Annotated in this window: 38 protein-coding genes and 2 pseudogenes (1 of these 40 running past the window's edge); 19 read left to right on the forward strand and 21 right to left on the reverse strand. The window is 42.7% G+C overall.

The window, feature by feature from the left end:
• The 9 genes and pseudogenes from L0657_RS26860 to L0657_RS26900 all read left to right on the forward strand — a co-directional run.
• Nucleotides 1-110 (forward strand): annotated as a pseudogene (locus L0657_RS26860) (IS982 family transposase); the annotation flags it as partial.
• 623 nt (nucleotides 111-733) lie between these two features.
• Nucleotides 734-934: a hypothetical protein gene (locus L0657_RS26865; protein WP_235153954.1), complete on the forward strand. Its 201-nt coding sequence runs from the start codon at nucleotides 734-736 to the stop codon at nucleotides 932-934.
• Nucleotides 935-1,310: 376 nt separating this feature from the next.
• Nucleotides 1,311-2,174, forward strand: a complete 864-nt coding sequence (locus tag L0657_RS26870) for an AraC family transcriptional regulator (protein ID WP_235153955.1) — start codon at nucleotides 1,311-1,313, stop codon at nucleotides 2,172-2,174.
• Nucleotides 2,175-2,192: 18 nt separating this feature from the next.
• The gene (locus tag L0657_RS26875; protein ID WP_235153956.1) at nucleotides 2,193-2,837 is read left to right on the forward strand and encodes an NAD(P)H-binding protein; all 645 of its coding nucleotides are present in this window, start codon (nucleotides 2,193-2,195) and stop codon (nucleotides 2,835-2,837) included.
• A 95-nt stretch (nucleotides 2,838-2,932) separates the two neighbouring features.
• Nucleotides 2,933-3,976 carry an NAD(P)-dependent alcohol dehydrogenase gene (locus L0657_RS26880; RefSeq protein ID WP_235153957.1) on the forward strand — a complete coding sequence of 348 codons (1,044 nt, stop codon included), beginning with the start codon at nucleotides 2,933-2,935 and terminating at the stop codon, nucleotides 3,974-3,976.
• Between the two features lie 372 nt (nucleotides 3,977-4,348).
• On the forward strand, nucleotides 4,349-4,708 hold the full coding sequence (locus L0657_RS26885) for a nuclear transport factor 2 family protein (RefSeq protein ID WP_235153958.1): 360 nt from the start codon (nucleotides 4,349-4,351) through the stop codon (nucleotides 4,706-4,708).
• Between the two features lie 5 nt (nucleotides 4,709-4,713).
• Complete coding sequence (locus tag L0657_RS26890) at nucleotides 4,714-5,100, forward strand: nuclear transport factor 2 family protein (protein ID WP_235153959.1); 387 nt, start codon at nucleotides 4,714-4,716, stop codon at nucleotides 5,098-5,100.
• Nucleotides 5,101-5,173: 73 nt separating this feature from the next.
• Complete coding sequence (locus L0657_RS26895; protein ID WP_235153960.1) at nucleotides 5,174-6,244, forward strand: NADH:flavin oxidoreductase/NADH oxidase; 1,071 nt, start codon at nucleotides 5,174-5,176, stop codon at nucleotides 6,242-6,244.
• Between the two features lie 18 nt (nucleotides 6,245-6,262).
• On the forward strand, nucleotides 6,263-7,066 hold the full coding sequence (locus L0657_RS26900) for a TSUP family transporter (RefSeq protein WP_235153961.1): 804 nt from the start codon (nucleotides 6,263-6,265) through the stop codon (nucleotides 7,064-7,066).
• 234 nt (nucleotides 7,067-7,300) lie between these two features.
• Here the strand turns inward: L0657_RS26900 and L0657_RS26905 are convergent, their stop codons facing one another.
• From L0657_RS26905 to L0657_RS26940, 7 genes and pseudogenes are all read right to left on the reverse strand, one after another.
• Nucleotides 7,301-8,590, reverse strand: coding sequence for a YecA family protein (locus L0657_RS26905; protein ID WP_235153962.1), 1,290 nt, complete (start codon nucleotides 8,588-8,590; stop codon nucleotides 7,301-7,303).
• A gap of 150 nt (nucleotides 8,591-8,740) precedes the next feature.
• Complete coding sequence (locus L0657_RS26910; protein ID WP_235153963.1) at nucleotides 8,741-9,538, reverse strand: DUF4145 domain-containing protein; 798 nt, start codon at nucleotides 9,536-9,538, stop codon at nucleotides 8,741-8,743.
• Nucleotides 9,511-10,703 (reverse strand): annotated as a pseudogene (locus tag L0657_RS28230) (YhcG family protein). Before L0657_RS28230 ends, L0657_RS26910 begins: the two are co-directional and overlap by 28 nt.
• 248 nt (nucleotides 10,704-10,951) lie before the next feature.
• The gene (locus L0657_RS26925) at nucleotides 10,952-13,900 is read right to left on the reverse strand and encodes a glycosyl hydrolase 115 family protein (RefSeq protein ID WP_235153966.1); all 2,949 of its coding nucleotides are present in this window, start codon (nucleotides 13,898-13,900) and stop codon (nucleotides 10,952-10,954) included.
• 87 nt (nucleotides 13,901-13,987) lie between these two features.
• A complete protein-coding gene (locus tag L0657_RS26930; RefSeq protein WP_235153967.1) occupies nucleotides 13,988-16,531 on the reverse strand; it encodes a membrane or secreted protein in 2,544 nt (847 codons plus the stop codon).
• A gap of 129 nt (nucleotides 16,532-16,660) precedes the next feature.
• Nucleotides 16,661-18,166: a RagB/SusD family nutrient uptake outer membrane protein gene (locus L0657_RS26935; protein WP_235153968.1), complete on the reverse strand. Its 1,506-nt coding sequence runs from the start codon at nucleotides 18,164-18,166 to the stop codon at nucleotides 16,661-16,663.
• A gap of 21 nt (nucleotides 18,167-18,187) precedes the next feature.
• The gene (locus L0657_RS26940) at nucleotides 18,188-21,274 is read right to left on the reverse strand and encodes a SusC/RagA family TonB-linked outer membrane protein (RefSeq protein ID WP_235153969.1); all 3,087 of its coding nucleotides are present in this window, start codon (nucleotides 21,272-21,274) and stop codon (nucleotides 18,188-18,190) included.
• 178 nt (nucleotides 21,275-21,452) lie between these two features.
• Here L0657_RS26940 and L0657_RS26945 point away from each other — a divergent pair, with 178 nt between their 5' ends.
• Entirely contained in the window at nucleotides 21,453-25,505 is a 4,053-nt protein-coding gene (locus L0657_RS26945) for a hybrid sensor histidine kinase/response regulator transcription factor (protein ID WP_235153970.1), read from the forward strand.
• A 164-nt stretch (nucleotides 25,506-25,669) separates the two neighbouring features.
• On the opposite strand, the gene L0657_RS26950 is transcribed toward L0657_RS26945, so the two are convergent.
• Nucleotides 25,670-26,005, reverse strand: a complete 336-nt coding sequence (locus L0657_RS26950; RefSeq protein ID WP_310588310.1) for a choice-of-anchor E domain-containing protein — start codon at nucleotides 26,003-26,005, stop codon at nucleotides 25,670-25,672.
• A 233-nt stretch (nucleotides 26,006-26,238) separates the two neighbouring features.
• On the reverse strand, nucleotides 26,239-26,367 hold the full coding sequence (locus L0657_RS27990) for a hypothetical protein (protein ID WP_255718451.1): 129 nt from the start codon (nucleotides 26,365-26,367) through the stop codon (nucleotides 26,239-26,241).
• A 645-nt stretch (nucleotides 26,368-27,012) separates the two neighbouring features.
• Between L0657_RS27990 and L0657_RS28235 the strand changes: the two genes are divergently transcribed.
• From L0657_RS28235 to L0657_RS26965, 4 genes are all read left to right on the forward strand, one after another.
• Nucleotides 27,013-27,318: an Arm DNA-binding domain-containing protein gene (locus L0657_RS28235; RefSeq protein ID WP_409015109.1), complete on the forward strand. Its 306-nt coding sequence runs from the start codon at nucleotides 27,013-27,015 to the stop codon at nucleotides 27,316-27,318.
• Nucleotides 27,319-27,364: 46 nt separating this feature from the next.
• Complete coding sequence (locus L0657_RS26955) at nucleotides 27,365-28,405, forward strand: NAD(P)-dependent alcohol dehydrogenase (RefSeq protein ID WP_235153972.1); 1,041 nt, start codon at nucleotides 27,365-27,367, stop codon at nucleotides 28,403-28,405.
• Between the two features lie 9 nt (nucleotides 28,406-28,414).
• Complete coding sequence (locus L0657_RS26960; RefSeq protein WP_235153973.1) at nucleotides 28,415-29,311, forward strand: AraC family transcriptional regulator; 897 nt, start codon at nucleotides 28,415-28,417, stop codon at nucleotides 29,309-29,311.
• 456 nt (nucleotides 29,312-29,767) lie between these two features.
• Nucleotides 29,768-30,232: a hypothetical protein gene (locus tag L0657_RS26965; RefSeq protein ID WP_235153974.1), complete on the forward strand. Its 465-nt coding sequence runs from the start codon at nucleotides 29,768-29,770 to the stop codon at nucleotides 30,230-30,232.
• A gap of 76 nt (nucleotides 30,233-30,308) precedes the next feature.
• Here L0657_RS26965 and L0657_RS26970 read toward each other — a convergent pair whose 3' ends face one another.
• Nucleotides 30,309-31,778, reverse strand: coding sequence for a serine hydrolase (locus tag L0657_RS26970; protein WP_235153975.1), 1,470 nt, complete (start codon nucleotides 31,776-31,778; stop codon nucleotides 30,309-30,311).
• Between the two features lie 228 nt (nucleotides 31,779-32,006).
• Between L0657_RS26970 and L0657_RS26975 the strand changes: the two genes are divergently transcribed.
• Nucleotides 32,007-33,434, forward strand: a complete 1,428-nt coding sequence (locus L0657_RS26975; protein ID WP_235153976.1) for an amidase — start codon at nucleotides 32,007-32,009, stop codon at nucleotides 33,432-33,434.
• 18 nt (nucleotides 33,435-33,452) lie between these two features.
• Here L0657_RS26975 and L0657_RS26980 read toward each other — a convergent pair whose 3' ends face one another.
• Nucleotides 33,453-34,133 (reverse strand): Crp/Fnr family transcriptional regulator, encoded by a 681-nt coding sequence (locus tag L0657_RS26980; RefSeq protein ID WP_235153977.1) that lies wholly within the window; start codon nucleotides 34,131-34,133, stop codon nucleotides 33,453-33,455.
• A gap of 815 nt (nucleotides 34,134-34,948) precedes the next feature.
• Between L0657_RS26980 and L0657_RS26985 the strand changes: the two genes are divergently transcribed.
• From L0657_RS26985 to L0657_RS26995, 3 genes are all read left to right on the forward strand, one after another.
• Entirely contained in the window at nucleotides 34,949-35,326 is a 378-nt protein-coding gene (locus L0657_RS26985; RefSeq protein ID WP_235153978.1) for a hypothetical protein, read from the forward strand.
• A gap of 137 nt (nucleotides 35,327-35,463) precedes the next feature.
• Nucleotides 35,464-37,827, forward strand: a complete 2,364-nt coding sequence (locus L0657_RS26990; protein ID WP_235153979.1) for a TonB-dependent receptor — start codon at nucleotides 35,464-35,466, stop codon at nucleotides 37,825-37,827.
• Nucleotides 37,828-37,855: 28 nt separating this feature from the next.
• Nucleotides 37,856-38,986: a PepSY domain-containing protein gene (locus L0657_RS26995; RefSeq protein ID WP_235153980.1), complete on the forward strand. Its 1,131-nt coding sequence runs from the start codon at nucleotides 37,856-37,858 to the stop codon at nucleotides 38,984-38,986.
• Nucleotides 38,987-39,159: 173 nt separating this feature from the next.
• Here the strand turns inward: L0657_RS26995 and L0657_RS27000 are convergent, their stop codons facing one another.
• The 4 genes from L0657_RS27000 to L0657_RS27015 form a co-directional block, all read right to left on the reverse strand.
• Nucleotides 39,160-42,288, reverse strand: a complete 3,129-nt coding sequence (locus L0657_RS27000; protein WP_235153981.1) for an efflux RND transporter permease subunit — start codon at nucleotides 42,286-42,288, stop codon at nucleotides 39,160-39,162.
• 46 nt (nucleotides 42,289-42,334) lie between these two features.
• Nucleotides 42,335-43,405 (reverse strand): efflux RND transporter periplasmic adaptor subunit, encoded by a 1,071-nt coding sequence (locus tag L0657_RS27005; protein WP_235153982.1) that lies wholly within the window; start codon nucleotides 43,403-43,405, stop codon nucleotides 42,335-42,337.
• Nucleotides 43,406-43,416: 11 nt separating this feature from the next.
• On the reverse strand, nucleotides 43,417-44,772 hold the full coding sequence (locus L0657_RS27010) for a TolC family protein (protein ID WP_235153983.1): 1,356 nt from the start codon (nucleotides 44,770-44,772) through the stop codon (nucleotides 43,417-43,419).
• A 63-nt stretch (nucleotides 44,773-44,835) separates the two neighbouring features.
• A complete protein-coding gene (locus L0657_RS27015) occupies nucleotides 44,836-45,249 on the reverse strand; it encodes a MarR family winged helix-turn-helix transcriptional regulator (RefSeq protein ID WP_235153984.1) in 414 nt (137 codons plus the stop codon).
• Nucleotides 45,250-45,905: 656 nt separating this feature from the next.
• Between L0657_RS27015 and L0657_RS27020 the strand changes: the two genes are divergently transcribed.
• Nucleotides 45,906-46,067, forward strand: a complete 162-nt coding sequence (locus tag L0657_RS27020; RefSeq protein ID WP_235153985.1) for a helix-turn-helix domain-containing protein — start codon at nucleotides 45,906-45,908, stop codon at nucleotides 46,065-46,067.
• A 436-nt stretch (nucleotides 46,068-46,503) separates the two neighbouring features.
• Here L0657_RS27020 and L0657_RS27025 read toward each other — a convergent pair whose 3' ends face one another.
• The 6 genes from L0657_RS27025 to L0657_RS27050 form a co-directional block, all read right to left on the reverse strand.
• Complete coding sequence (locus L0657_RS27025; RefSeq protein WP_235153986.1) at nucleotides 46,504-48,006, reverse strand: glycoside hydrolase family 32 protein; 1,503 nt, start codon at nucleotides 48,004-48,006, stop codon at nucleotides 46,504-46,506.
• A gap of 114 nt (nucleotides 48,007-48,120) precedes the next feature.
• The gene (locus L0657_RS27030) at nucleotides 48,121-49,839 is read right to left on the reverse strand and encodes a RagB/SusD family nutrient uptake outer membrane protein (protein ID WP_235153987.1); all 1,719 of its coding nucleotides are present in this window, start codon (nucleotides 49,837-49,839) and stop codon (nucleotides 48,121-48,123) included.
• Nucleotides 49,840-49,883: 44 nt separating this feature from the next.
• Nucleotides 49,884-53,042: a TonB-dependent receptor gene (locus tag L0657_RS27035; protein WP_235153988.1), complete on the reverse strand. Its 3,159-nt coding sequence runs from the start codon at nucleotides 53,040-53,042 to the stop codon at nucleotides 49,884-49,886.
• 6 nt (nucleotides 53,043-53,048) lie between these two features.
• A complete protein-coding gene (locus L0657_RS27040) occupies nucleotides 53,049-53,936 on the reverse strand; it encodes a carbohydrate kinase (protein WP_235153989.1) in 888 nt (295 codons plus the stop codon).
• Between the two features lie 13 nt (nucleotides 53,937-53,949).
• Nucleotides 53,950-55,272: a sugar porter family MFS transporter gene (locus tag L0657_RS27045; protein WP_235153990.1), complete on the reverse strand. Its 1,323-nt coding sequence runs from the start codon at nucleotides 55,270-55,272 to the stop codon at nucleotides 53,950-53,952.
• A 268-nt stretch (nucleotides 55,273-55,540) separates the two neighbouring features.
• On the reverse strand, nucleotides 55,541-57,671 hold the 3' portion of the coding sequence (locus L0657_RS27050; protein WP_235153991.1) for a substrate-binding domain-containing protein. Its footprint extends 605 nt past the window's final position; 2,131 of the gene's 2,736 nt are visible here — the last part of the coding sequence; its start codon lies off the right edge, out of view; its stop codon occupies nucleotides 55,541-55,543.

The raw sequence follows: 57,671 nt of genomic DNA on the forward strand, positions 1-57,671 counted from the left end.
GTTTTAAAACGAGAATTTTGGCTAAAATAACAGCTCTAACCTCGATTCAATACATCAACAAATTCGTGTATCAAAGAAATATCAACAATATTAAAATTCAGATTACATAATTTCACCCAACGAGTTATAGATAACATTTTGATTGCAAAAGTCTTTTTGTAAGTCTGTTGCGATAGTATTATTGATCTGGCTGGCTGATAACGGTCTAGATAGTAATGATTAAGGAAATTATGTTGCATTTGGTTAGTATGTTATCACTAGACCGGGCTAATAGTCGGATCTCTTTTGTCAATTACAACGAATGGACCCCAATCAAATCATATCTCCGCAAACCTGATAAAAGCAGATCATCATCAATCTGTTCACAATAACCTGGTGTTTTAAGTTGGATTACTCTGTTTTGGAAAACGGTAAAGATAAGGCGTTTTATGGGCAGCACTGCTGAATTTTTTTTCCGGCGCTCGAGTGCATTTAACTCCAGAATTTTTTTGGAAAGTTGTTGGCCGCAAACGATTTTTCCAGAATCGTTTCGTAAAGTTCTTTTACCTCACTCCCAAAAAAACTGTAGCTCAACGTTTTTTTCTATTGATTCAAAGCGATCGATTCTCTGCCGCAAGCTTGTTCGGGTAGCTCCAGGGCACTTTGCGAACAAATGAAAATTTTTAGTCCTTTACTAAATGCAAGCTGGTGGCGAATCGATACTGATTGCCTTGTGCAGAGTTAAGAAGCTGTAATGCTGGACAACTTGCTGACTGATGGCAAAATCGTTCCAATGATTGTAGTAATGCCTTATGGAAGCGTCCCCGTTAAAACTTTTGCAGAAGATCTTGGTAACAGTATTATTCCTTATACAGTAATATTCCTTATATGGAAAGTAATTTTAGAGCTTGAAGGATGTGTCTCATCAGGTCATTGCCTGACTTTCTATGAATGAATTAGAAGCTTTTGAAACGATGGTAAAATTTCGTGGTAAGTTTACTATGTAAATTTTATGAGTTCAGGATGGCTTGCAAACAGCCGGGATGTTTATAAAAAGGATGAAAATTGGTCAATCTTTTAATTTCGCTCAGAAAATTTTCAAATAATCTATACTTACACCTACGAATTCTTGCTTCCATGTTAGTGTCTTGTAGGAGTAAAGCGGTTCGATTTTTGATTTTTGGGCTAAATCAACAAACTTTTTGACCTAAATAGAACAAAGGGAAAGTTTTATGAATGGTACCTTTGTTTCATAGTTTAAATATTATTGAACTGGTAATCTTAATCGAATTGGTAAAGTTGCTGAATAGCTTAGATTTGATAGAGTCAATATGGACAAAGTGATAAAAGTTCCTACCTCCCTGGTTAGCGGGCCGGGACAACAGAGTACTTTAATGTTGGATGGCTGTTCGGTTATAGAGCAGTGCATACACAGCATGGAGGCCCGGGGCACTATGTATCTGGAAGAGCATTTGCTGCTGATTGTCCTGGAAGGGACTGTTACGCTGACCTATGGAAAGCAGCAGTATAAGCTTGGGCAGAACGATATGATTCTTTTAAAGAAAGCGATTTCAGTACAATATGATAAAGTAGGCAATCCAGATAATGATAACATCTATGATAGTCTGATGTTCAGCTTAAAAGATGATCTTTTAAAAACGTTTCTGGCTTCGTCAGAGGTTAAGGTACCTAAAATCGAAGGTGAGATTAAAACGGCCGTTTATCCAATGAATAAATGCCTGGTGGCTTTTGCTAATTCACTGAAGCCATACTTCTATGACGACTCCATTGTGCATCCAGGTCAATTACGATTGAAAATAATGGAATTGCTTTACGATGTTGCCGAATGTAACCGGAATATGTTTTTACAGATTCTTCAGTTACATCAGCCTGTACGGGCAGATATCCGACATGTGGTTGAGCAGCATTATGCCTCACCGGTTTCCTTATTGGAGCTAGCCTATCTTTCAGGCAGAAGTTTGTCGAGTTTTAAAAGAGATTTCCAGATGGTCTATAATACATCTCCGGCTTCGTGGATACGTGAGAAGAGACTGGAAAAAGCCAAGGATATGCTTGAAACTACCCTTATGTCTGTTTCTGACATTTGTTATACGCTCGGGTTTGAAAATGTTTCCCATTTTTCAAGGATTTTTAAACAATATCATGGTCAGGCTCCTTCCGTATTTCGGAGCTAAACATATAAATCAGATCTTATGAAGAAAATATTGGTAATCGGATCAGGCGGGCGTGTAGGTTCGGCTTTGGTTAGTAAACTGGCGGATATGGATTATTCTGTTTTGGCAGGATCAAGACATGAAAACAATGTTATCTCGACCGAAAATGTATCGCTGATCGCCTTTGATTTACTTTGGGATGTGGATCGGATGGTTGAGACGATGAAGGGAAATATTGACGCAGTTTATTTTGTAGCGGGTTCCAAAGGAAAGAATTTGCTGCAAATTGATTTGCACGGTGCAGTTAAAAGCATTCAATCCGCCGAGAAAGCAGGTATAAGCAGATTTATTTTACTCAGTTCAGTATTCGCCCTTGAACCCATTCATTGGAACGAGTCGTTCCTGAAAGATATTACAGATTACAACATCGCCAAGCATTACGCGGACCAATACCTTACGACCCGGACAAACCTGAATTACACCATTCTACAACCCGGTGCATTGAAGGAAGAAAACGGAACGGGAAAAATTACGGTAGACGTAAACGAACCATCATCAAATTCAATTGCTAATGTGGTCGAGACGCTGGTTGCCATTCTGGAAGATGATAGTACCATTGGGAAAGTGATCATGATGCATGACGGTGAGACTCCCATCAAAGAAGCACTGAAACAGGTGAAGTAATATATGCAAAATGTAAAGCATGCGGTAAAATCAAGGGCAGCGCTTACAAAATATGAAAAGACTCCAATAATTATTTTTAAAAAAGACTAACACAGATGATTGAAACCAAAGGATATGCTGCGCAGAGTCCGAACGAAGATTTATCGCCTTGGGCATTTGAACGACGGGAAGTTGGCCCTCACGACGTTCAGTTTGATATTTTATATTGCGGTGTTTGCCACTCCGATTTGCATCAGATTAATAATGACTGGTTTCCGGGCATATTCCCTATGGTGCCAGGACATGAAATCGTTGGTCGTGTAGTCAAAGTTGGTGATCATGTAAAGAAGTTTAAAGTGGGCGACCTGGCGGGAACGGGCTGCATGGTCGATTCATGCCAGGCGTGTGAAAATTGCAAAAAAGATCTTGAGCAATATTGTCTGGAAGGCAATACGCAAACCTACAACGGACTGGAACGTGATGGGAAAACACCAACGTATGGTGGATATTCCAATACCATCGTGGTGCGGGAAGAATTTGTACTGCATGTGTCTGAAAAACTTGACCTGGCTGCTGTCTCACCATTATTGTGTGCAGGTATCACCACCTATTCACCTCTGAGGCATTGGAAAGTTGGTAAAGGACATAAATTGGCGGTGCTTGGTCTTGGCGGTTTGGGGCACATGGGTGTCAAGTTTGGTGTTGCTTTTGGTGCGGAAGTAACTGTTTTGAGTACGTCACCAAAAAAAGAAGAAGATGCTAAAAGACTAGGTGCGCATCACTTTGTTGTTACCAGCGATGAGGCTCAGGTAAAGGCAGCTTTGGGGACTTTTGACTTTATTCTGGACACCGTTTCTGCCGAACACGATTTCAATATGTACCTCTCGTTGCTTCGGACCGACGGTACGCTGATTTGCGTTGGTGTTCCTTCAAAACCAGCAGAAATAGCGGCGTTTAGTTTACTTGGTGGAAGGAAAAGTATTGCTGGCTCAGGTATAGGGGGTATTGCTGAAACGCAGGAGATGCTCGATTTCTGCGCGGAGCACAACATCGTTTCCGACATTGAGCTTATTGACATGAAAGACATTCATACTGCCTACGACCGAATGGTAAAGGGCGATGTTCGTTACCGCTTTGTAATTGATATGGCAACATTGTAATCCCTATCTCAAAGACGTAGGGCCTTACCAAATTTTGGTGAGGCTTTTTTTATAAGCAGATATTTGATTCTGCTTCATTTGACCGGCACAATATCATATGCTCATGTATAAATATTACATTATTAAACTCCAAAAATTGGACCAAATAGTAAGATTATTTGAGCTGAATAGCAAACTCAGTTCCTTTCGTAAGGTGTAATTTTGTAAAACAAATAGGGGCTTTTAAACAGCTGTAAATAAAATTGTTAAGTATGTAATTGTTACAATATGATTAGTAAAATAAAACAGGTTTTAGCATTGGCATTGTTACCGTTTCTTTGGGTATCGTGCATGAGCAGTATGAATAATAATAAAACTAAAAATAACCAAACTATGGAAGTTACACAGCAGGAAAAACAAGGTATACTTCGTGCAATAGATTTTTATGTGGAGGGTGGGCGGAAAGCCAGCGGTAAAATCACAGCTGAAGCATTTTCGCCGACTGCAACAATGTCTTTTACAGAAGATGGTAAATTAAAAAGCGTACCGATTCAGGCTTTGATTGATGGTTTCGAAAAGGGTGAACCGATGGAAGCGAGTTACGAACTCACCACACTGGATGTGGCGGAAGATGTAGCTATTGTCCGGATCGAGTCTCAATTCGGGCCAGGCAAATATTCTGATATGTTTACCTTGGTCAAAGATGGTGATCAATGGAAAATAGTAAGTAAAATTTTTCACACTAAAAAGTAAAATGGATGGCCTTAAATAAGAATATAAATAGCGTTCAGGATTACGACGATGTGTTAGCCGTAGTGCAGGGATATGTCGATGGATTAAAGACAGGTGATGTGGAACAATTGAAAAAGACATTCCATAAAGATGCAATTATGTACGGCCATTTATCCGAAGGGCTTTCGGAAGGCAGCATTGAAAATTTGTACACCTATATAAATAAATTCGGTGCGGCTCCTAACATCAAAACACATTTGACGGTATTGCATAAAACACCTACCACGGCAATTGTGCGTGTTGAGATGGAAAGTGATGCCGCTGATGAGGACTTTACAGATTACCATTCATTGATCAAAGTGGATGGAGCGTGGAAGGTGGTTGCAAAGTTATTCCACCTTTATAGTAAATAAAAAACAAAATCTCAGAAGCATTATTGCAGGTTATTCATCTGCAATAATGCTTCTGTTTTATTAAAGTAAGATCATGTCAAAGTTATTTAGTCCGTTGACTATCAAATCAATATCTTTTAGAAACCGAATTGTAACCTCACCCATGTGCATGTATTCCGCGGTAGATGGTTTTGCTACCGACTGGCATATGGTCCATTACGGATCCCGCGCAATGGGGGGGGCGGGTGCAGTAATGCTTGAAGCAACAGCCGTTCGTGCTGATGGTCGTATAGGGGTTGGTGATCTGGGAATTTGGAAAGATGAGCATGTCGCCCCGCTGGCAAAAATTGCTTCATTTATTAAAAACAGTGGAAGTGTGGCGGCGATCCAGCTGGCCCACTCGGGCAGAAAAGGAAGTGCCTGGGCGATGGGGGGAGAAAGTCGTGTTCTGATGCCGGAAGACGAAGATGGCTGGCAAACCATTGCCCCTTCGGCCATTCCGTTCTCGCCGATCATGCAAACGCCTCGTGAGATGTCCCAACAGGATATTGATGAAATTAAACAATCCTTCACCGACGCGGCTCTGAGAGCATTAAAGGCTGGTTTTGAGCTGATTGAAATTCATGCTGCGCATGGTTATCTAATCAATGAATTTTTGTCTCCAATTCCCAACCGGCGTACTGATGAATATGGTGGTAGCCGAGACAACCGCGCCAGGCTTTTGTTTGAGATCATTGAGCGTGTAAAAGAGGTGTGGCCTCAGGAACTTCCAATCGCTGTACGTATATCCGTCACCGACTGGATGGAACAAGGCTGTACGAGTGATGACTCTGTTTGGTTGAGCAAAAAGCTGGCGCAAGCAGGCGTAGACATTATCGATGTTTCGAGCGGAGGAACTGTTCCTGGTGCTAAAATTGTTGCCGGTCCGGGGTATCAATTACCTTTTGCAAGTGCTATTAAACGTGAGTTGCAGGAAAGTTTGTATGTCGGTACAGTGGGCATGATTACCAACGCAGAACAAGCGGAAACGATATTGACCAACAGCGATGCTGACCTCATATTTATTGCCCGTGAATTTTTAAGAAATCCTTATTTCCCATTAGAAGCGGCGCAAAAATTAAGGTCAGAAGTTCCGGTACCAAAACAATACGAGCTGGCTTTTTAAACAACAAATTTATCGGGAATGGATCTAAGTTCTTTCAGTACAGATTATTCGTTAATCTTACTTTTATCCTTAAGCGCCCTGGCTTTTGTAGCCGGATTTATTGATGCTGTGGTAGGAGGTGGAGGCTTGATTCAAATCCCGGCTTTGCTCATCGCATTTCCGGACAAGGCGGTGGCAACGCTATTTGGCACCAATAAGATCGCCGCCATTTCCGGAACATCTGTGGCGGCGTATCAATACAGCAAACGCATCAGGTTTGATTACAGGCTGCTTATCGTTGTTAGTCTAGCTGCTTTTACAGCGTCTTTTTTAGGAGCAAAAGCCGTAAGTATGGTAAGGGCAGATATTTTACGACCAGTGATTTTGATTATTCTGATCGTGATGCTGATCTATGTTTATACAAACAAAAATCTGGGTGCGGTCCAAACCAGGGTGCTTCCATTTGCTAAACAATTGTTGCTGGGTTCATTAATGGGTCTGGTGGTTGGCTTTTACGACGGATTCTTCGGCCCGGGAACAGGTAGTTTTCTGATCCTGGGTTTTGTGGTATTGCTAAGATTTGATTTCTTAACCGCTTCCGGGTATGCAAAGCTCATCAACTGTGTCACAAATATTTCGGCATTGCTGGTTTTTATCCGGCATGGAAATTTCCTGTTGGGTATTGGCCTGATGATGGCTGTCTTTAATATTGCTGGCAACGTTATTGGAAGCAGAATGGCCTTGCGCGAAGGAAATGGATTCGTTCGAAAAATATTTTTGGTGGTTGTTTCGCTGATGATCCTTAGGTATGGCTATGATGTTTTTAGGGAGTGTTTTGTTTAGAATCTTCTTGCCCGACTGCGAAAACTTAAATTGAGTTAAAAAGATTTGGCGGACAAATACCGTACAGCAGGTGCGGCTTGCGCAAATTAGTGATCCAGATATGCGGTAGTAAATTGTCGCATGAATTAAGGTTTCTGAACGAAAATCTTAGTGTGTCAGGACATTCTTTTCGAAGGTCCGAGGCTAGACGTCACCCCTGAAGAATTTTACATGAAGGCTAAAACAGCAGTCTTCTCAACTTTCACTCAAAAGGAATTCTTTCGAAAAGCTGTCCATTTTTTTTAAATGTGTAGTTAGCAATAAATCAATCTTAATGGCATCATCAAATTGATAATTTTCAATGTAGCTCAATTTCTTTTTTTGTATATCTAATAACTCTTCTAGTATTGAAGTTAGGACAAGGTGTAGAGATTCTTTATTTAAGGGTGGGCTAATAGATTTTAATTTAGCCACCGTGTTGCCCCAATAAGTTATCTGGTGACTGGTGTCTTTTATTAATAGCTTGCACTTGACAGATAAATCCTGCTTATTAAATTCGTCCATCGTATAAACACACAATGGTGGAAGCACCATTAGATTTTTAATCTTAAATCGCCAGTTTTCAAGCAAAAATTGTAGTGTTATATTAGGGTTGTTAATTGCAATTTGTTTGAGAAGGGACATGTATATTCTTTCAAGATCAAGAACGTGTTGTTCAGAGATTGCTCTGTTGTGAGCTTCTTCACGCCTAACAATGTTTAAATCGACCATTGAATTTTCAAAATCTGTTTTGCTTTGGAATAGATGCCTGAAAGTTCCCCAATCTGCACTAATGATCTTTTTAATATCAAGTGTAAAAGCATAGTTGATCAATATCTTCCCATCAGAGCATACGGCGTCAAATTGATTTTTGTAGGTATGCTTGATAGAAGAACTCAGCTTTGGTTCAATCTTTATATCCCACCAATTTGAACCTAACTTTGTTGAATATATATTACATATCACATCGCGTAAACCATTTTCTATATCGAAAATCATCGTTTTAGCTCGCGTCAGCCGAAAATCGCTAGTGTTTTCTTGAAAGATGGTTGATTTTAACCAATCAAATGGGTTTCCGGCAGCAATAGTGGACGCTGTTGATTTTGAGCAAACAGCATACATTATCTCAACTTCATTTGCATCAAGCGCTTTGACGGCGAAAAAGTTGGTGCCAATACCTTGATAAAGCTCACCTTTGCAAGCTCCTGAAAGGTAACTCATGATAGTAGCTATCTCAGTCTTGACATCTGGTGATCGACTATATTTCGCATAAAACTCAACAAGTACGGTGTCGCCTCCATTGCTGATGCAAATATCTTTGACGTGCGTTTTCTTTCCGCCTTCGGCTAGTATATCACCGTTCTCAAGTCCAAATCTAGCAATCGAGAGGAGTTCTTCAATGCTAAAAAGAACCTTGTCCAAAGTATGAGTTTCTTTTTGTATGCAACACTTTTTATATTTTAATCCGCTTCCGCATGGACAGCTATTATTTCTTTGTGGTTTCATTTTGAAATTCTCGCAATTAATATGTGGTTTGGGAGCTATCTCGAAAGGTGTTTTTGTACTTGAAAATATCCGATGCTAAGCTTTTATTTTTATCTTTTTGAATGGAAATCACTCTTATCGCTTTCTCTTTGACATTTTGGGAGTACATTATCAGAATGGAGGTTTTCGACTCAACCCCAAGCCAACTGGCTTTTTCCTTTTATTAATAGTTTTGGTGAGTTTATTAATTCTCGTTGTATGAGTTTCGTATATGTTTCCCAATACGTATTCCAGAATTTCAAACGCATCTAAAATGTCATTTTTATTTAAGGAATCATTGTTGTGGCTTCCTGAGTTTCCAATCCACTTTATAGCCATCAATGAGTCAGCGTACTGAGGAAAGTTTGTTTTAAAGAATTCAATTCGTTGATGTAAAGAATAAGATTTTCTTTTATTAGGAGATTTGTATGTTTTTACAACTTTCAAACTGTCCATTATCTTCTCAACCACAACACGTATTTTATTTGCACACGAAGCAGTGTCCATCCAATACAAATTGAAGGCGCTAATTATTTCAATACGAATGGCCTCGGGTACCTCATCATTGACATGAAATATGTGAATTGGAGGATTGAAAGTTGTTGGGGTGAGAATTTCAAAAATATCCATTTCTGGCTCTCCGGTTACTTCGTCATAATAGTCGTGTCTTATGCATCTATAATGTCCGAGAATTCCAATTTTTTCCTTACAAGTTGAATTACTACAACTTAGTACTCCTGAAAAGCAACCCACCATCCACTCCGGCTCCCATGCTTCATGATTGTGCGCCGCCCTTGATGAAGCTTTTTCGTGAGTTTTAACTTCTTTTAAGTCGTTTGTTAAAACTCCCCGTTGACAACTTGGACAGATCCAAGCTGGAATATTATCCAACGAAAATTCATTTAAATAGGGGGTTCTTTTAATTGGCATACAGCTATCTTCAAACTAAGATTTAAATTAGCCGCAGAGCGGCTCCCTGTTTGTAGAAAGAAAGATATCAAATTTTTCGTAAACGCCCCAGCGGACCTCCTGATTGATCGCGTATTCCGAGGAGGCTGCGATGGAGGCTCACAACCATTAATTAATTTTAAGAAGCCTTTCTCCCGCTCAATCTCCGCAATTAACTCTTCCTCAGTCGGCAGATAAAGCATATACTTGGTCGCAATCAACTGCTTACTTTCATTCAAGATACTATACTTCACAACTGTTTCATCTTTCTCCGTACAAAGAATAATTTCAATTGTGGGATTGTCATCATCCTGCTTTTTCAGGTCGTCGAACATGCGAATGTACATATCCATTTGCCCGGTATCCTGGTGTGTTAGCTTGCCTGTTTTTAAATCAAAAAGAAAAAACATTTAAGAAGGTAATTGTAAAAAACCAGATCAATGTAAAAATGACTTGTTTCGGTGCTTATCCTGAATTGTCTTCCTACGAATGAAAACCCTTTCCCTAATTCGAGTAAAAACTGTTGCAAGTTTCCGATTAAAGCCTTTCCAATGTCTTGCTCCAATGCATTCATTGGTTCATGGATATTCTGGAATTCAAAAACGTATGGGTCTTCAATAAAATCATCTAAGAGAATTTTGTCGGAATTTTGATTGTGCGTGGACGCTTCTGACTTGGTTTGAGAGGAGAGCAAACGCTGATAATTATGGGCGTTGATGTTGCGCTCCAACGTCCTGACGCTCCACATTTCGTTTGTAAATTCTTGAAGGTAATAGACCCTGGCTGCCGGAATTTCTACTCTCATAATGAGCCTATTGTGGCTCCATGATAATTTGCTACACACTGTGTAGCAAATTGCTTCATCAGGATAAGTAAGATAAAATTGCCTGAAATTTCTAATATTAGCATAAGAAAAACCCTTGCCCAATTCAGCAGTGAGAGCGATGGACAGCGTTTTCAAAATTGCCTCACCATTGGCGGCTTTTTGATCTCCATTTTGCTCTTCCTGAACTATCCTTCTTCCCAATTGCCAACAGGCGACCACCATTTCACTATTTACAGCAGTATAAGTTTTTTGCCGCGCTAGCTGTAAAATTTGTACAACATCCTGTATAAAAGATGTTGCCGGAGTGTCAGATCTATCCATAGGTGTGTTAGTTTCGTATGGTTAAAATGGAAAAAGAGCTCCCTTTTCAATTGTTTCCAGTCAACCGCTCCATTAGTTAAAAAGGCAAATTATGAAAATCTCCTGGGAAGATCCGAATAATTTACGGGCGGCCCGCTTGGGGAGATGAGATGTAAGTTACCAGACGATTCCCCTTATCCATTCATAACATTGTTTCGTTCAGGATCTTTCGTTGTTAATCAGACAGCCGGTTTTCCTTTCGCCAATTCCTACTTAACACTTTTTGAAACGCTTGCAGGTTTCATGTCAGTATTAATAGGATTTAACGAAAGTGAACCGTAAAAGGGCTGTGCAACGCTCAAATCAATAAATATGTGCGTTAGTATCACCCCCGGATCGATCATGTATATTTCCAGCTTGTGTTTGCCCGGTTTCAGGTTCGGAACTTTAAAAGTACGTTTTGCCGAATTGCTCAGCACATTTTTTTTCCATTCATCACTCCGTCCAAAAGTCCGGAAATTAAAGATAGTTATGGGCCCGCCATCAATACTTACCCCGTAGCGCAGTTCAAAATTCTTGTTCAACGGATAGGTCGGTAGTGAGCTAATAGTAATGTCTGCCGGCGAATGACCGAACACATAAAAGTTGTATTCGACAGCAGGATTGCTTTTCACTTTAAGCGTGTCCAAATCGCCTTCCGCAGCTTTTTCAACCAGCGGTAATGCTTCCAGAGATTTGCCATTGGAACCCAATCCTTCAATCACATTCCAGTGCCGGGAGTTCATGTTCCTCACTGCTGAGTAGTCGGCAGCATCAATCGATAAGTAATGGGCAGTCTCCACATGTCCCTTGAAATTTTCGAGCTCCTTTACATTTGCATTATTGGCTATGACATCAAAAATATATTGGTCATCACCGCTTTCAACAATGATATTGCCTTTTAACGACTTTTGCACCGGCGCCTTATTCCAGTCAATTTCTACCCAAATACGTTGTTGGCTGTTGAGCCCGTCCGGTGTCAGTTCTCCATGACTGCTGCTTATCACAATCCATTTTTCCGACGCTTTGACGGTAAAAGCTTTTTTTAGTGGCTGTGTCAGGAAAACGTCAATAAAGTACCTCTGCTTATTCCATTTGTTGAATTCCAGAAGTTTCAAGTCATGTGCAGATGTAGAATCAACATGGCTATATCCTTCGGGAAGTGCACAAAAAGCCGGCAGATTTTTTTTTACAGGTAAATCAAAAACGGGTAAATTGAATACCGGAAGCTTGCGCGGGAACATATCCATCATGCCTTTCCATTTTCCATTGGCAAGCTTCCTATTGTAGTATAGGGTTTCCGAGGCAATTTCTTCTTGGGTCCCGCCCGACAGCGAAGCATAATGAGCGGAGCTTAGCCTTCCTTGTTTTCCATAAATGTAAGCTTTGTCGCGGAAAAGGAATTTCTTGTTTATCAATGCCGCACCTTTTACAGGGTATTCCACCAGCTCATAAAAAGCATCCTTATCTTTGGCTTGGATATTAGTGCCAATGTTCTTTACCTGTGCAAGTAATCGATCATAAGCATCTATTCTCAACTGTGCCTGATCATTGTAGTAAGTGTGATTGTACTGCGTGAAATCTATGCCGGTTGTTGGTTCAGTTCTACTCCAACCCATGTATTCCGGCTTACGTTCAAAAGCGAGATCGTAGTACTTCCAAAGGGATTGCGCAACAGATACCGACTGTTTATCTCCGAAAATCGTTGATAGCCATTTTTGTAAATGAGCCTTTGAAAAAGCTGGTTTTTCAAATGGTTCGATGTCGTAGGCCATATCCATAAAAAGCTGTGTGGCGTACTCCGCAGGTTTAATATCACCCACATTTAGAACCCAAAGCTGCCTGGCATTCAAGGTAAAAGCCTTCGTCATTTCCTCGCGCAGGTGTGCCGGGTGTGTGGTGTTGAGCCATAAATAGTCGTGAGGTCTGCCCCAATAGGAGGCATGGTAATAAACACCCGAACCGCCGGGTCTCCTGTTTTCCTCGGCATTACTCAGCCGCTGAATGTATCCGTAATTATCATCAGGCCAGACCAGCGTAATGTCTTCCGGGACTCTAAGACCTGCATCATATATTTCAAGTACTTCTTTATATGGTGTGAATACTTGCGGGACTTTGGTAATTTCCGCATTTACGTATTTTTTGAGCATATCGCGCTGCACGCGGATAATGGTGTCCATAAGTGGAACGGTTTCCGCCATTGTTTTTACACCCTCCATCGCGCCGTCGTGGATTCCACGCATTCCGGTGGTGTAAATGCCATTGATTTTGCTACTCTCTTTAATGCGGGATTCCCAGTATTCGTCTACTTTTTTCTTGTTTGTCAGGTAGTTAAAGTGTCCCATTTCTTTTTGATTCCACTCACTGACATTATTTCTAAGCATAGGCTCAGCATGAGAAGAACCCACCACGATCTGATAATCTTCCGCTGCTTTGATATTGCCAGGGTAATGGTAAAACGCTTTTGTACTCGGGTGCATGGCTGGCCAGATCAGATTGGCTTTCAAGCGAAGAAGCAGTTCAAAAACCTTCGCGTAAGTTTTCGGACCAATGTCTTTTGTATCGGGTTCAAACGTTTTTGCCGCCCATGGCTGTAATCCCCAATCTTCATCGTTAATAAAAATACCTCTAAACCTTACCGATGGCGTTTTTGAAGTAAAATCTTGACGATCTAAGGCAAGAGATTTCTGCGTTTTCGGAGTTGCATCGGCCCACCAGTACCAGGGTGTCACGCCGATTTTCCCGGAAACAGAAAAAACACCATAAGCCGTTCCCCTTGCATCACTTCCGGCAATGACCAGTGCATTGGCGATGTTCGCCGACGGTTTTGATAAAAATCTGAGAGAATAACATTCCCACTTTCCTACGATTGCAGAATCGGAAGCATTGTTTCCAAAATTCTTAACGAGCTGAGAATCATATTTACCAATGATAATGATGTTTCCTTTGGCATTTGAAATATCAGTAGAAACTTTTGGATGATATCCGCTGACTAATTCAATGTCTGAGGCAAGTAAATGGGCAGCAATGGAATCAAGTTTGAATTCCCCTTGCTGGTAGTAAATAGTGACGTTATTTTGCGCGGTAACCAATTCAAACTGCTGAGCGTTTGCAAGAACTGGCAGGCAAAATATAATCAGGATGTCAATCCTAATGAACTTAAACTGACGTTGTTTCATGATTTGTTTTTTCAAGGCGGTAAGATGTAGCATCTGGCTTCAAAGCGCAATAAATGTTGAAAGAAATGTTTTCTAGCGCGCGTTATGTTATTCCAAATTTACATTTTGAATCGCAATACCAGCATGCGTTTTTTGACTTGGATCTGCTTTTTGTGTTGGGATAATGACAATTTGTAAGGTTTCTATGTTCATTAAATCGATGTTGCCGGCCTTCAGTGTGGTATCCAGCGAATACGGTAGAAATCCCGGATATGGGCGCGGAAGGCTGATGAAGTCTGTTTTTTTAAGATCTTCCAACAATACAGCATAAGGATTATTTTCTGGTTTGATATTCATCTTAGCTCCATATACCGATCCGTCCTTACCGATTAAGGCAAGCTGTATGGTGCAGGGTTTCTCATTGAGCGCGCGGCCATGAAAAACCAATTTTGTTTTGGATAGCAAATCCGATATGCGTCCTGCAATGTTATTTTTAAAATTGTATCGCATCGCGTAGTCTTCCGCTTTTTCGGGGTTGATATTTAGTTCGGAATTTCCCGTTTCTGTCAGTGGCGTCAACCGTGAAGTTTTCAGATAGGGCCTTAGTAACTGCGCATGATCTGCCGCCGCACTGAATAGTGTTATCGGTGAGGATTTTGTCAGAATGCGCGTTTCGAACAATTTCTCCTGATCATTGTTCCCTACTTTAATGTTTTCTTGCTCAGATGGATATTGTTTTTCTACTCCGTTTTCCTTAACTAAAATGCAGTATTTAAACGCATCTCCCTTTAATAATTCTGCCGGGATACGGGCTGAAAATTGATAGCCACCGGTGTGCTCTAAGTCTATATGCACAGGCTGTGCATCTTTTACAAATAACTTAATGCTGGCAGCTTCTGGCTGTTTTAAAGAAACGATCTGTACTTTGACAGGCATACTTTCGCCTGCCGAAATCTCTTTAGCAGGCGAATGAAGCACGTACGTTTTTTGCAGGGTCGTTGCGGGTGCCACGAATTCATTCAATGTCATATTCTTCCATTTGCTGGTTGCATTCAACTTGCTCGAAACACCTTTTTTTGACAGCAAATATGTGCCTGGTGTAATGTTAAATGTCTGCTTTTGAGTATCGAAAGTTTTGGTGTCGTTTCCTTGATTTAATGGTCTGATCTCAAAATCCTCTCCCAAATCTGGCAGCCTTACCGACATAGGCCATTGACGCCAGTTGATAACGGTAAGGACTTTATCCAGGGCATTAAAGCCAAAAGGATCCTGCACCCAGATCGCATCAGGCAAAATTTCCAGTCGCCAGACTCCATTTTCAAGTTTATCCAAAAAGTAAGCGCCTGTCCCTTCGTATTTTACAACTGTGGAATTGCCTGACCCACTGATATGTTCCAATGCTTCCGTGTTTGGAGGAATAGTAGTTGTATGATTGGTATAGATAAATTTTTCTTTCGTGACCATTTCTGCAAGATCCTGCCCGTAACTAACCCTGAAATCACCAAAAGATGTATCTGCGGGGAATTTGCCAAAGTCTTTATAAAGCGGAATATTGTGAAAAACCTCAGATGCGATTTTAAGACTGAGCGCTTTCTGCGGCGTGTAAATCAGGTTCATGTAATGCGTGTCATACTCCGTATTGGCGTATGCGAAGAAGGTTGGGTCATAGGCAAAGTGTGTGGCGAGCTGCATACCGGCTGTGCGGAAACTGCGGGCCATCGCCGGATATATGTAAGACCGCCCAACATCAGCAGCATCAAATTCATAGACGATCTTCGCCATTTGTTTGAACCTCGGATTGGCTGCAAATGGAATTTTGTAATCGTCCACATTTGGCAGCAAATTTCCCATTATTTCATGCTTAGCCTGCAAACCTGTAGGATACCATTGAAATGTACCACCTTGAATATCAGCATCGAAATAGCCTTGCGCCAGGTGAATGCTGTGGCTGATGTTGTAAAAGACAGGCTTTTTACAACCTGTCTTCCGCATAGAGCTAACCATTCCATTGATAAATGCTGTTACATCGCTGGCTTTTCCGCCATGCTGTGGCTCGTTACTGATTTCAAAAGCGATTAGGTCCGGTTCGTTTTTGTAAGCCACGCCAGTGTAAGGATTGACGTGATTCAGGAACTGAGACAAATAATTTTGTTGCGCCTTAATGGCATCGGGATTGGTCAGACAAGCTGCTTTACCATACTTTCTTGAAAATCCCGGTGTTTTTTCATCCTTTTCCGGCCATCCGTTTCCCCAGTATGCAATGGGCGTCAGCACAAACCTGATGCCGCGATCTTTCATCTTTTTTAATGCATAATCCAGTAATTTCAAATGCTCATTTTCTAGCAGATTACCCAGTGTATCACTTATTTCCGTGTCCCAAACATGAACACGGTACAGATCAAAACCCAGCCGGGAGAAATGGTAAACATCATCGTCAATGGCCTTTTCCGGAGATACATTCAGTTGCTTCGCTACGCGGTAAGCATATGCAAAAGGAACCGTGTAATTCACACCAAACCCTTTTACTTCCTCTTTCGTATTACCCCAACGCATCACGCCGTCCTTATCGACATACACGTCGTTAGACTTTTGCGAATAAGCGACTGGTTTGACAAAAAAAATGAGAAGTAGAAAGGTAAGAACAAGCTTCATATTTTATGAAAAAGTTAAGTGGTTTAGGATTTGTCAATTATAGTCGTGTGCTGTCATTTGTGGTTAGGGTTTGTCATTCGTGCTAAACACAACACTTGACAATTCCTGACCACAAATGACTTTCGTGTCTCAATACCCTGGTGTCTGTTCAATTTTTCCCTCACCTACATTGATCACATATTGTGGTATAGGAAAAAGTTCGGATGGGCCGTGGTTGACTTTTCCTGCCGCTTCCAGAGCCGAAGCCCATTTTCCATGACGAACAAGGTCTATCTTGCGGATACCTTCAAAATAAAACTCAAATCCTCTTTCCAGAAGAATGGCGTCGTTGAATGCAGTTTTTGAAGCCGTGGCCGTTGCAGATAAAGCAGCGACCCCACCGTGTTTCGTTCTTACTTCATTGACCAGCGCAATGGCCTCCGCCGTCGGACCAGATATCTGGTTAACCGCCTCAGCCAACATCAGCAATACATCCGCATACCTCAGAACCGGCATATCATTTCCCTGCACATCAGCACCTGGTGAAGATTCGTCAGGGTATTTTCTCAAAACCGGGCCGCGCATGTTGGTACGGTTTCGTGCTTTTCCGGTTTTGTCGGTATAAGTCGCAATCAACAGATTCCTCCTTTTATCGGCCTCGTCAAACGTATCATAAAATGCCCAGGTAGGGCAGAAGATACCGCTCGGATTGCCCCAGCCACCTCCAAGCTTGATACTTTTGAAGTCACCGGGAAGACAATACAATGCCATAGCATTGAAATTGCCACCTCCTTCGCCGTTCGTGGGTGCAATGGGATCGCAATTGACAGCCCAGATTGTTTCTGTATTTACTTCTGTCGGCTCCCGGAACAAACCGGCATAATCGGATACCAGGCTGTATTTGCCTAATGCAATCGTAGCTCTGGCCGATTTTTCTGCCTCCGCCCAATTTTTTTCATTCAAATACAATCGCGTTAACATACCCAGTGCCAATCCTTTGTTGAACCTGCCATATTCCGACGGACTTAAATCCAGATTAGCAGCAGCAAAATTGAGATCATCTGCAATCAGCGATACATAAGTTTCTCTTGACGGACGGGTCAGGTCACTTTCGGCATCTGTGTTGATTTTTGACGCATCGAAAATCACGGGTACAGGGCCGTACATGTGAAGCAGGTAGTACATCGTCCAGGCGCGTCCCATTCTGGCCTCGGCAATGAACTTGTTTTTCGCGGCATCGCTGATTGTTGCTTTTTCAATATCAGCGATAACCTGCGTCATTCTGGTTACATAACGCACTTTTTCAAAATGGCTTTGTTTGCCCTGCGTTCTCAGAAAAGTAAAATCTCCTTTGCTAAAAAATTCCCAAAATCCGCCCCATTCAGTAAAGATGTTCATTTGATCTGTTGGGAGATCAAACATCGCCAAATGCCCATATTCCGGGCTGAAAAACATGTTCTGGTACGCTACATCACTATATCCCCATTTGGAGCCGAAGGGTTTATAGGCTTGCAATGTGTAAAGTTTAAAGTCATCTTCCGTTTTCGGGAAGTTGGCAGGGGAGAGCACGCCGGTGATCACCGGATCAAAATTTTTCTCGCAGCTGGTAATCGATAAGCTGGCAGCCAGTATACTGGCGATAATTATTTTTTTCATGTGATTTTGAATTTCAGAATGTTAAAAATTAGCTCTCAAACCAAGTGATAGCGTTCTCACCATCGGGTAAGGAGCGGGCCCGCCTTTGATAGAGCTCGCTTGGATCTCCGGATCTACACCTTTAAAACCAGTCAGGATAAATGCGTTCTGCACATCTGCGAAAACCCTCAGGCTTTTAACGTATTTAGTCAAACCACCTGAATTGATCGTGTAGCCCAGGGTAATGTTCCGGCATCTAAGAAAATCCCTTTTTACAAGCCGTGTGTCCAGTCCGGCATCCAGTGCGATCGCCCCTTCATTGTAAGCTGCGCCGGGTAAAGTCCCCGTAGGATTTGACGTACTCCATGCATCCTTGATTCGCTCAGTTCCACTTTGGTTGCTGGATAACAAACTTACCGGGTCACCCCATAGTGTGGTGAAGTCATTACCCCACGCACCGTATTGTCCGTAGAAAAACACGCTCAGGTCAAATTTGCCGTATGTGAAGTTGTTTCCAAATCCTACGATTGCTTTGGGAATTCCGGAATAACTTTTAACATCGTTGAAATCCAGTTTTCCATCGCCATTGTTGTCTACAAAGATTGGATTTCCAGGCTTCCTTGCAGTTGTAGGCTGCCAAGCAGGTACTTCCTGTCCTGCCTGCAGAATGCCGTTTGTTTGATACACATAAATAATATCGCCGCCGACCGGATCATTAACACGGCCATACTGTGCCGGAGGATCGTTCGGAAAACGAGTCACCCAACGGTTTTTGAAATGCGTTACGTTCAACGTGGTATTCCAGCTGAAATCTTTCGTTTTGATATTTTCAGTATTAATGCTGAATTCAAAACCCTTGCGCCGCTGATGTCCGCCGTTAATCGGTGACGTTGAAATGATAGACAATTGCTGGGTAGTAGCACTGCTGAGCAGACGCGTACGGTTCTCTGTAAAAACATCCACAGATCCGGTTATGCGCTCCTTGAACAAACCAAAATCCAGACCGGCATTAAAAGTCTTTGTAATTGGCCAGCGCAGATTTGGATTATCAAATGCGGTGAGACGATATGGAAAGTAGACCGCCGAGCCATTGTTGAATGTAACTGCATTGGGATCAGCGCCATAAGCTCCGTACGCAACGCTACCCGGACGTTCACCTGTCATACCGTAGCTGGCACGAATCTTCAAGGTGCTGATCGTCTGGATACCTTGCATAAATGCCTCATTGTTAATCTTCCAACCCGCAGAAACAGAAGGGAAGTACTGGTATTTATTATCTGGAAAAAATTTATCAGCACCATCGCGGCGCACGGTCAGCGAGAGCAGGTAGCGATCCAGGAAGTCGAAATTGCTACGGACAAAAAATGATCGCAGCTTGTTAATTCCTCTGTAAGAACCAATCACTTTCGGGCCGGTAGCAGATGCGAGGTTGTCAGTATTGATAGCATCCTGCATATCCGAAGTTTCTACACTGAAACCTGAAAAATCTTCCAGATATTGACCAACACCGGTAACTACATCCAGATTAAGCCAGTCGCCGAACGACTTTTTATATGACATCGTTGCTTCCATCGTTTGATTTTGTCTGCGTGTTTCAGCCAGCGAAGCTCTTGCTTTGTAGAGTTGTCCCCAAAAAACGGTTACCGGAATGTAAAAGTCACGAATCGAATATTCGCTGTTGTTTCCATACAATAATTTCGCTGTCAAAACATTTGGAATGATGTCAATATCGAGCGATGTATTTGCCAACAAGCCTTGTGCTTTTGTTTTATCCTTGATATCCAACAGGGAAACCGGGTTGCCGGTTTGGGCAAACTGGCTGTATGTCCCATCGGCATTGTACACGGGAACCGATGAGGGGTAGGCCAATGCCGCCTGTAACGCATTAAAGCCCTGCGTACCCGAACCGCCAGTTTGCCAGCCCGCCTGCGGATTGGAGTAGGCATTCCGATTGGCATTTGCATTTACATTCAGTCTGAAAATTTTGCTTAAAACAAAAGAAACATTCAGCCTGCCGGAGAAACGGGTCAGATCGGACTTCTTCATGGACCCAACCTGGTTGAAATAGTTACCGGAAAAAAAGTAAGTAGCCTTCTCAGTCCCGCCATTTACGCTTACGTTGTGGTTATCTACACTGCCAGGACGTAAAACCTGTCCAAGCCAGTCAGTTCCTTCACCGGCGCTGCGAATTTGCTCGTCAGTAAATTTTTGCGTGTAACCACTCAGATCCGCAGGTACTGTTCCAAATGGTGCCATGTTTCGGTCTGACTGGTATTTATCAATATTCAATTGATTGAAATAAAGCATGTAGTCGGACGCATTCAATGGTTTTAGGTAAGGCATATTTCTTGAAAAGGAACGGCTTCCATCGTAGCTCACACTCATCCTGCCCGCCTTTCCTTTTTTGGTTGTAATGATCATTACGCCGTTTGCCGCCGATACACCATAAATTGCCGCACTTGCATCTTTAAGGAATTCAATGGACTCAATGTCATTAGGGTTCAATCCGGCCAGTCCACCACGGTTAACGCCTTGAATTTCAACAGATCCATTGCTAGGCTCCATACCACTGCCCGGATATACCACGCCGTCAATTACTAGCAATGGATCACCTTTTCCACGTATTGAGACTGAGATATTACCGCCCGGCTGTGAACTTTGCTGTGTAACCTGCAAACCTGCCGCACGGCCAAATAGAAGTTCGGAAATATTGTTATTGGCCGATGTTGGGATTTTGGTGGGATCAACTTTCGAAATCGCCGTAGTTAAGTTTTTCTTGGCCGTTGTACCATATCCAACGACCACCACTTCGTCAAGGTTCTGCGTATCCGTCAGCAATTTCACATCAATCACATTACGATTGGCGATCGTAATTTCCTGTTTGATATATCCTATAAAGGAAAAAACGAGCGTCTGCACTCCGGCAGATCCGTTTGGCAGAGCTAGTGAGTACTCGCCATTTTGGTCGGTTGAAGTTCCGCTGGTATTTCCCTTCAAAACCACGTTAACTCCGGGCAGCTCTCCGCCGGCATTGTCAGTCACTTTTCCTTTAATGACAATCTGTTGCGCAAAGAGTACAGTACAGGAAGTCAATAGGAAAATCTGCAAAAGCAGTAATTTTTTCTTCATCGCGTTTCTGGATTAAGTTTATATTTTACATTACATTTTCATGGTTGCAAGGTATATTAGCCGCTAGACTTCGATTAGAAATAATCTGACATAAAGCAATAATTTTCCGATATTTGTCTGGTATTTATTATATTTTTTGTTCAAAAAGTCGGTTTTTAAGTCAAAAGGAGTGCGTGGGATGGTTAGTATCAGCAGAACGTGGGTGATTGTTTTTTCTTTGATGCTGGCATCTCTGCATTTGCAAGCAAGGGAAAAATTCTTTGGGACACTTTCCATGAGAGAAGGATTACCGACCAATCTGATCAATGCCGTTGCGCAGGATCGCAACAACTTCATCTGGATTGCCACCGGCGACGGCCTGGCCCGCTATGATGGATATCATTTCCGCTTTTTCAAAAAAGGAGGAACGCCCAACTCCATTCCGAGCAACGGCGTACAGACAGTCTATGCAGACGGAGATGATCTTTGGGTTGGGACTGTAAATGGATTGTGTAAAATCAATACAGTTACTTTCGCCATCACCCGCATTTCCACCGGAACGCATACAAATATACGTTGCTTTTCGAAAGACACTAATGGCAACCTCTGGATTGGGACCATGACCGCGCTCGTCAAATACAATCAAAAGAACAAATCGTTTATCACTTTAACCACACAAAACAGCAAACTAAGCCACAATACAGTCCGGACGATTTTTCAGGACAAAAAGGGAATATTGTGGGTAGGTACCTATAACGGACTTAACAAGCTGGATCCCGCACGACAGGGTTTTACTATTTTTAATCTAAAAGGAAAAGGGAGCCCGGATCATAAAAATAATCTCATCTGCGACATCAAACCCGTTGCAGGTAACGATTCGTTGATCTGGGTGGGGACGGATACAGGACTTTGCCGGTTCAATACGATTACCGGAAAGAACGAGAATCAAAGTGAACGGATAAAACTCAGTAACCATGTCGTTAAAGCGATTTATACTGACAAAGATCAGAATGTATGGCTTGGAACAGATTTTGGACTGAATATCTATAATCCGACTGCTCAAACGAATGAGCGCTACTTTCACAATCCGCATTCACCTTACTCAATTTCTGACAATGTTATCTGGCAAATATTTGAAGATCAGGCGGGTGTACTTTGGTTTGTTACTTCCAACGGGATCAGCAAGTTCAACCAGATGGACAATTTGTACCAATACCACCACGTGACGCAGCAGGTTGGAGGGCAAACGATCGGAAATCAGGTGAAGTCTTTTCTTGTGAGCAAAAAGGAGATTTACTGGATCGGTACATTACACGGCGTTATCCGTTTCGATCCGAAAACAGGACAAAGCCGAAAGTTTAACATTGATTCACCCCAGCAAAGTCGTCTGTTGATCAATAATGTCACTGTTTTGCATGAAGATCGTGACGGACGCATCTGGATTGGCACAGTAGCCGGAATTAATGTGTGGGATGATGAAAAGCAGATCATGCAGGCAGTGACCGCCAGCGAAAATAATGGGCTTGCTTCCAATTACATCAACAATTTTGTTGAAACACCGGATGGGATTTTACTGGTAGGAACCTGGGAGGGAGGGATTTTTCAGGCTACTAATAGCTTGAAGGTCATTACGGGCATACAATTCAAACTTGTATCAAAAGTTGAAACAGACAAGTTTTTGTTTGGTGCGAAGGCGCTTTGGTTAATTGAATTTGACGAGCTTTTTCAACTAAATCTGGACACCGGGGTTAAGAGAAAAGTCACACAATTTGGCATCGCGGCTGATCGTAAAACAGTTAACAGCTTTTTTATGTCAAAAAGTGGCTCCATCTGGGCAGCAACTGAAAACGGATTGGTTGAATATATTCCATCTGTCAACAAAGCGTCTTTTCACCCAATCCCGAACCATAGCACAGCCAGGGCTGCAATCACCGAAGATCAGCACGGCAGTATATGGATCGCCACTAACACCGCACTCGAAAAATTTATACCTGCAAGCCAGAAAGTAGAATTCTATCCCCTTAATAAAAATCTGCCTCTTAAAAGCTTTTATGCGGGCTGCGTGGCACGGTCACCTTCCGGTGAGCTGTTTTTTGGTGGGGATAACGGATACATATCATTCGCTCCTGAAAAGGCGATCGCAAATGTTTACCAGCCCAAGGTTGTTCTTACGGGTTTGCTGCTGAATAATAAGCAGGTAGAAATTGGTGAGAAAGTAGATGGCCGGGTGATTTTAGATCGTGATATTTCCTTTGTGCCAGGCATTGAGCTCGATTACAGTCAGCGATCACTGGAATTGCAATTTGCAGCATTGCATTTCTCGCAACCTGAGGTAAATACATATTCCTACAAGCTGGAAGATGCTGATGAAAACTGGACTACGACTTCGGGAGATAAGAATTTTGCGGTGTACTCGAATCTTTCGCCCGGGACCTACACATTTCGGGTGCGTGGTACCAATAACAACGGGATATGGAGCAATGACATCAGTACGACGCAGATTACCATTAATCCGCCGTTCTTTTTGAGCAAAGGTTTTTTGGCATTGTACCTGCTATTGATCGCCGCCGGGGTATATTTTGGTTTGAAGATTTATTCAGGCAGGATTAAACTCAAAAATGAACTGAAAATAAGTAAGCTGGAAGTAGCGCATGCAGAGGAAATAGAACAGACCAAGGAGCAATTTTTTACGAATATTTCCCACGAACTGCGCACGCCAATCAGTCTGATACTTCCGCCGATCCACCAGGTCATGAAAAACGGGAAATTGGATGATGATAATTTTAAACTTATCTCGTTGGCTGAAAAGAATTCGCACCGCTTACTTCGTGTGGTAAATCAGGTGCTCGATTTTAAGAAAATGCAGGAGGATAAATTGTATCTGAACACATCTAAAGTTGAAATTATTGGCTTGTTGAAAGAGCTCTATTCGCATTTTACAGACAAAGCATCGAGACATGAGGTCAATTATACATTTACAAATTACACAGCGCAGTTTGAGATATTTGCAGATGCAGAAAAGGTAGAGACAATCGTATTAAACCTGCTTTCAAATGCATTTAAATTCACACCCAATGGAGGCACTATCACGCTGGGCGTTGAAACAATAAATGCAGCAAATCCTAATGATCATGCTGTTCAAATCCGGGTTTCTGACACTGGGGTTGGTATTTCGGCAGATGATCAGAAGCGTATTTTCGAGCGTTTTTATCAAACTGCCGAATCAAGAAAAAGGGAAATGGGTTCAGGCATCGGGCTTGCTCTTACGCTGGAATATGTGAAAATGCATGGAGGCGAAATAAAACTCGAAAGCGAGCCAGGAAAAGGAAGTGTTTTCACTATTCTGCTGCCAAAAGGGAAGACTGAGCAAATAATGGAGGAAGTGAATGATGCTGACTTTTACCCAATGTTCCAGGCTCCGACGCTCGACCCAAAAGAGCATGAACCGGTAAACTCTGGACTAGATAAACCACTTCTGCTGATCGTAGAAGATAACCCGGATATGATTGATTTTATCCGCTTGACGCTCAATGAAAAATATCGTTTTGTGATTGCAAGTGATGGCGAGGAAGGTTTGAAAATGGCTATGAAGTATCTGCCTGATGTGATCATTTCTGACGTTATGATGCCGGTGATGGATGGTCTGACGTTCTGTAAAATGATTAAAGAGAATCCTAAGACCAGTCGCACCGCTGTGATATTGCTGACCGCAAGAAGCCTGACCTCTCAAAAAATTGAGGGAATAAAAACGGGAGCCGATGCCTACATTACCAAGCCATTCGATATAGAGCTACTCGATGCGCAAATCGACAATCTTTTGCAAAGAAAAGAGAAGTTGGCGGCTTATTTCCAGCATATCCTTATTGTTACACCGGCGGTTGAAGATGGCAGGGAAAACGTGGATGAAAAGTTTGTGAAAAGAGTGATGAGTAGTGTAGAAGCCCATATTGCCGATCCGGAATTTAACGTGGAAATACTGGCTTCTGAGATTGGTATGAGCTCTGCGCATCTTTCGAGGAAACTAAAATCATTAACACAATTTTCGGCGAACGAAATCATTAAAAAATACCGGATCAAAAAAGCTTCGCTGCTTTTGGAAAACAAGGAGGGAAATGTATCAGAAGTGATGTATGATGTTGGCTTTTCCAATCTTTCCTATTTTTCAAAGTGTTTCCGGGAAGAATTTGGTGTCTCTCCCACGGAATATGTAAAGAACGCTTCGGGGAAGTTTAATATAGGTCAGATTCTCTAGATAGTTCCGTTTTGTCAACCTAACCGGATTTGATTCTATTTGAAAAAAAGTCAAATTTTGCTAATTCTTAATAGAAATTACCTGAAATTTTTGCATGAAAAAAACAATGATTGTAATTACAGGTGCCAACGGTAATTTAGTAAGCAAGGTTATTGAATCATTGCTTAAAAAAGTGCTTCCAAGCTGACATAAGTTTGCACGACGGTCTCAAAATTCCTGCAGCCAGTTACTGCCACGGAACTTTGCGCAAGCTTGGAAATTTCGAAAGTAGAATTTTCAGTACCTAAGAAGTTGGCGGCAATCTGAGATGCATTACTGATTTTACGTCCCGGATCAAGGCTGACATAAGAAAACCTGTCGTAAAATGAGTCTCCGGATGATCCATCATAATCTCTGGTGCCATCGAAGTCGCTCAATGTGCCATTAAAAGTGACATCGCTGTTCATAATTAAGTGTGCTCCAATAGGCAGTGGCTTCGTTACCTTGCTGGCAGCTGTGATTGAATATCGGTCGTTCCTGTATTTTCAATACCTAATACACGATGAAAAACTTATTCCGTGGCAAATAACTTTACGTTCAGCGGAATCTCCGTAACACTCGATTTGGAAAGCTGCAGTATTTGACTCCATTCCGAGACTACTACATCCTTTTGCGTGCAATATGTTAGTGCATTTTCTTTTGAGACTAAGCCAAGTCCATAATTTGAAACAGACTGATTGGTGCCGATAGTAAATTAATCAGTGAAATTATCGGAATCTGCGGCACTATTAATAGTTTCATCATTCCCTATGCGTGGCAGATCGTCCAGAAAAATACTTCCGGCATCCGCCTCCTGTAGGGTGGCAATGGTGTTGGACTTCATATGCTTATGCTGAATTAACTCATGAGATAGAATTATTTAACAAGTTACAACACTACAACAACGGTACCGATTTTCAATAACTGATCAATGCTTGATTATTGTAAGAAGTCAGTCGGAAAATCAATTTTGAATATTTGGTCGACTGACAATAAATTATATTTTTATAAGTTGGAAATCACAGTCCAAATGGCTATTTTTAGGATGGAGAAGAAATCATATTTGCTTAAAGAAAGTCATTCTACTCGGTCACTAATTCAGTCACCTTCTTAAATTTTGTTTTTAAATAGCTGATAATCAATAATGTATGTGCATAAACTGTGATTCCAGCGGGATCACAATAAACAGTATCAAAAGACATCAAACTCCTGCAAATCAACAGATTGCAGGAGTTTTCTTTTTATCGAAGATCACAAATTATTCAATTTTTCTCAAAATAAGGTGAGTGATTCGGAGAGTAAATTTCTGCATCCTTAAACTCACCAAAATTAGCTTAACTAATTGTATCACAGCTTGTTCGCAGAATGGACATCTTGTGTTGCCCGATTTGTAAGACTAACTTTGTTTAACCTTTTAACTAAAAAGTTATGAAGATAAATTTCAGTCTGCTTCTCTATTTGAAAATAAAAGAATTATGTCGGTGGACCGATGCCTATTTATGCGAGGATATCTATCGATTCTCAACGCGCAGAGCTTGCTACCAGCAGGCAATGTTTACCAAGCCATTGGGAGAGTGCCATCGGCAGACTTTCCGGAAATAAAGAGGATGCTAGGTCAATCAATTCATATCTATCCAGTATGCAGGAAAAGGTTCTTAACCAGCACAGTGATCTTTACAAAAGAAATGAAAGGATAAGCGCCATTATTTTAAAGATCGGTTTCTTGGCCGTGTTGAGAAACGACCTACACTTTTTTTATGATAAAGTTGGATACCTTTTTCACGGATTTGGATAATCGCATCTTTAAAATGCTTCCTAATTTTGTGCTTTAAACTTTTATTATGATAGCAGCAAAAGGATATGCGGCGCAAACGGCAGAAAGCCCACTGGCGCCCTGGCAATTTGAAAGACGCGATATAGGCGCGCATGATGTACAAATTGAAATTTTGTACTGCGGGGTTTGTCATACCGACATCCACTTAACTCGTAACGAATGGTTTCCTGGTATCTTTCCGATGGTTCCCGGGCATGAGATTGTGGGACGCATCAGCGCAGTTGGCGTTCATGCCAGTAAGTTTGCCATCGGAGATTTAGGCGGCGTAGGTGTAATTGTGGATTCGTGCCGTGAATGCCAGGATTGTAAAAATGGTCAGGAGCAATTTTGCTCGGTAGCTCCAGTCCAAACCTACAACAACCTGGGCCATGACGGTTTGCCCGCATACGGGGGATATTCAAACACGATCGTTGTCAACGAGGACTTTGTGCATCACATTTCGAAAAAGTTAGACCTGGCAGGAGTGGCACCATTACTATGTGCAGGGATAACGACCTACTCGCCGCTGAAAAGATGGAATGTTGGCAAGGGCCATAAGCTGGCTGTCGTCGGTTTAGGAGGATTGGGGCATATGGCTGTTAAGTTTGGTAATGCTTTGGGGGCTGAGGTAACGGTGCTGAGCACTTCTCCGGGCAAGCAGGAAGCTGCAAAACAGCTCGGCGCCTCCCATTTTATAATTTCCAAGGATGAAGATCAGATGAAGGCAGCTTTTAAAACCTTCGATTTTGTGCTGGATACCGTTTCTGGAAGCAGCGATGTCAATCCTTATCTTTCCATACTGAAAACCAATGGGATTTATGTAAATGTAGGTATGCCGGCCAAGCCCTGGGAAGTGAGCTCCTTCTCATTGGCGACAGGCAACAAGGTAATTGCTGGTTCTGGCGCTGGCGGTCTGCCGGAAACGCAGGAGATGCTGGATTTTTGTGCGGAACACGGAATTGTCTCTGACATTGAACTGATTGACATCAAAGATATCCATACCGCTTTTGACCGTATGCAGAAGGGCGATGTCAGATACCGTTTTGTCATTGACATGCAAACCTTGTAATTTTGGTAAGTGAACAAGCCATACCTTATCAATTCCATATCCGAGCAGCACAGACTGCTCGGATTGGCCAAACCTAAACATCCGCTGATCAGCGTGTTTCGGCATGAAGATGCTGTTTTTGACGTTTTGACCGAATTGCAGCATTTTACCTTAAATTTCTACTGCATTTCCATAAAAAAGGATTACGATGGCAAGTTGAAATACGGACACCGGCATTACGACTTTGATGAAGGAATGATGGCCTTTATCTCCCCCAATCAGCTACTGATGAAACAAAGCCCCGGCACAAAGCCGCCGGGTGGCATTACATTGATGTTTCATCCGGATTTTATCGCAAATACGCCATTGGGAGCCAGGATCAAAAACTTCCATTTTTTCTCTTACGAGCTCCATGAAGCCCTGCATTTATCTGAGCAGGAAGAGGCGAAAATTGAAGGTATATTTTCCAGCATAGAAATTGAATACCAAAGCGGTATCGATAATTTCAGCCAGGATGTGATGATCGCCCAGATTGAGCTCTTGCTCCAATACAGCAGCCGGTTTTATGCTCGTCAATTCATCACCCGCAAAGTGGCCAATGATGAGATACTGACCCGAATGGAAAATGTACTTGATCAATACTGGAATCTGCAAAAAGGATTGCCTACAGTCCGACAAATCGCCACGGAGTTAAACTTATCCGCTGACTACCTAAGTGATATGCTTCGAATTACCTCGGGCCAGACCGCCCAACAACATATTCAGGCCAGAGTGATTGAAAAGGCAAAGCAGTTGTTGACTACTACCGATTTACGGATCAGTGAGATTGCATATCAAATGGGTTTTGAGTATCCGCAGTCGTTTCACAAACTTTTTAAGAACAAGACACAAATGTCGCCAATGGAATACCGGTCTAGCTTCAATTAATAATCGTCGTACGCTACCAGAAAATTATCGGATATGTTGTACAACATGATACAGATCCGAGAACTTTACTGGTAAAAATATCACTCATTTTTCTGATATTAGAACATATTTTAAATTTGTCATGAATTTGCTTTTTTACTTGCGATATTATGCTGCTGGTAAAATATCGAAAACGTCTTCTCAGATATGATAAACGTTCTGAAAAAACGGTGATTACTGTTATACTTGCAATGGCAGCTGAGCATTCGATAAATATCTCACAAATGAGTTTTTTCGAAATCAAAAGCAATTAATATTCTTCATTATATTAACTTATTAATCCAGAACATGGGGAGCAGTGGCAGTTTTTCGAAAGTCCTTTGCAAGTACAAAGAGAACACACTTTCTATTGCGTTCCGTTGCAACACTGCATCAGATAAAGCATTTTATAAATAGAAATTCATTAATGCGTTTACTATGAAGTCTATCCTGTCCATCTGTTCATATGTCATTCTTGCTGCCCTTTTATTGGCTTGCGAAAACAAAGTGCCAAACTGTGGATGTGTAGCACCGCCGTTAGCTTCAACCTTGATGGGTAAATGGGAATGGATCAAAACCGTTACGCCGACAAAGACAATCACACCAGAAAATGCTGGCTACAAGCGGACTTTTCAATATGACAATGATGGAAGCAGCAACTTTATTGCATTTTCCCAGAATGATTCGGTGTACTTGCGATTTGCACCTGTTCGAGGTTCGTACAAAGAAGACCTGGAGGAAAATACAATTACTGAGCAGTACGAATCAAAATTTTTAAAATACTATTTAAAAAAAGGATCATATAACTGGCCGGCTGAGCATGAGATGCAAACAAGTGAACTTTTACCTTTCCAAAATTCAGCAGACACTATAAGGCACTTTTACAAATACATATCTCGCTGAAATCTGCAATCATAAAATGGCTCATTAATCGTCCGGTTGTTTTGCAGTTTTGGGCACATTTTCTAAATACTTCTAATCAGATGAAAGCAGGAAGAATAGATTTTTCGATATCTTTCCACGTTAGGGAGTGGCTGCCAGTTACATCCGAAGCGTTGTGATGTAATGTGAGGATCGAAAGGTTTAAATCGGGAACGATATATAACATCTGACCTCCGTAACCGGCAGCGTAGATTACGGGCAATACTTTTTCTTTAACACGGAACACTCCCCGCCACCATTGATAGCCATATCCCCAGTCCGAACTGGACTCATTTATTGGTAAAACAAATGCGGTAGATTCTGTGATCCAGGATGTGGGAACAATTTGCTTCTCATTCCACTTTCCCTTGTCCAATACTAGCTGGCCAATTTTCAACATATCTCGGGGTCTGAGAAATAATCCACCTCCTGTGTGAATTTGTTTGTTCATTGAAGTCCAGGCGAAGGTTTCAATTCCCAACTCTTTAAATAAGGATTGTTCAGCGTATTTGTCCGCAGGCTTTCCAGTTACGTTTGATAGGATACCACCCAGCAAGATCGAAAGGCCACTGTTGTATTCAAACTTCTTACCAGGTTTGTCTTTTCCATCTAAATTCTTAGCCAGAACATACCGATACATATCCTTGCTCTGGTTCATTAAAACAGCATCGTTTTTGGGGTCAGTGTAGGGAATGTCCTCATGCCAATCTAGTCCAGCCGACATGGTTAACGCATTACGCAGGGTAGGTTGCGGGAATTTTTCTTTTATTGAGTTCTTGTAGGATGGAAAAAAAGCTGTTAAGGGTGCATCCAGATTTTGTATTAGACCATCATTTTGTGCAATACCAATCAGGAGTGACGTCACACTTTTTGTACATGATTGTAAACTATGTATTCTCTCCCGGTCACCGAGATAAAAGTATTCGTCAAGTAACAACTTTCCATTCTGAGCAACAAGCAAAGCATCCAGTCCATGATATTTTCCCTTTAAAATGTTATCAAAAAGATCGTGTAGTGCCTTGAAATTTGTAGTCTCTAGATTCATAGCGGCTACTTTCCAGCCATCATTGTTCAAAGGCGGATACTGATAATTCCAGTTTAATATAGCGTGATTTTCCTTATCGATTCTTGCTGGGCGCTGGGACGACCAACGATCGGTTTTCCTCAAAGTCAGCGTTTCGGATTTGTGATCCGGTATGTTAAGCATTCCTTTGATTTCTGTTTTATTCTTTGAAAGACTACCCGTAAATGTCGCCCCTTGCCCCAGATCAAGGAATATTTTTGAATCTGTTATGTTTATACCCGACAATGTTCCTTCCGCCATTGATTCCGGAATTTCAAACCTACCGCTCCATGAATCAGAAAAAAAATCATGACGCAGCTCAACATCGAATGCGCTCATAAGGTGTGGCACAGCTTCAAATTCAGTATGCCAGATCCCTACCAGTTTTTGTTTATCATTAGAACAGGCTAGAACATTTACAAAGAGAGCCAGACTCATCCAATATCTTAATATCCTTCTCAACATAATGAATTAACAAACTAAGGTGATTTTGGTTGTCGGAAATACTACATGTAAGATTAGCAATATACAGCTTCTATACAAACGGCTTTCCTATTTTTGGGTAAAAACCGTGACAAATGTCAACGTGAGATTGTGCCATATGACTTCGTTTCGGCTTGCTCCTGCTATCTACTTTTGTTCCGACAATGATCAAATGTTTTGGTCATCGAATGGATTAAAAATGATAACAATATGAAAACAGAAAACAGCACCACAGAACCGCTTTATTATCAGGATGCAAGTGGTCTGGCTAAGATGATCCGTTATAGGGAATTGTCTGCGGTTGAAGTGATGAAGGCGCACCTTGATCGAATCGAGGCACTGAATCCCGACATTAATGCAATTGTGACGGTTGCGGAAGAAGCGCTTGAAGCGGCCAAAGCAGCAGATAAAGCGCAACAAAGAGGGGACGAACTTGGTCCTTTGCATGGTGTCCCGTTCACAGTCAAGGATTCAATTGACACGGCAAACGTATTGACTCAACGTGGATCACCCATTTTCAAAGGACGCATCCCAAACGCAGACGCAACCAGCGTAACGCGCCTGAAAAAAGCTGGCGGTATCTTGCTCGCAAAGACGAATCTCCCGGAATTTTCCTACTGGATTGAAAGTGATAACCTGCTCAGTGGCCGTTCAAACAATCCCTGGGATCTCACACGTACGCCGGGAGGGTCGAGTGGTGGCGAATCAGCCGCAATCGCGTCGGGAATGTCTCCGTTGGGTCTGGGTACCGACCTGGCTATTTCGGTCCGGGGACCGGCCGCTCAGACTGGCATCGTCTCGCTCAAAGCAACACACGGCAGTATCCCAATGACCGGAATTTGGCCTCGCGTTCCTCGTCGTTTCTGGCATGTTGGCCCAATGGCCCGCAGTATCCGTGATCTTGAACTTGCGTTTTCAATTCTTGCAGGCCCTGATGGTTTTGATGCTTTTGCAACAAGCACAGCCAGGTTTGACGCCGGGGTGGGAGCTGCCCCAAATCGGGCATTACGGGTTGGCTGGCTGGTCGAACCTGGTTTTGGTCCGGTCGATCCCGAAGTCGCAGCTACTGTGGAAGCTGCTGCTGCTTCTCTAAAAGAATTGGGCTTAGTCGTACAACCAGTGCGCATCCCAGCTTTGGAACGAGACTTTGCGCTTGATGTGTTCAACCGGTTGCATGTAATGGAAATGAAGGAAGCATTCAGGGAAGCAGTGGCTGGCCATAGCGAAGATGAGATTTATAAAATGGCCAGAACAATGCTTTCTTTACCAGACACTTCCATGAAGGAGTTCATTGATGCTGAACAGGCAGCAGAACGACTGCGCGATGGTTTCGCAGAATATTTTCAAAAATATGACGTATTGCTTACTCCGGTACTACCTATACCGGCGCATAAACACGGCGTCGAACAATTTGTAATTAACGGACAAGAAGTGGACGCAACTTATCTTCAGGGAGCGACCGTGCCACTAAACGTCACTGGCTTGCCGGGCATTGCCATGCGTTTTGGTACAAGCAAGGACGGATTGCCTATTGCTGTCCAGATCGTCGGAAGCTGGATGGCCGAATCGACGATGCTGCATGTTGCTTTACTACTCGAGAGCGTGAGCCAGGTTCGCAACCTTCACCCCATACCCTGATTGGCAAGCTTGTTACCTTTAAGAACCTTTCGGGTTGTCCGGAAGGTTCTTTATGCCTTTGGTAAAATCCCTTCTGATCCGGCTTAATGTTTCTCTGGATATGCCCAGGTAAGATGCTACCATATGTAACGGCACGCTGTTAAAGACGCTGGGATAGGTCTTTTCAAATTCGAGATATTTTTCAGTGGCAGAATAACTGATCAGATAGTAGATTCTCCTCTGGCTTGCCTCATATGCCCTTTCAGTGAGCTTTTCATGAAAGAGTTTGAGTGCAGGAATTGTCTGAAGTAATTCAAGCCATTCATCTTTGGTCCAAAGGATGACCGTACTTGCAGCCAATGCCTCGATGTTATATTCGGAAGCAGTCTCGCGATTATAACTTTCCTGGTCGGTAATCCACCAGTTTTCGATAGCAAACCTGAGCGTGTGATCCGTTCCGTTTTTGTCAAACCGGTAAAGCCTGCAACATCCACCTGCAATAAAACAGTTATAACGCCACACTTCACCCTCATGCAAAATCGACTGCCATTTGCGCAATTTTCGTTCAGCACTTGCTGCCCGGATAAGTTCCAGGTCCTGATCTGAAATCTCAATGTGTCTGCGTATATATTTTTCGAAAACTTCAAACATATCAAATCGAATCTGCCATACAATTTCTTTATTTCCAGTTCGCAATATAAGGTTTTTGCCGGTTGACATGTATAGTTGTTTTCATGCTGATAGTAACCTGGATATTGTGATCCTGACTTTTCATTTGAAAGAGAGTACCCGTCCTAGATCACCAAAGCCCAGAATTGTATCTGCACATTAGGTATTAAAAATAGCCGGCTTTTAGCAGATTTTTATACAAAAAATAAGGGAGCAATAAATAAGCATACGGAACTTTATGTGTATGAAAAATATCCAAATCACTTAATCCCGTACCAGACGAACTGAGAGAAGGATTAACAGGTTCAGTAAGGTGTCCAAGGAATTCCATTGGGTTATCAAAATTATTTTTGTTACGCATTTATAAAAATAATTTTATTTTAAACCTTCCGATTAGCTATTAAAATAATGGCTATGATTTTTTCAATAAATCTCCAATCTCGGTAAAAGGCCATAGAAAGTTCAAAGTCTTTTGCGCCGACGAGAGGCCGGATCGAAGAAGTACTGTTTTTTCTAATCGATGATATTTATGGTGAAAGACAAACATCGTGAGGCATTTTCATTTACACACTTAATTGAAATCAAGGAAGAATTTCGCAATGATAATAGAAATAACGTGTCGGCAAAATGAAGTTAATAAACCTAATTATAAAATGGTGTTTTCAGAATTGTTGCAAGACGAATTTATCCAGCGAATCATTTTTATAGATTTTAGAACTAAACTTAGGAACAAAAAATAACCGATGGTCAATGCAGGGAAGAATGCTTTGACTAGGGCATATTGAACAGATTGCATCATTATCTGAAACTTTCGAATTAAAATTCGTGGGGCACGAGAATCCATCGCTATATTTGCCACAGAATCGATGCGTATAGTTATAATCTACATATGGCTAATTACTACAATCCTGCCGACCTTTAGTCAGTGGGGTACAATCGCGTATTACCAGATTAATAAGGAATATATAACCCGGGTACTTTGCGTTAACCGGGATAAACCACAGCTCAATTGTAATGGTCATTGCTATCTGGCTAAAAAACTGAAAGCGCAACAGGAAAAGGAGGATCAGCAAACAAGCGAGCAGGTTCAAAACATTCCTTCACTCCAGCTTTTTGCTTCACCGGTTACTTCGTTCGCTTTTTTAACAGCAAATTTTTTACAAAATCAGCGGCTTGCTTTCTGCTACCAGCTGGGAGCTTACCAAGCTCCGCTTTCCATACTAATTCCACCACCTTGTTTGTAGTTGGTTTCAACTTTCTGATCGGCTGACCATAGCCAATGACCCATCCGTCTTACGGATGCTATTTCTCATTTGTATTAAGACATCAATTCGTACCCTTTCAGAAGTGGATAGGGGTGCTTATTATTTTAACATTTCCAATGAAATTCAAATATCTATTTCTGTTATTTTTCATTTTAAGTAACTGTTTTAGTTCCTTTGCTCAATCCGAGCCAGGTTCCCTTGATGGCCGGATTGTCAATGCTGATAAACAGCCAGTTACTGGTGCGTCCATTACCTTGCAGAACACAAATCTGGGAACGATTACCGGTTCTGATGGCCAGTTTAGCCTGAGAGGCATAATCCCAGGATCTTACATTCTTTCTATTTCCAATATTGGCTATACTGCTTACAGCCAAAGTATTCGGATTTCGAAAGGGAAAAACGGTTTTCTAGACCTGCAACTTTCGGAAAGCAGACAGGAGTTGGAAGAGGTTGTCGTGAGTACAGCCAAAAATCGTTACCAGGTACTCTCGTCAAACGCATCTACCCGGACGAATACGCCGCTACTTTCCACCCCCCAATCTATACAAGTGATGTCTTCACAGGTTCTTCGTGATCGTCAGGCATTTACATTGAATGAAATTGCTGGCTCCTTCACGGGTATGAAGGCCAACAATGGGAACGGTAATTTTCAGATGCGTGGCTTCACGGCTTATTCGCCCAATGATGCCAGTTTTCTGCTTTATAATGGTATCCGCGGAAACCTTTTCCTTTGGAGTCAACAGCCTTTGCTCTATAATATTGAATCGGTAGAACTTCTCCGAGGTCCTTCGGGTGCTTTGTTTAGTGAAGGTTCTCCGGGTGGAGTGGTTAATTTTGTTACCAAAAAGCCTTTATCTGAAAAGCGGGCCAGCGTAGATCTTTCTTTCGGTAGCTGGGGTTTTGGACGCGGAGCTGTTGATTTTACAGGGCCGGTAGACGGCAAGAAGAAGCTTTTGTACCGGGCGATTGCCGGTTATGACCGGTCAGAAAGTTTCCGGGATTATCAAAAAAAGCAAAACCTTTTTCTGGCGCCGTCTTTGACATATCTTTTTAGCAAAAAGTCTTCCTTAAACCTTGAACTGAATTATGCTTATCAAAAGGCGGTTCATCAATACGACAACGGAAGTTTTATTTACACAAGACCCGATGGTAGTTTCGATTTTAATTATTATCCTGACAACCTGACGATCCAGAGCCCAACGGATTATGGTAAAACGCATAATGCATCAGCAACACTAACCTTTGATCATCAAATTAAGGAAAATCTTAAACTTACGATTGTTGAGCGGGCAGTGCGCAATAAGTTGGATTTTACAGACCACATTCCGGTGGGAAGGATCCGCAATGATAGCATCAGCCGGGGATATCAGGATTGGCTGACGGACAGATTCAGTCTGCAGACAACTGCATTTGCCACTTACAGCACGAAAACAGGCCCGGTTGGGCACCAAATTATTTTGGGTGCAGATTACAACCGTTACGGCTGGACGCAAAATGACTATCAATATAAATCTTCCACCCGCATTTCTATATTGAATCCAAATTATGCTGGTAGTGTGCCCGACGCTTCCATTCCTGCCGACGAATCCGACGATAACAAGCGAGTTACTAATCTCATCGGCGGCTATATCCAGGACCAGTTAACTTTTGGTAAATTAAAAGTATTGCTATCGCTTCGCTACGACAATTACAACGGAAAGGAAACACCATTATCTGACCGCGATAACAAACAGGGTGACGAACTGCAGGCTTCTGGCTGGATTCCAAGGATCGGACTTGTCTATCTGCCCGTGAAGAATTTGTCGTTTTACGGTACCTATCTGAAATCATTCAATCCTCAGACTTCCAATAACGTGCTGGCTGGTGGCCCCTTCCCGACCCGGCAGGCAACCCAGTACGAAGTGGGTTCGAAAGCCGATCTTTTCGGAAGCCGTCTATCTGCCACATTATCCATATACCAAATCAATTACGCCAACATTCTTACGGCAGCTCCAACAGAGGAAAACTCCCACCGTCAGGCAGCGATCGATGGCACGCGGAGCCGTGGAGGAGAATTTTCGGTAACTGGAAATTTGAGTGCCCTCAGCCTGATCGCGGGATATGCTTTTAATGAACACGAACTTGTGAGCACGAGTAATTATGGTAAAAAAGGCGACCGTTTTGCTAACGCACCAAAACATCAGGTCAACTTTTGGGGTAAGTATGCGCTTGCAGGGGTGCTGAAAGGATTCGGTCTGGCCGCGGGCGTCAGGTATGTAAGTGACCAGGTAGGTTTGCTAACCAACCAGAATTTTATTTTTCCGTCTTACACAGTGCTGGATGCGGCACTTTCCTATCAGTATAACCGGTTTCAGGTTCAGTTAAACGCGTATAACCTGACTAATAAACACTATTTCACCGGAAGCCGCTCTGGTGTAACGCTGGCCGGATTGGGGGACCCGCTTAACATAAGGGTAGGGGTTAGCTATCAGCTCTGGTGATTCATATTGGTTAACGATCAGGATATAAATGAAAAAAGCATCACTCAGCCGAAAGCTTTTCAAGGTTCATAGCTGGCTCGGTTTATTTACTGGTATATTTTTGATTCTGCTTGGATTAAGCGGCTCCGTTCTGGTTTTCAGAACGGAGCTGGATCATTTTTTTAACCAGAATTTACTTCACGTTTCACATGCACAGGCCAAGGTTCCGGAACATGTGCTGCAAAATTGCTATGACAGGATCACCAGCTGTTATCCAAACCTGGACGGGATTGCCTGGGTCAATCCGGATGCCGGGCCGGATGAAGCTTATAACTTCCGGATCTATTTCAACGACACGCGTCTTATGACTTACGATCTTGGACTGATTTCTTTTGATCCGTATACCCTGACAGTTCTCAGAGAGGGGCCAGCGAGCCAGTTTACACCAAGCTTTATCGAATGGCTTTTTCAGTTTCATTTCAGTTTTCAGTTGGGCATACCTGGGGCAGCATTGACGGCAGTTATTGGTATTACAATGCTGCTTTCGCTGCTTACCGGAGCGGTTGTCTACCGGAAAATGCTTTGGAAAGTCCTGACCTTGCAGATAAAAGTCAACCGGAAAAACTGGCGAACAGTAAGCTCCGATCTGCACCGCATCGTAGGAGTATGGTCTCTGCTTTTAAATGCGGTGATTTTCTTTACCGGTTTCTGGATGAATATGTTCGCCTTTAAGGCTAAAACCTGGCAGAATGAACTTGTCCCGACCAAACTCAATACACATATGTCTGTTTCACCAGACCGGATGTATAGCCAGGCACTGCTCGCGATGCCAGATTTGGAACCAACCTATGTTTACCTGCCGACACAACCGGAGCGTAAGTTCGAGGTAAGAGGCTACACGAAGGGGCAGCTAAAATTATGTGGCATTGGCAACTCGGTAAGACTGGATCAATATACCGGAGATATTTTAAAAATTACTCGCCTTGATGATAAGCCATTAAGCGAACGACTTGAAGCGACATTTTTTCCTTTGCATGTGGGTAATTTTGGCGGTTTTGCTGTTAAAATACTTTACGTAATTATTGGGCTCACGCCCGGGTTGCTTACAATTACGGGCTTTCTGCTATGGTGGAGGCGCAGGCGAAAGAATTTAATTCCTGCACAAATGAACAGTCGTTAGCCCAAATTATTATCAGATCTGCGACTCGTTTTGTATTAAAGGTTGCAGACTCATTTCAAAATTTTGCATAACAACAGGCGGATAAAGGTTTAGCCTCCCGTCGGTTGTTATGCGAGATTATTTTTCATGAAGATGTAAATGAAGCTCTTTCGAAAGATTCATTAAGTAGCGGATCAAACAACGGGATTTTGAACAAGACTGTTCTTTTTTAAAAACATTGCATTGAAACGAACCTTCCATCCTTCAATAATGGTATACATGACCGGCACAAATACCAGAGTGAAAATCATAGAACTCGTCAATCCGCCAATGATCACCCAGGCCATACCATTCTTGGTTTCTGAACCCGCATCTGACGAAAGCGCCATGGGCAGCATACCTAAAATCATAGCAAGCGTTGTCATCAAAATAGGTCGTAAACGCTCCCGACCCGCTTCGATCAGCGCGTCTTTTACCGACTTGCCTTTCTCCTTTTCCTGGTTGGTGAAATCGACAATAAGGATGGCATTTTTGGCTACCAGCCCCAGCAGCATGATAATACCCAATATAGAAAACAGGTTGATGGTATGGAGCGTCAGCGCCAATGCGAGTATGGCTCCGATAATTGCAACCGGCAAGGAGAATAACACGACAAATGGATACACAATACTCTCATATAATGCCACCATAATGAGGTAGATTAGCAATATACCAATGCCCACTGCCATAAACAGGCTGCAAAATGCTTCACTTTGGTTTTTACCGAATCCGGCCTCGACCACCTCAGCGCCGGCAGGGAACTTTACCTTTGCAATCTCTTTTTTAATGTCATCCGAAATACTGCCCGAGGCACGTCCTACCGCAATGGCATTTATGGTAACCGAATTAAGGCGGTCCTTTCGCTCCAATACCGATTGGCTCGACGTTTCGGTAATGGTTGCTATGGCCTCCAACGGGATGGTTGCACCCCTGGAATTTTTCACATTGAATCTTTTTACGTCTTCAATGGTCATGGTATTGAAACCATCTAATTGCAGGTTGATGGCATATTCTTCGCCATCTTCTCTAAATTTGGTGTTGTCGTTTCCACTGAAAGCATATTGCACGGCACTGCCCACATCGTTTACTGTTACCCCATAATTGGCCATTTTATCATGGTCGAGGATGATAGAAACCTGGGGTTTAGCTTCTTTGCTGCTGTATTGCACGTAATCGGTACCGGCTGTTTTTTCAAAGATGTTTTTAACAATGGCCGCCGCTTTCATGATCGAATCCCTGTTTACACCCTGAACATCCATCTGTATATCAAAACTGGCATTGCCTGTCATACCCACTGTTTTTATAGTCGGCTTCACGCCGGGTAGCTGCATGATTTCATCTCTTACCTTTCTGCCAAAATTAACTGTGCTTATTGCCCGTTCGTTAACGTCGGTTAGCTGGATAGAAATTTCCGCAAGGTTACTGTTGGATGATGCGTTGGATCCCATTCCAGCCCCGCTTTGCGTTCCCACTTTTGAAAATACATTCACCACTTCCGGATGTTTTAGTATAATGCTCTCGATCTGGGCAACCTTCGCATTGGTTTCTTTTAACGGCGTATTGCCGGCCAGATCAATCTGAATGTTTAGTTCACCACGGTCAGAAGTTGGTATAAACTCTGTACCCACAAATCCGGCAGGTATTAATGCGATGGAGCCGACTATCATTAGAAAAATCGCGATAATTACATATCGTTTATGACCCAACGACCATACCAGAATCTTTGAATAAAACGCACGAAAATTGTCAATCAGCGATTCGAACCAGCGGTTGCTCTTTCCCCATAAAGAAGTTGTGCTCAGATGCGGAAGCTTTGCAAAGCGGGATGCTAACAGCGGTGTCAATGTAAATGCTACAAACAAGCTCATCAGGGTAGAAAACACAACCACGAGTGCATATTCTTTTACAATATTTCCAATCATGCCGCCAACAAATCCCAACGGCAAAAATACAACCACATCGACCAGCGTAATGGCAACAGCGGTAAAGCCTATTTCGTTACGGCCGTCCAATGCGGCTGTGCGTTTATCTTTACCCATTTCCATGTGGCGGAAAATATTTTCCAGGATCACGATGCTGTCATCTACCAAAACACCCACGACCAGCGAAAGGCTCATCAAGGTCATCATGTTGAGTGAAAAATCGAATACCCACATCAAAATGAAAGAAGGTATCATCGCGGAGGGCAATGCCACCAGTACGAATGTTGAACTGCGGACGCTGTGCAAAAAGAACAGCATAACAAATGACACGATGATAATGGCGAGTACCAGATCATGAACTACCGCATCTGCGGAAGCCTGTGTATATATGGACTGGTCAGAAGCTATATTATAATTAAAATTATCGGCTGCATAGCTTTTTTTAAGTTCTTCCAAACGCTCCTTTGCCAACTTGCTGACCTCCACCGTATTGGCATCCGTTTGCTTTTTTATTTCGATACCAATAGCAGGTTCGCTGTTCAGACGGTTTAATTGCGTTACATTTTCTTTTCCGTCTGTAATGGAAGCTACATCCTTTAATAAAATCCTGCTTCCATCTTCGTTTTGACGTACAACTACGTTTCTCAATTGCTCAACAGATTGAACCTTAGCATTCAGGTCCAGTGAATAGCGGTTATTGCCGCTCTCGATTTTACCTGATGGGAACGAAGCACCGCTGGTACTTACGACAGAGTTGACATCAAGCAAAGAGAGATTATAGGCTTTCAATTTATCATTATCGATCTCAATATTGATCTGCCTCTTTGTGCCACCGATCACGGTTACATCTGATACGCCGGGCACATTGGTGAGCAATGGCTTTATTTCATTATCGATAAAATCATACAGTTCTGTGTCACTCATATCAGAACTGATGCTCAGTTTCAATATAGGATCATCGTCTGAACTCATCCGGCTTACCACCGGATCGTCAACGCCATCTGGCAGGGATGCCAAGATCTGGTTTATTTTTCTTTCCGCATCCAACTGGGCGTCGCTGGTGTTTACGCTGTTGGTTAATTCCAGCGAAATAGATGATGAGCCTTCCTGCGAACTGGAACTTATGGCATCCACGCCTTCAACCGAAGACAGGGCATCTTCCAACGGTTTGGTAACGCTGGTCAGCACTTCTTCGGGCGACGCGCCTGTGTAAGTGGTGTTGATTGACACCATGTTGGTCGTAAACTTAGGAAGCAGATTCAGGCTAAGCGAATTGTAACTAATGATCCCAAACAAGATGAGCGTTACAAATATTACCGTTATCAGTAACGGACGTTTTATACTTATTTCTGTGATACTCATTTTTAATTTTTTTAAGGTATGGCAATGACACAACCTGCCTACCGGTTTATTTCACTTGTGTAATCTGGGCTTTGCTGCCGTCTGATAAATTTATCTGACCGTTGGTTACGACTAATTCACCCACAGTCAAGCCGCTTTTTACTTCTATATAATCACCTTGTTCAGTACCTGTAACCAGTTTTCTTTTTTCAACCACGCCATTTTTATATACAAATACAATCGGGTTTTTCACGCCTTCGGTCAATGCATTTTTATTTATCATCACGAATGACTGCTTTGTTGTCGGATATGTAAATTCAACATTCACATATAGCCCGGCCTTTAACTGCGCGGAACCTCTGTTGGCTATGGAAAGCTGCACCGTATAGTTGTGATTCTCATCTCCCTTGGGGCTTATGTAATTCACGATGCCGGTAAATCGCTCTCCTGAATAAGACGTCGAAGTGATATTTGCCTTCTGCCCCTTCTTTATATTCAGGACCTGGCTCTCCGGCACACTCACATTGACTTTCAAATTTTCCACGTTGGTTATGGTTGCCAGCGTTGTACCGGTTGTAACATACTCACCAGCTTTTTTCTGCCTTTCAGTGATTATACCATTTGCCGGGGCGATGATATTGGCTTTGCTTATTTGCGTCCGTAACTGGGCAGCTTCCAGCTTCTTTGCATCCAGTTCATATTTTGCATCTGTTACAGCATTGGCATTGGTGGCGTTGCCGGCTAAAAGCACCTTATTTCTTTCATAATCGGAAGTAAGTTTGGTAATGGAAAGCTCCGCTGCTTCCAGTTTTTGTTGGTTCTCGGTAACATCAATACGCCCGATTATCTGGCCTTTTCTTACAGAAGTACCCAGCTGGATATTCAGGCTGCTGATCTTTCCGGCTGTCTCTGCCGATATGCTGGCGTCATCGTCACTGATCAGGGTCGCAGGCTGTGTGACCGATCCATCCATCGTTTTCGACGAAACCGTATCGACAGTTACTTTAATGGCCACATTGCTTCTGTCGACCGGCTTTTTCGCGTCTTCCAGCTTCTTTTTATTAGATGCCAGTCCGAAGAAGATGGCTATAGGTATCAGTGCAATGACCAGGATGGTTATGATTCTTTTTGATTTCATTGTTTGAAGGTTTATTTAAGTTCGTTCACAAATTGTGAGATGGTTCCGGTATTTTTATAGTAGCTCAACTGAGCATTGAGGTAGTCAAGTAGCGTTGTGGTATAGTTCGTTCTTGCCTCCTTGTAAGAATAATCAGCGTCGAGCAAAGACGAGAGTGTTGTCGTACCTTCCTTGTATTCCACCGTCGAAGCGTCCATCATTTCCTTCGCGAGCGTAAGATTTTCTTTGTTCTTTTTAAGATTAACATAAGTGCTGGTAATCTCAGTCGCGGCATTTTCCACGTTCAGTTTATATGTCTGAAGATTCAGTTTATTAGTAAGTTGCTGTAATTTAAAACTGAACTGGCTCTGGGTCACCTGACTTTGCTTTTTGAAGCCGCTAAATATCGGGATCGTAGCTTTTACGCCAACCACCGAATAGTCATACCATTGTGTAAGGGCGGGACCAAATTCAGTGCCGAATGCGTTGCCACCATATTTCGCATATATAGAAAACGTTGGCAGGAAGGCCGCTTTCTTCTGAAGTAAGTCGAGGTTTTTCAATTCAAGATTTTTCTGGTCGATCTGATAATCTATCAGATTGTTTCCGTCGAGGTCATTGTTTTTTGGCAAAGACAATTCGTTTACATCAACATTATTAATGCTGTCACCAATCGTTATGGATGCTTCAAGTTCGAGGCCCATGTGGTTTTTTAAGGTGTTTATGGCCAACTTGTAGGCATTGCTGTTCGCCAATATTTCTGACTGAACATTGTTGAAATTGACCCGGGCACGGTCATATTCGCTTTTCTTAACTACCCCTTGTTCGTAACGGAGTTTAAGTATAGCTACCATCGTTTCATACTGCTTTTCACTTTCTTTGAGCAGCCTGCCCTTCTCATTATACGTGAGTGCCTGGTAATAGGAGGAGGCCGTGTTGTAAACGAGCGTTTCGTTTTCTTTGGTTACCGTCAGATCGGCTACCTCTTTGTTCACCCGAGAGGTTTTAATACCAATCGAAGCACTTTTGTCAAAAATATTTTGATCTGCCTGTATCGATGCAGAATTACTAAACTTATTTCCCAATTGTAGTTTGGTCTCCGTTGGCGAAAAACTTCCGGCAGGGATCACATTTGTCTGGAGTTTCAGGTTGTAATCCAGGCCTACACTGCCAGAGACCGATGGCAGAAATGAAGCTTTGCTTTCTCTGATCTTTTCAGCGGCTGACTGAGCGGCATACTTGTATATTGCAGTATTAGGATGGTGCCGTAATGTATACTGAATACAGCCTTTAAGCGAAAACGTCTGATCCTGAGACCTGGCCTGTAACGATAACAGCATAAAGGTCAATGCGGCCACCATGCATTTCCCTTTTAAATTAAATTTCATTTTTTGTTTTTTTTAGTTGATAAATAAGAAAGTTGATTTTGTCAATTAATAAGACAAAAAAATTTAGGAGATCTTAGATTTCATTTTATCCAAAACGGAGTCAAAAACTTCCAGATCTTTCTGCGAAATACCCTCAAGCAAACCATTAAAAATATCAGCTTCAATCTGTCTGAACTTCTCGACCTTTTTCACACCGGCCTCTGTAAGTACAATCGCTTTTCTTCGTCTGTCATCATGGTCTGGAACCCGCACAACCAGGTTTAGTTTTTCCAGCACATCAATCTGTCGAAGCACACCGGATTTATCCTTCTTCATAATATTTGCCAGATCATGTTGAATCACATCGGTTCTGCCATATAAAATATTCAGCAGGAAAAAATATTCCATTGACAATGCAGATTCCTCATCGCTTAGAGCGTCATCAATGCGCTTGCCGATAGACTTTATCAATTCCCCCATTTTAAGACCTATGTTCATCGCTATATTGGTAATATGTTTATTTCCAAAAGCAAATGTACAAATATTGTTGACAAAATCAACTATCTTAATTTGAGTATATTTTTTTTCCTCATGAGTAACACTAATTAGATAACTCACATGATCTTCTCTGAAACAGATTTGGGAAACCGGATAACAAATTTATACTCGATGAAACCTTCTAGTTCCATTATAATACGCTTTTGAAACATTAGTTTAGATCTTTCTGATAATTCTCATTGAAGTATACTACAATCAGCACCGCAAAAGGGAGTTTTGTCGATAATCAAACGATAAGTGTATACAAAAGAGATTTGTGATTATGTAGCAGTACCCGGAAATTCCAGGTTTTACTCTTCGTTTCAAAAGTGCCGGTTTCACTGGTCCTCTTACCCAGCTTTCTTGCATATTATCTGTGATGGTTCATGACATTCGCTCTAATTGCAACCACCTTTGATTTCTGTAAAAAGTTATATTCATATTTTTGTCTTGCTATCACTTCTTTAAATTAATGACCATTTTTTCTCGCAATCCGCTCTCACAAATCCGGAGAGGTTGCGAGAAAAAATGAGGTGTTCTGATCCAACCACCTTATTACGGCCATTGAAAATTTAAAGATTGAAGCCCGGCAGAAGTGGGTAGCGCTTTACAAGCAATTGGGAAATATCTCAGTAACCGCTCGCAGATGTGGTATTGCCAGATCTACGTTACAGCGCTGGCGGTCCGCCGCGCGGCTTAAAAGGCAGAATGAAGAGAAGCTGGTTGATCGTTCACATCGCCCAAAACGGTTAGGCTGTCAAAAGTTCAGTAACTGCTGACCTGAACGACCCAGACCTTAATAATAAACTTGCTGAATGGCAATTCTACTATAACCGCGCGGGCGGCCCCGTACTTCCGTCCCCACAGTAGCTTAAATGGAAAAACACCGATTGAAGTAGCGAGTGAACATTCCACTAAGGCGCCATTTTGGGATGAGGTTCAAAAAGAATATGATCCATCAAAAGAGAGAATCAGAGACCAGGCTTATTGGCGTGACAAAAAAATGAATAAATTCGGCCACCAGAAAAAAACGTAGTTTTGTCCTGCTTTTCCAAGCTAATTAAGTGTAGCGGAACTATAGAACCACAATAGTAAAATATTATTTCAGACGACGTTCCAAAAAACTCTTCTGCGGGTTAGTACAGTATGCTATCTGAATATCATTCCTGATCTGTGTTCTTACGCAAAAGCATCGCTATTTCTGGTGGTATATAACTATTCTACCGAAGGTTTTAAAATTGTATATTTTAAACTATCAACTGTAATTCCTGAAACGGATTTAATGAATAGTTTGGACATCGGACTTTCGGGGAAGAAGATATCGGTCATCACTGTGAGTCCATTGTCGGCAAAGAGCTCTACCGAGGCTACGTCTGCAATTAATACAAGCGGAATAGTACTTTCCGTAGCAAACCTTGGTGCTATGTGTTTTTCTCCAAAACCTTTTTCAAAATCGGTTTTACCGGATTTTGAGCGATCTATATAAAACTGATTTTTGGTTTTGTCGTAACCGACAATGACTTCGTTACCGGCTTCATTAGCCAGCACAATTGAAAAATCGGCCGTGTTTTTCGTCATTAAATCCAGTCGAAAGAGCCCGGTTTTGTTCTTTGCCTTTTCCGTCAGATCGAGCTTATTCTTCACTTTTATGTTTTTTAGTGAAAATCCCGTGCTGTCCAACACAGCCAGTTCTTTCACAGGTACTGAGGTAAGGTAAATCTCTTTCCCAACCGTTTTCAAACCCAATTCACGGGCAATGGTAGTGGCACTTCGCCACGGATCAGTCGGAACCTGATTGGCATATTGCCAATTGCTCATCCAACCCATCAGAATGTTGCGGTCACCAGTATTGGCGAAGGTAACGGCGGCATAGTTATCTGTCCCAAAATCCAGCCATTTGGTCTCTTTTGAATTAGAAGTAAAAGTTTTACCGTCAAAATCTCCCAGGAAGTACTGACCGGCAGAACCTTTATTTGGACCACCCGGATTTATGTTTACGATCAAAACCCAGATATCTTTTCCCTGGTGTTTAATTGGAAACAAATCAGGACATTCCCATACGCCGCCATGGCCGCCCTCGCTGGCACCAAACTCACTTTCACGGGTCCATGATTTGAGATCAGCAGAAGAATAAAAAGTGATTCGATCCTTTGTCGCCAAAGTCATAATCCATTTTTTCTGAGCCTCAAACCATCTCACTTTCGGATCTCGGAAGTCGCTTATACCCGGATTCTGGATCACTGGATTTCCTTTATATTTGGTCCAGGTTTTACCATCATCCAGGCTGTACGCGATGCTCTGCGTTTCGTGTTTGCCCGTTTTCTGCTTTTCCTGTACAGGATCATGGTGCGTGAAAATGGCCACCATTGCATCTTTTTCAAATCCTGCTGTATTGTTTTTGTCTACAACAGCGCTTCCCGAAAATATGTAACCCAGACTATCCGGATACAAAGCGATTGCCTGCTCTTTCCACGAGATCATATCCTTGCTCGTTGCATGGCCCCAGTGCATGGGCCCCCAAATTTTGTCGTTGGGATAATATTGATAAAACAAATGATAAATCCCGTTGTGATATACCATGCCATTTGGATCGTTCATCCAGTTGGCTTTGGGTGTAAAATGAAACTGCGGACGGTATTTCTCCTTAAACTCCTGAGCCATCGCTCGCGATCCTGCCAATGCGGAAATTAGAAACAGGCAAATGATTAATTTTTTCATAAATAAGGTTTGGTTGGGCTGTCGGCAATCACTTGTCGGCTTCCGCTAAGGTCTGTCACACGGTTGGTAATCAGCTTTTGGCGCCTGACTAATTGCTAACAGCCAATAACTAAGTTAAAATCCTGGATTCTGCTTGTACAACCCTTTGGTGAAATTGATTTCTTTCTGAGGAATTGGCAGATATTCGTCTCTTCCGGCAGTGAACTTCGCTCCGTTGAGATGTGATCTGCGTGTTTTCTCTTTTGCAATGTAGGCGTTTAAGGTCGGCTCAGCAATTCCCCAGCGTACAAGGTCAAAAAAGCGGGGACTTTCCATGGCAAATTCCAGTCTTCTTTCCCACTGCAAAGCCTTTCTGGCAAAGTCCTGAGTCCAGTTGCCGGCAGTGTATGGCTTGATGAGATAGTTACTCGGATTGTTTCCGTTTGCCAGTTTGGTGCGGTTGGTACTTTTGGCAGCCCTTTCCCGAACCTGATTGATAAGTGGCATTGCAGCCGCCTGTTGCCCCAGTTCAATGTAGGCTTCGGCTTGAAATAATAGGACATCGGCATATCGAATGATGTCAATGTTTTTTGAGGTTCCAATGAATGGCCCTTCTTTTTTGTAGCAACCGCAGTCGGCAAGTTGCTGCTCCTTCATGCTTTGAAAATAGCCATACACACCTGGATCGCGTACCCAGCTGTTGCTGAAAGGCAAAGCGGCATTGTACTTGTATGGATGGCCATCAATCCCAATGGTATGATCTACACGAGGGTCCACGGTAGCTGTTTTAAAATCAATTTCAGTACTGTTGAACGTATCAAACTTTGGGAGCCCGTTGGCGTCTGTTCCAAAAGCATTGGCCAGATTCTGAGTTGGCTGATGAAATCCGCAGCAGCCGTATTGCGGCGCACCATGTGGGTAATTCAAGCCGGTTACCGTGCTGATTCGTCCCAGGGAAGTTCCGTCATTGATGGAGTATTGAATGGCGAATACAGATTCCGGACCATTGTCAAATCCATCCAGAAAGTTCTCAGCGAAATCGGGTTGCAGGCTATATTTTCCAGAACTGATCACCATTTGTGTCAAATCTATCACCTGCTGTAAGCGTGTTTTGTTGATGTTGGTCACTTTGTGCAGATCATCCTGCTCGTAGGCCTGATACAACCGTAATTTTGCCAGGTACGCCGCTGCCGACAGTTTACTTGCCCGTCCCACCTGAGCCTGAGTTTCCGGCAGATTGTCCATGGCAAACTGGAAATCCTCACCAATTTTATCCCAAAGCTGATCATTTGTGAATTCTTCGTTAGAGGTTTTCAGGATGTCATCACTGGATAGATTTTCGGTGATGAAGGGTATTTTTTTAAATAACATTTTCATCATAAAATGAGAGTGCCCTCTCAAAAAGCGCAATTCGCCCAGTCTGATTTGTTTCAAAGGGAACTGCTCCTCTGAAAAAGTACTGATCGTTTTGATTGCAAAATTGGCTCTGGAAATCGCTTTGTAGAAATTTTCCCAGGTATATGGATGCATAAATCCGTCGCCCTGTTGTGCCTGCGTAAGATTATGCTGCTCATAAAAATTCACATCTGCCACATCTGCAACACCACCACCACCCTTGTAGGCGTCATCGGAGCGGACACTGCCGTACACCCACATACTCGTCATGGGCCCTATCATTTCGTCATTGCCGATTCCGGCATAGGCAGCGGTTACCAGCGCTTCCGCATTTTCAGGAGTGGAAACATTGTCTGTCGACAAAGTACCTTGTGGCTGATATTCAAGGAAATCGCTGCAAGAGGCAAAAAATAAAAGGCCGGTCAATAGCAGATGGGATGATAATATTTTCTTTTTCATGATCATTTAAATTTGATATTTGGTTGGAAACCAGACAGAAATTTTTAGAAATTAACATTGACGCCAAAAGTGAAAACCCTGGGTACCGGAATGACATTCACGTCGATTCGTTCAGGATCCGGACCTTTGAAGCCTTTGCTTTTGATCCAGAAAAGGTTTTCTGCCATCACGTAAAGTCTTAGTCTTTCCAGTCCGACTTTACCAATCGGCAGGTCTTTCAGCGTATATCCGGCTTGGATATTACGTAGTTTGAAGTATGAGGTGTTCACATTGAAATAGTCAGAAGTCCTCGTTTCTCCGTTGCCATCGGAAAGTGTCAGAGCGGGAATCCGGGAACTGGTATTGCTTGGCGACCAGGCATCAAATACACCCGGGCCTACATTGTCACGCCCTCTTATAAAATCGTTGTAGAACGTGTAGGGATCAAATCCTGTTCTGCCTGCAATGCCCGATCCGAAGAAAGAAAAATCGAAATTCTTGTAGCCAAGATCAATCCGTAAACTGTACTCAAGACCGGGCAGAGAGGTTCCAAAAAATTCCTGATCTAATGTGTTGATCACTCCGTCATCGTTTAGATCTACATAACGAATCCGTCCCGGACCAGCGCCAACCTGAGTGGCATGCGCGTCTACTTCCGCCTGACTCTGAAACAAACCGTCTGTGCGGTATCCAAAAAGATCCAGCTGCGAACGGCCAATGATCGTAGTGACCGCGTTTCCGGCAAAGGCCGAACGAACTTCTTCCGGTAAGACCGTTATTTTATCTCTGAAACGGGCGAAGTTGGTGAATATGCTGTAAGTAAAATCGCCTTTTGGTTTTCCATAATAACCCAGAGAAAGTTCGAAACCCTTGTTCGTTTTGGTAGCTCCGTTGACAAATTTTAGTTGCCCTTCGCCTACCGCAGCTGCCACCGGAGGCTTGATGAGAATGTCGCTGGTTTCACGTGTGAAATAATCCAGAGATCCTATAATGCTTCCATCAAACAATCCAAAATCAAGTCCCACATTCAGTTCGTTAGTCGTTTCCCATTTGAGTGCCAGGTTTGGAGCTTGTGTAGAAACGAAGCCGGAAGGCAGGTTTCCCGTATTGGCACCGTTCAGATCGTACGCTGTTCCAATATTCCAGTATTGGTCGAAGAAGGGGTTGTGGCCGTTAGGAACCTGTGAAGCTCTGGTTCCGTAACGAGGCTCAAAAAGTCCGAAGCGTGCAAGGTCACCAATATCCTGATTGCCTACACGGCCTGCGCCTGCTCTCAATTTTAGGGTGGTGATGGCTGAAATATTTTGCATGAAAGCTTCTTTGTCAATCTTCCATCCGGCTGATATTGCGGGGAAAATACCGTAACGATTGTCAGGCCCGAAGCGTGAGGATCCATCGCGACGAAGTGTTACCGCGGCCAGATATTTATCTGAAAATGCGTAGTCTACCCGCGCAAACTGAGACATTAGCCTGCTGCCTGTGGAGGTTCCGAAACTATTGGCGTTACCAGATCCCGCACTGAGAACAAAGAAATCTTCTGTCTGAACGGCAAAATTTTCCTTGTAAGCGATCACATCGTTAAGGTCATCTTTGATGGATTCGATTCCGGCCAGTAGCTTAAACTGGTGTTTGCCGGTTGTGAAATTATAACGGGCAGTATTGGACCAGGTGAGACTCAGAAACTTATTGTTGTTGAGGGTAAGATTGTTAAGTGTTCGTGCAATAAATCCTTCCTGATAAGATTGCTCAATGTTTTTGTTGGCAAATCCGGCATTGTCCATTCCCAGGGAAGATCTGATGAACAGGTTTTTAACCGGCTCTATTTCAGTAAAAATGTTGCCAAATAGGAATGTCCTTTTGGTGTTGTCCCAGCGGTTGATGTACTGCATGTGCAAAGGATTGTTGCGGTCCGAGTAACCTGAACCCACCGGACCAGCGAATTTTCCATCCAGTGAATAAACCGGTATGGTTGGTGCCAGCGTAATGGCTAGTCCGGGTGTTGCCGCTCCACCCAGGTCGGTAGCGATAAGGGTTTCTTTGGACGAAACCATCTGAGAATTTACGCCAAATTTAACACGGTCGTTTAAAATACTGGTCGCTGCATTAATACGTCCCGAAATCCGGCTGTAATTGGTGTGTTTAAGCATACCGGAATTGCTGATGTATCCCAGGTTGATTAGCAAGGAGGAATTTTTGGTCCCACCCGAAAGTGTGAGGTCATTGTTGCTGACATAGCCCGTTTTATACATTTCTTTCTGCCAATCGGTATCTCCGGCTGGCGTGTTAGGGTCACCACCCACCAACGGTTTTACGCTTATGCTGTTCAGTACAGGATTGCTGAAATCCCTGTTCCAGTTAAAATCATAGATTTCACCATAACCCGATGCCGGATCTACGCCATCGTTTACAGACGCCTGCCAAAGCGCCCGTCCACGATCTGCGGCGTTGAGCATTTTAAAGCGCTGTGGCTTCTCTGATTGGGAGGAAATACTCGAATTGAACTGCACATTGATTTTTCCATTGGTATCTCCGCCATTGTTGGTCGTGACAATGATCACACCGTTGGAAGCCCTGGATCCATAAATAGAAGAAGCGGAGGCATCTTTCAAAACCTGAACGGATTTAATAGCGCTTGAATTGAGACTCTGAAATACCTGTGAGCGTTTAGTTGGCACACCGTCGATCACATAAAGCGGATCGGTATTTCCCAGCGTATTCACTCCGCGGATCAGAATACGGCTGTTGTCACCTGAAGGCGTTCCTGTTTTTTCAACATACAATCCCGGAACGCGACCCTGAAGTGCCTGCATGGGGTTTCCGGAACTTGTGTTTTTGATAGGTTCCAGATCCACCACCACCACAGCGCCGGTGAGATCTTCCTTACGCGAACTCGTATAACCCACCACAACGACTTCGTTCAGGCTTTTTGAGTCATATTCCAGTGCCACATCCACAACGGATCTGTTGTCCACAGTCACTTCTTTTGCTTGCATGCCTACATAAGAGAAAACGAGGGTAGCATTGGATGAAACCAGGATCGAATATTTCCCGTCTACATCTGTTACAGCGCCCACTGTGGTGCCTTTTTCCAGAATACTTACACCCGGAAGAGCATCTCCGTCAGTGGCTTTTACGGTTCCTTTTACGGTAACCATGGTTTGTGCCAAGGTTATTTGCAAGGAACATAAGATGGTCAGTGCCATCACAAGTAGTCTTTTGCTCATAATAATTTATTGTTTAATTTTAAGAAAATCATCAAGTTCTGACTCGGAAATGTTCGGTGTCGCGCCGGAATACGAGGCGACCAAAGCGCCAACGGCACATGCTTTTTTCAGTGCTGAAGAGATGGGAGAGCCACATACATATTCTTTAAGGAACATGGCCAAAAAGGAATCCCCGCTGCCAATGGTGTCCTGCACTTCTACCTCATATCCGCCTTGTGTATGAAAGCCTTCACTGGAAAGAACCAAGGCTCCGTCAGCACCGAGCGTTACACAAACCAGTTTCAGGTTGAAGCGTTCATAGAGAAATTTCATTTGCGTTTCGACTTCCGGCTGTATCCCGAACCAGCCGCAAACGGTATTGAGCTCATGCTCGTTTACCTTTACAATGTCGGCTTGTTGCAGCAGGTATTCTGTGGTTGCTCTGTCAAGATGCGGAGGACGGATATTGACGTCGAACACTTTTAGTTTTGCAACTTTCAGCAAGTCAAAAAGCGTTTCCCGGGATTGCTGGCTGCGAACAGAAAGCGTACCGTATACAAACACGTCTGAATCTTTAACCAATTGCTGGTTTTCAGGCGTCGTCATAATGTAATCCCAGGCTACTGGCTGCACGATTTTGTAAGTAACCTCGGTTTTGTCGGTCAGATTTACTTTCACAATACCGGTAAGATGTGTGATGCCGGTTTGAATAAAGGTCGTATTAAATCCCTGGTTGTTAAGATAATCCATGAGCTCCACGCCCAGATCGTCGTCTCCAACGCGACTAATGAAAGCGGGATTCATGCCGAAGTTTTTGAGATGAATGGCTACATTCATGGGCGCTCCGCCAGGTTGTTTACCAGAAGGCAGCATATCCCAAAGCATCTCCCCAAAAACGGTTATTTTAGGTTTCATATAAATTGAAAGATTAATGTAGAATCATTGTTTTGTCAGTGCGTTCCAGAGAGGTACCTTTTGTTTCCGGCATGATGCGCCATACAAAAATCAGCTGCAAGACCATCATAATTGCGAAAAAGGAAAAAGTGATTCCGCCGCCCAGATATTCAGAAATGATCGGGAAGGAAAAGGCAATAATAGCGGCCATGAACCAGTGAGTAAAGCTGCCAAGGGCCTGTCCATTTGCACGTACTTCATTTGGGAAAATTTCCGATATAAATACCCAGATCACTGCGCCTTGGGAAAAAGCAAAAAAGGCGATGTAGACAAAAAGGAAAACAGGAACGCCGGTAAAATCCTGTATAAAAAATGCTCTTGCAACTAATCCGAGCGTAACAATGACGCCAACCGAGCCGATTGCCATAAGCGTACGCCTGCCAAAACGATCAATGAAGTTGATGGCTAAAAGCGTAAAAGCAAAATTGACGAAACCGATTCCGGCAGAAGAAAGAAATGCAGCTTTTGCTCCTAATCCGGTCATCTCAAAAATACGCGGACTATAATAAATAATGGCGTTAATTCCGGAAACCTGATTGAAAACAGCGAACAGAATGGCCAACATAACAGGCATTTTATATTTGGAAGAAAACAGCCGGGCAGAAGGTTTGTCCTTGGTTTCCTCCCTTGCATTCATGATGGCAAACAAGGTTTGTTCACTTGTCTCGGAATCGATGATATTGAGGATTTTCGTTGCCTGCTGTACATCACCCTTTTTCATGATAAGCCAGCGCGGACTTTCAGGAACGTAAAGTATCGCCAAAAGGAAAACCAGAGAAGGCACAGCTTGTATGCCCAGCATCCAGCGCCATGCGTTCTCGCCCATATCCTGCATAAAATAATTAGAGAAATAAGCGATCAGTATTCCAAAAACAACGTTGAATTGAAATAGACCGACCATTTTTCCACGTGATTTGGCTGGCGAAATTTCGGAGATATACATCGGCGCAGCTACGGACGAAGCACCAACGCCCAGGCCACCAAGGAAACGGAAGAAGATGAAAACATACCAGTCGGTTGCCAGAGCAGAACCGAGTGAAGAAACCAGATACAAAACAGCAATCCAGAACAAGGTGGTTTTTCTTCCAAGCTTGTCTGCCGGAATGCCTCCGAGCATTGCGCCAAGTACGGTTCCTATAAGTGCGATGGAAACAGTGAATCCATGTTCGACCGCGGAAAGGTCCCATAAATGCTGAATGGCTTTCTCTGCTCCTGAGATAACGGCCGTGTCGAATCCGAAAAGAAACCCGCCAAGCGCAACAACGATTGACCAAACTAATACCTTACTGTTTTTCATTGGTAGTTCTGATTTTTTTGTCAAAACTACCACCAACTGATGCCCGGAATAACTAAATAATATCTCAAAAAAGTTAAACTTTGATACGGTTGTATTTTAGAAGTATATAATAATGATAATCAGGGATTTAGCGCAATATTTAAAATTTGATACATGATTGGATCTTCAAATTTGATACATAGTGTTTAAAAATTGTATCATTTTTGCCGAATAGACTGAGAGGGCAATTGAACAATTAGTAGAAAATCTTATAAGTTAATATGGCTTCTTATGATTTTTTATATTCCATCGGGGTTTGATTATATTTTCCTTTGAAAGCAGTTGAGAAATAAGTTGGGGAGGAGAAACCAACCTTGTAAGCTACGTCCGCGACAGTCATATCGTCACGACGAAGTAGAAATTTTGCCTTGTTGAGCCGAACCTGCTGCAGGTATTCGTTAACACTCATATTCAGAAGCGCTTTTACCTTTCGGTAAAGCTGTACGCGGGACATTCCAAGATCTTTGCCAATGTCCTCCACGCTAAGTTCTGAGTTGTCATAATGCTCTTCTACGTAAGCAGTAAATTGTGTAATAAATTTCTTGTCGAGTTTGTTCGGATTGGCCGCTGATGAGGTTTCAATGGGTAATTCGGTGGTGTAATGCTCACGAAGTAATGCTCTGTTTCTGAGCAGCGTTTTAATCATCTCCTGTACATACAACAAGTTGAATGGCTTGGTAATGTAAGCGTCCACACCAGTCTGAATACCTTCTATTTGTTGTTCGGTGTTGGTGCGGGCTGTGAGTAAAATGACCGGAATGTGGGAAGTTCTGAAATCTGATTTTAATATTGAAGTTACACTTAGCCCGTCTTTCTTAGGTAACATCACATCACATACAATCAAATCCGGGATGTGTTCAAAGGCGAGTCGCAACCCTTCTTCGCCGTCGTTTGCAACGAATATCTGATAGCCCGTCTGCAATTTTTGTTCAAGAAGCCTTACCAGATCAAAATTGTCTTCAATGATCAAAACAGACTGTTCTTTTGCTACGTCACCAGCAGCCGGAATATTTGCTGGTAAACTTTCCTCATTCAGTTCAAAATTTTGAACCATAGAAAAATCTTCAACCTGTTCATTTCTCAATTCATCTGGTTGAAAATGTTTGTTGCCAAGTGGCAATTCAATCGTAAATGCAGTTTCCTTGTTTGGTTTACTGCGTACAGAAATAGTCCCTTGATGGAGGGATATCAGCTCTTTGGAAAGTGCCAAACCCAGGCCGGTTCCCAGTGCCTTGGCATTGCTTTTGGCCTGATAGAACACCTCAAAAACCTGCGCGATTTCTGATTCCGTCAGTCCGATGCCGTTATCTTCTACTGTAATTTGTACCTTATCAGGTGAGAAATTTTTGATATAGAGATAAACCCGTCCTTTATCAGGCGTGAATTTGAAGGCATTTGAAAGCAAATTGAAAATAACTTTGTCTAACATTGTGGCATCAAACCAGACCAATATTTCTGCTTCGGAAGTGATCAGTTGAAAATCAATTTTGTGTTTTGAAGCGATTCGTTCAAATGCTACCATGATATCCTTCACAAATGCCACCAAATTGTGTTCGCTCGCACGTACCTGCATTCGGTGACTCCCTAGTTTTCTGAAATCCATCAGCTGAGTTACAAGGCGTAGCAGTCGCAATGTGTTCTTTCTGATCAGAGAAAGTTCCTGTTTTATAAGCGGGTCACGAATTTTTTCACTGTCCAGAATATCCTCAACCGGTGCGAGAATCAGCGTGAGCGGAGTGCGGAATTCGTGAGAAATGTTTGTGAAAAATTTAAGTTTAGCCTCATTTTCAACCTCAGCACTTTGCGCAAGTTGTTCAATCTGATTTTTCTGGTCTAATATTTCATGGTTTTGAACGCCTAGCCGCCTGTTTATTTTCCGGTTTTCACGCAGTGAGTAAAAGGACAAAGCTCCGAAAATCAGCGCGAGCGCCAATGTGGCCGAAACGGCGTAAATGATAGTACTTTGATTTTCGGAAATAGCGCGTTGCTCCTCGATCTTCTCCTGGCGCCTTTCTATATCCTGTTCCTGAGCAACCAGTTTTTCTCCCTGTAATTTCATGATCCGCACATTTGTCGAATCGATCATGGTAATTTGAAGCCGGTTATCTCTTTTGAAAGGTTGTTTTTGCAGAATTGAAATGGCCGTACGAATGGCTTCTTCACCGCCTGTAGGATAAAGAATAGTTGCATTTAAAATGTCCTTATCTACAAGATCAATGCCGCCATTCGGCCCGATCAGCCCGTCAACGCCAATTAGCCGGATCTTTTTTTCAACGCCTAAATTCTTACAAACTTTAAATGCAGTCAGCGCACGACGATCATTCTGACAAAAAATAACATCAATGTCTGTATGTGTTTTC

The sequence above is a fragment of the Dyadobacter sp. CY345 genome, from assembly GCF_021502725.1.
In the GTDB taxonomy this organism is placed as follows: domain Bacteria; phylum Bacteroidota; class Bacteroidia; order Cytophagales; family Spirosomataceae; genus Dyadobacter.

Coding starts and splice junctions, on each gene's coding strand:
- L0657_RS26865 (WP_235153954.1), top strand. CDS start 734: ATGCTGGACAACTTGCTGACTGATGGCAAAATCGTTCCAATGATTGTA.
- L0657_RS26870 (WP_235153955.1), top strand. CDS start 1,311: ATGGACAAAGTGATAAAAGTTCCTACCTCCCTGGTTAGCGGGCCGGGA.
- L0657_RS26875 (WP_235153956.1), top strand. CDS start 2,193: ATGAAGAAAATATTGGTAATCGGATCAGGCGGGCGTGTAGGTTCGGCT.
- L0657_RS26880 (WP_235153957.1), top strand. CDS start 2,933: ATGATTGAAACCAAAGGATATGCTGCGCAGAGTCCGAACGAAGATTTA.
- L0657_RS26885 (WP_235153958.1), top strand. CDS start 4,349: ATGGAAGTTACACAGCAGGAAAAACAAGGTATACTTCGTGCAATAGAT.
- L0657_RS26890 (WP_235153959.1), top strand. CDS start 4,714: ATGGCCTTAAATAAGAATATAAATAGCGTTCAGGATTACGACGATGTG.
- L0657_RS26895 (WP_235153960.1), top strand. CDS start 5,174: ATGTCAAAGTTATTTAGTCCGTTGACTATCAAATCAATATCTTTTAGA.
- L0657_RS26900 (WP_235153961.1), top strand. CDS start 6,263: ATGGATCTAAGTTCTTTCAGTACAGATTATTCGTTAATCTTACTTTTA.
- L0657_RS26905 (WP_235153962.1), bottom strand. CDS start 8,590: ATGAAACCACAAAGAAATAATAGCTGTCCATGCGGAAGCGGATTAAAA.
- L0657_RS26910 (WP_235153963.1), bottom strand. CDS start 9,538: ATGCCAATTAAAAGAACCCCCTATTTAAATGAATTTTCGTTGGATAAT.
- L0657_RS26925 (WP_235153966.1), bottom strand. CDS start 13,900: ATGAAACAACGTCAGTTTAAGTTCATTAGGATTGACATCCTGATTATA.
- L0657_RS26930 (WP_235153967.1), bottom strand. CDS start 16,531: ATGAAGCTTGTTCTTACCTTTCTACTTCTCATTTTTTTTGTCAAACCA.
- L0657_RS26935 (WP_235153968.1), bottom strand. CDS start 18,166: ATGAAAAAAATAATTATCGCCAGTATACTGGCTGCCAGCTTATCGATT.
- L0657_RS26940 (WP_235153969.1), bottom strand. CDS start 21,274: ATGAAGAAAAAATTACTGCTTTTGCAGATTTTCCTATTGACTTCCTGT.
- L0657_RS26945 (WP_235153970.1), top strand. CDS start 21,453: ATGGTTAGTATCAGCAGAACGTGGGTGATTGTTTTTTCTTTGATGCTG.
- L0657_RS27990 (WP_255718451.1), bottom strand. CDS start 26,367: ATGAAGTCCAACACCATTGCCACCCTACAGGAGGCGGATGCCGGAAGT.
- L0657_RS28235 (WP_409015109.1), top strand. CDS start 27,013: ATGCCTATTTATGCGAGGATATCTATCGATTCTCAACGCGCAGAGCTT.
- L0657_RS26955 (WP_235153972.1), top strand. CDS start 27,365: ATGATAGCAGCAAAAGGATATGCGGCGCAAACGGCAGAAAGCCCACTG.
- L0657_RS26965 (WP_235153974.1), top strand. CDS start 29,768: ATGAAGTCTATCCTGTCCATCTGTTCATATGTCATTCTTGCTGCCCTT.
- L0657_RS26970 (WP_235153975.1), bottom strand. CDS start 31,778: ATGTTGAGAAGGATATTAAGATATTGGATGAGTCTGGCTCTCTTTGTA.
- L0657_RS26975 (WP_235153976.1), top strand. CDS start 32,007: ATGAAAACAGAAAACAGCACCACAGAACCGCTTTATTATCAGGATGCA.
- L0657_RS26980 (WP_235153977.1), bottom strand. CDS start 34,133: ATGTCAACCGGCAAAAACCTTATATTGCGAACTGGAAATAAAGAAATT.
- L0657_RS26985 (WP_235153978.1), top strand. CDS start 34,949: ATGCGTATAGTTATAATCTACATATGGCTAATTACTACAATCCTGCCG.
- L0657_RS26990 (WP_235153979.1), top strand. CDS start 35,464: ATGAAATTCAAATATCTATTTCTGTTATTTTTCATTTTAAGTAACTGT.
- L0657_RS26995 (WP_235153980.1), top strand. CDS start 37,856: ATGAAAAAAGCATCACTCAGCCGAAAGCTTTTCAAGGTTCATAGCTGG.
- L0657_RS27000 (WP_235153981.1), bottom strand. CDS start 42,288: ATGAGTATCACAGAAATAAGTATAAAACGTCCGTTACTGATAACGGTA.
- L0657_RS27005 (WP_235153982.1), bottom strand. CDS start 43,405: ATGAAATCAAAAAGAATCATAACCATCCTGGTCATTGCACTGATACCT.
- L0657_RS27010 (WP_235153983.1), bottom strand. CDS start 44,772: ATGAAATTTAATTTAAAAGGGAAATGCATGGTGGCCGCATTGACCTTT.
- L0657_RS27015 (WP_235153984.1), bottom strand. CDS start 45,249: ATGAACATAGGTCTTAAAATGGGGGAATTGATAAAGTCTATCGGCAAG.
- L0657_RS27025 (WP_235153986.1), bottom strand. CDS start 48,006: ATGAAAAAATTAATCATTTGCCTGTTTCTAATTTCCGCATTGGCAGGA.
- L0657_RS27030 (WP_235153987.1), bottom strand. CDS start 49,839: ATGAAAAAGAAAATATTATCATCCCATCTGCTATTGACCGGCCTTTTA.
- L0657_RS27035 (WP_235153988.1), bottom strand. CDS start 53,042: ATGAGCAAAAGACTACTTGTGATGGCACTGACCATCTTATGTTCCTTG.
- L0657_RS27040 (WP_235153989.1), bottom strand. CDS start 53,936: ATGAAACCTAAAATAACCGTTTTTGGGGAGATGCTTTGGGATATGCTG.
- L0657_RS27045 (WP_235153990.1), bottom strand. CDS start 55,272: ATGAAAAACAGTAAGGTATTAGTTTGGTCAATCGTTGTTGCGCTTGGC.